Origin of the sequence: Umezawaea endophytica (genome assembly GCF_025061645.1) — a bacterium.
Classification (GTDB): domain Bacteria; phylum Actinomycetota; class Actinomycetes; order Mycobacteriales; family Pseudonocardiaceae; genus Umezawaea; species Umezawaea endophytica.
Genome location: NZ_JANYMP010000004.1, coordinates 42968 through 99482, shown reverse-complemented (window position 1 = coordinate 99482; position 56515 = coordinate 42968). Strand labels below are relative to the sequence as shown.

Sequence of the window (56515 nt, the reverse complement as noted above, 5' to 3'; positions counted from 1 at the left end):
ACCTGGTCGTAGGCGTGCAACACCTCGCCGAAGTAGTGCTCGTCGGTGTTGTTGAAGCCCGCGCGGTCGTCGCCGGCCCACCCCTCGGAGACCCAGGCGCCACCGAGCACGCCGAGCATGTACTCCCTGGCCGTCGGGATGACTTCCGACCAGGCGTTCCGCGCGACGCACACCACGGTGCCCGGCTGGACCTCGTCCAACCTCCGCCACTGGAACAGCGGCACCCCCATCGGCGCTTCCAGGCACAGGACCAGGTGGTTCTCACTGCCCCGGATGGAGAAGCCCGCCTTGGTGCGGATTCGCAGCGTCGGGTGGACGCCCGAGTTGAAGACCTTGTCGACCCGAACGGCCTTGCCGTCTTTGTCGAGGACCTCGAAGTCGGCGTCCGCCTCGGCGTCCGCGGGCAGGTTCACCAGGTCGGCGATGCGTGAGCTCGAACCGTCGGCGAGGCGGATACGGGTATCACCGACGACGCAGTACCTCGACGCGGCCGGTCCGTCGTCCGGGGAACCGAAGTTGCCGTGCCCGTCGACCAGCGGGGTGTTCAGGGAGAAGTCCTGGGCCAGGCGGACCATCGCGTCGTAGATGGCCGTGTCGCCGTGGGGGTGGTACTTGCCCATGCAGTTGTGGACCACCTGGCCCTCGACGACGAACGCGTGTTCGGTCGTGCCGACCTGGATGTCGTACGTCGTGTCGCGGGTGACCGGTTCGACCGTGCGGACGCCGGTGAGCGACAGGCCCGGCAGCAGGGACGGGCGGGTGGTGGCCTGGGGCGGGACGGCGCGCAGGCCTTCGGTGCGGGCCCACGGGAGCAGCGCCTGCGCGAGTGCGGCGGCGTCGGCGCCGGTGACCAGGAGGTCGGGTTCGTGGTTCGTGGCGCGGATGCCCAGGTCGGCGAGGAACGGGCGGGCGGCGGCGGGCAGGACGACGCCGTGCGCGGACGCGGAGCCCGCGGCGTCGAGGAGGCCCGCGAGGAACGGGAGCCAGGTGGAGCGGTCGGCCAGCACCTCGGCGACGTCGGTCGCTCCCAGGCCGGGGATGGTGAGGACGTGGAGTTCGGGGTCCTCGTGCTTCTCGCGGGTCGTCTCGACATCGGCGCCGATCGCCCAGCCGTGGGCGATGTCGATCACGGTGCTGTCGGCGGAGGAGACCACCGCGGCGCCCTCGACGACCCTGCCCGCCGCGAGGACCAGCGCCCGCACGTACGGGAGCGCCTCCGTGCTCGGGGCCGCGGCGGCCCAGCGGGCGCTGCCGTACCCGGCGGTGAGCTTGCCCGCGAGGTCGCGGGCGGCCGTCCAGCCGGGCGTCAGGTCGTCGTTGAGGGTGCGGAAGCGCTGGCCCGGCGTGACGACCATGGTCTGCCCGGTCGCCCACGTGACGCGGACCAGCTCGGACGCCGGGTTCTCGTACGCCTCCACGACCGGGACCGGCACGCCCGCCGGGTCGAGCACGAGGTCGCCGACCCCGATGGCCTCGATCGGGCGCAGGCCCTCCGGCGTGGACACCAGCGCGCCGCGCACGAAGCAGTCGCCGACCACGCGGGCCGACTTCACGTACGCGTGCGTCGGCCGGTAGCCCTGCTCGTTCATCGAGTACAGGATGCGGCGGTGCACCGGCTTGAGGCCGTCCCGCGCGTCCGGGAGGGCGCGCGAGTGGATGACCGAGTACGCGTACTCCAGGTAGGAGTCCTCGATCTCGACCTTCAGCGGGTTGTCGACCACGGTCGCGCCCGCCTGGTCGAAGGCGGAGGGGTCGACCTTGGTCGTCGGGCCTTTGCGGCGTGCCATGACTGGGAGCTCTCTCTGCGGGTGTGTGGTGGTCAGAGGTCGATCGCGGACTGGTCGACGCGCGAGGACGACTCCACGAGCCACGCGCGGCGCGGTTCGACCTTCTCGCCCATGAGCAGTTCCAGCGCCGACTCCGCCGCTTCGGCGTCGTCGATGGTGATGCGGCGGACGGAGCGGGTGGCCGGGTTCATCGTGGTGTCCCACAACTCGTCCGCGTCCATCTCGCCGAGGCCCTTGAACCGGGGCACGGGGGTGACGATCTGCTTGCCCTGCTTCTCCAGCCGGGCGACCGTCTGCTCCATCTCGCGCTGGGTGAACGTGAACCGGGTCTCCGGGTTGCGGCCCTTCGTCACGACCTTGTGCAGCGGCGGCATCGCCGCGTACAGCCGCCCGTCCTCGATCACCGGGCGCATGTACTTGGCGAACAGCGTGATCAGCAGCGTCCGGATGTGCGAGCCGTCGACGTCCGCGTCCGCCATCAGGATCACCCGGCCGTAGCGCATCGCGGCCAGGTCGAACGTGCGGCCGGTGCCCGCGCCGAGCACCTGGACGATCGAGGCGATCTCGGCGTTGCGCAGCGTGTCGCCCAGGCTCGCCTTCTGCACGTTGAGGATCTTGCCGCGCAGCGGCAGCAGCGCCTGGTACTCCGACACCCGCGCCATGCGGGCGCTGTTGTGCACGAACACGCCGGTCTCCAGCGCGAAGTTGTGGTGGTGCTCGACGGTGAGGTCGTACACGTCCGCCACCTCCTCCAGCACCTCCACCGACTGGACCTGGTGGTTGACCGGCGCGCGGCCGTCGCCCGGCGCGTCGAGCGTGCCGGACAGCGACGGGTGCGAGTCGAGGCGGGGCAGCGCCCAGATCTCGGTGTCGTTCATCCACACCGGCCGCGCCCCGTCCACGATGGACGAGGACCGGTACAGCGGCATCAGCGACTGGCCGACGACGAGTTCGTCCGCGCGGCGGTACGAGCCGTCGCGCAGCCGGAACAGGTGGTCCGGGGTGCACCGGACCGCCTCGCCGTTGTCGAGCGTCACGCGGACCAGCGGCGCCAGGAAGCGGGTGAGCCGCGGCTCCAGCAGCGGGGCCACGACGACGTGGCCGTCCTCGTCCGTCGCGTAGCCGTAGTGGGTGATGCCGAACGCCCAGTCCGCGACGAGGTCGGCGAAGGACCTCGGGCGGCCGAACGCCATCGCGACCATCGTGTCGCCGGTGAAGCAGCCGAGCGCGCTGTCGCCCTCCACCAGGAACAGCTCGCTGCGGGACACGCCCGTCGCGCGGCAGTCGACCAGCTTCGGCGGCATGGACGCGCCTTCGAGCGCGGTCTTGCGGCGGGCCGCGTCCTTCTGCTGCTTCTGGGTCAGCCGGACGCGCGAGGCGTCGACGACCTTCTGGAGGACGACCTTCGCCTCCATCTTGGTCTTCTTGTCCTCGGTCCACTCCCGGACGTGCTTCTCCACCACGGCCTGGATGACCTTGACGATGCCCGCGGTGGACAGCTCGTCCTTGGTCTGCGAGGTGAACTGCGGCTCGGGGATGCGGACGTGGATGACGGCGGTCATGCCCTCCAGGACGTCATCCAGGGTCGGCATGTCCTCCTTGGCCTTGAGCAGGCCGCGGGTCTTGGAGATGGCGTCGTGCAGGGCTTTCACGACCGCGCGGTCGAAGCCGCGGCGGTGGGTGCCGCCGTGCACGTTGCGGATCGTGTTGGTGAAGCACTCGACCGAGCGCTCGTACCCGGTGCCCCAGCGGAGCGCGACCTCGACCTCGGCCTGGCGCTCCACTTTGGACCGCATGACGCCGTTCTGGTCGGCCGCGTTCTCCTGGTAGGTGCCCGCGCCGTTGACCAGCAGCGTGCCGGACACGGCCTTGTCGCCCGCCGGGGCGAGGAAGTCGACCATGTCGGCCAGGCCGTTGGGGTAGTGGAACGTCTCCTCGCCGATCGAGTCCTCGATCGCGTGGCGCAGGACGTACGTCACGCCGGGCACCAGGAACGCGGTGTTGCGCAGCTTCGCGCGGACGGCCTCGACGTCCAGCGACGACCCGTTCTCGAAGTACCGGGCGTCGTACCAGTACCGGATGGACGTGCCGGTCGACTCACCGCGCTTCATCTTGCCGGTGATCTGCAACCCGGACTGGCGGGTGGACGGCGCCTTCGGGCCGGGGCCGTCGAACACCGCCGGGACGCCGTGCGCGAACGACATCTGGTGGACCTTGCCGTCCCGCTTCACCGTCACGTCGAACCGGTGCGACAGAGCGTTGACCGCGGACGCGCCGACGCCGTGCAGACCGCCGGAGGTCTTGTAGCCGGAGCCGCCGAACTTGCCGCCCGCGTGGAGCCTGGTCAGCACCAGCTCAACACCGGACAGACCGGACTTCGCGTGCACGCCGGTGGGGATGCCGCGGCCGTCGTCGTCGACCTGGACGCTGCCGTCGGCGTGCAGGGTCACGACGATCCGCGAGGCGTGGCCCGCGATGCCCTCGTCCGTGGAGTTGTCGACGACCTCGGTGAAGAGGTGGTTGATGCCGCGGCTGTCGGTCGACCCGATGTACATGCCGGGTCGTTTGCGGACCGCTTCCAGACCCTCCAGGTGTGTCAGGTCATCGGCCCCGTAGAGGGTCTCGGCAGTCACAGGGTCAATCTCCCGGTCGTGGATTGCGGACGCGCTTGCGATGGGCGGTACCGGGAGACTATCCGGAGGGTCCGACAGTTTTCCGAACCACCAGGGCACAAGTCCGCCCGTTCCCCGGTCGGGAACCCCGCCGGTGCCCGCGCGCGACCACGGCGAGCACCCGCGCGACTCCGGTCCGCTCACGACGACCACACACCCGGTCGGGCCCGCCGTCGCCGAACACCCCTGTGTTCCCCGTGCGCCGCCAGGGGAAACCACCGTCCCCGACACGCGGGTACCGGTGCTGAACCGCGGACCGGCCCGATCCGTAGGACTGAGCGGGACCACCCGGAGGTGAGAGCCGTGAAGTTCGCGAACCTCGCGATCATCGTGACCGCGGCGGGCGCTCTGTCCGCCTGCACGTCCGCGTCCACCGCCGCGCCGAAGGGCGACGTGCCGAAGCTGGAGGTGCCGCCGCTGAGCCTGGCGAAGTTCACCGGCAAGCCCTGCCGGGTCTTCGGCGTCGACCAGCTCGACTCGCTGGGCATCAGCGGGCCCGGCACACCGGACCCCGAGCAGTTCGCGGGCCGCTGCCGGTGGAGCGACGGCTCGTCCAAGGCCACGACCATCGGCATCTCGCTGTTCGGCGAGTCGCAGGGCCTGGCGCGGGTGTACGCCGCCAAGGGCGCCTTCCCCTACTTCCGGCCGACGGAGGTCGCCGCCTACCCGGCCGTCGACCGCGACACCGGAGAGGGCACCACGGGCACCTGCGCGACCGTGGTCGGCATCGCCGACGAGGCCGCGTTCGAGATCCAGGTGGACGTGGACGACGAGACCTCCGCCGACTACGCGACGCCGTGCGCGGTGTCGAAGCAGGTCGCCGAGATCGCGCTGAACAACATCAAGGGAGGTGGCTGACCGCGCTCAGACGACCACGACCTCCACGCCCGCCGCGCGGAGCCGGTCGACGCCCTCGGGGGACGCGCTCGAATCGGTGATCACGACGGTGACCTCGCTGATGTCGGCGATCCGGGAGAACGCCCGCTTGCCGATCTTCGAGCCGTCGGCCAGTACGACCACCTGGTCGGCGGTCTTCATCAGGCAGTGGTCGGTCTGCGCCTCCACCGAGTCGTGCGTGCTGATGCCGCCGCGCACGTCGATGCCGTCGACGCCGAGGAACACCACGTCGAGGCTGATGCCCGCCAGCGCGCGGTCGGCGATCGGGCCCACCAGCTCGTAGGTCTCCGGGCGGACGCCGCCGCCGGTGACCACCAGGTCGATCATGGGGCGGACGGAGAGGTCCGCGGCGATGTTGAGCGCGTTCGTCACGACCTTCAGCGAACGGCCGGTGGCGAGCAGCCGGGCCAGTTCGGTGGTCGTGGTGCCGCCGTTGAGGCCGACCGAGTGCACGGACTCGTCGACCCGCTGGGCCGCCGCCTCGGCGATCTGCCGCTTCTCCTGCTCGCGGCGGCCGACCCGGTAGCGCATCGGCAGCTCGTAGATGACCTCGGCCGCTATCGCGCCGCCGTGCGTGCGCTTGAGCAACTGCTGCTCCTCCAGCGACTGGAGGTCGCGCCGGATCGAGGCGACGGACGCCCCCAGGTCGCTGGAGAGGTCGACCACGCTCACGGAACCGGTGTCCGCCAACCGTTCGAGGATGGCGGAAAGCCGTTGTTGCTGACGCATTCGCTCACCATAGTTCATGGAGGATGCCCGTACGATCGCTTTTCAGGTCGAAGCACGCACGGCTCGTGCGCGTTATCGCACCTCCGCTCGCAGGGCGGGCGGCAGCAGGTCGCCGTGCGCGGCGGTCATCGCCGCGCACAGGTCCCAGATCCGGTCGAGGGTGAGGGCCGCGGCGGTCGCCGGGTCGCTCATCGCGGCGTGCCGGACGTGGGCGGGGTCGCCCTCCACCGCCGCGGCCACGGTCAGCTCGACCACGTTCAGGAAGCTCCGGTTGAGCGCGGCGAGCTGCGGCGGGAGCGCGCCGACGTGGTGCGGGTGCACGCCGAGCCGGTCGAGCGTCGCGGGCACCTCCACGGCCGCTCCGGCGGGCAGGTTGTCGATCAGGCCGTGGTTGGCGGTGGTCACCTGGATGGTGCGGGGCGTGCCGGTCACCAGGCTGTGCACGACCTGCGGGGCGTACTCGACGGCGTCCTCGTCCGGCACCGGCAGCGGGGAGCCGCCCCCGGCGATCCGGTCGCGCAGCCCCTGGTACTCGGCGAGGTTCGCCGCGCTGATCCCGACGTAGTCGCGCACCGGGATGCGCAGCCGTTCGACCTCGGAGTCGTGCCGCAGGTACCAGGGCACGTACTCCGACGAGTGCTCGCTGGTCTCCGTCGGGTAGCGGCCGAGCCTGCGGTACAGGTCGACGCGCACCCGCCGGGCCAGCTCGGGGTCGGCGGCGATGGCGGCGTCCAGCGCCGGGTAGAGGTCGCGGCCCTCGTGCTCCCAGCGCAGGATCCAGGCCTGGTGGTTGACGCCCGCGGACAGGACGTCGACCTCCTCGTGCGGCACCCCGACGAGCGCGCTGAGGTCGCGGACGGTCCAGTAGACGGAGTGGCACAGCCCGACGGCCTTCACCCGCGGCGCGGTGGCGGCGAGGTACTGGAGGTTCATCGCCATCGGGTTGGTGTAGTTGAGCAGCCAGGCGTCCGGGCACACCGCGAGCACGTCCGCGGCCAGCCCGTCGAGCAGCGGGAACGTGCGCAGGGCCCGGAAGATGCCGCCGATGCCGAGCGTGTCGCCGATGGTCTGCCTGATCCCGAACGACTCGGGCACGTCGAAGTCGGTCAGGGTGGCGGCGTGCCCGCCGACCGCGACCATGTTGACCACGAAGTCCGCGCCTTCGAGCGCCGCGCGGCGGGACGACGAGGAGAGGACGCGGGGTTTCGCCCCGACCAGCTCGGCGGTGTGGCGGGCCAGCGCCTCGGCGACCGCGAGCCGTTCGGCGTCGATGTCGTGCAGGGAGATGGTCAGGTCGGGGAGGTCGGGGAACGTCAGTAGGTCGCGGAGGAGCTGGCGGGTGAACTCGACGGAGCCCGCGCCGACGAACGAGATGGTGACCATTACCGACCTTCCAGCACGCGGATGAGCCGAGCCACCTCGGCGGTCATGGCTTCCCGGCCGGCGCCCAGGTAGCGCCGGGGGTCGACGAGCACCGGGTCGTCGACGAGCCCGGCCCTGATCGCCGCGGTGAAGTACTTGTTCAACTGGGTGGCGATGTTGATCTTCCGCATCCCCGCGCGGACCGCCTCGGCCAGGTGCTCGTCGGACACCCCGGACGAGCCGTGCAGCACCAGCGGCACGGGAACCGCGGCGTGCAGCAGGGCGATCAGGTCGAAGTCCAGGGTCGCGTCGCGGGTCAGCATCGCGTGCGACGAGCCGACCGCCACGGCGAGCGCGTCGACCCCGGTCGCCTCGACGTACCGGGCGGCCTCGTGGGGATCGGTGCGCACCCCCGGTTCGTGCACGCCGTTCTTGCCGCCGATCTCCCCCAGTTCGGCCTCGACCGCGACGCCGCGGCCGTGGCACCGGCGCACCACCTCGGCCGTGCGGGCGACGTTCTCGTCGTGCCCGAGCGCGGACCCGTCGAACATCACCGAGCCGAACCCCAGGTCCACGGCTTCGCGGATCAGGTCCTCCGATGTCGCGTGGTCGAGGTGCACGGCCACGGGCGACGCCGCCGCGTCGGCGATGGCGAGCGCCGCCCGGCCGATCGGGGCGAGCGAACCGTGGTAGCGGACGGCGTTCTCGCTGATCTGGAGCACCACGGGCGCTCCCGTCTCGTCCGCGGCGGCGGCGATGGCCTCCGCGTGCTCGATCTGGATCACGTTGAACGCGGCGGTGGGCGCGGACCCGCCGAGCAACTCCCGGAGCGGAACCAATGGCATCTTCTAGTCCTCGGTGACTCGTCGCGGCAGAACGGACGCCTTGCGGCTCTCGTAGAAGTCCTGGTCGAAGTCCCCGGCCAGCGGGGAGCGCACGGCGGCGGCCGACAGCGCGACCGCGTTCGCCAGCCGTTCGGGCCACGGCAGGTGCCAGCAGGCGACCAGCGCGGCCACGGCGGCGTCCCCGGCGCCGGTCGGGTTGCCGACGACCCGCTCGGGCGGCTCGGCGGTCCACACCCCGCCGCGGGTGTAGGCCGTCATCCCGGCCGGGCCGTCGGACACCACGGCGGCGTCCGCGCCCAGCGACAGCGGGCCGGAGCCCGTGGCCGCGCGGAGTTCCAGCCGGTTCGGCGTGATCACCGCCGGTCCGGCCGCGGCGCCCGCCGCCAGCGGCGGTCCGTCGGCGTCCAGCAGCACCGGGACGTCGGCCGCCCGGACGAGGGTGGCGTAGGCGTCCGGCGGCACTCCCCTCGGCAGCGAACCGGACAGCACCACGAGGTCGACCCCGGCGAGCAGGTCGCGGTAGTGCCGGACGAACCCGGCCCACTCCTCCGCCGTCACCGACGGCCCCGGTTCGGCGAACATCGTGGCCTCGCCGGACCGCTCGACCACGGCCACGGTTCGCCGGGTCTCCCCCTCGATCGGGAACATCGCCTCGGGAACGCCCGCCGCCACGAGGTCGGCCCGCAGCAGCGCGCCGGAGCAGCCGCCCGCCAGCCCGGTCGCGACGACCGCCACGTCGAGGCGCCGCAGGACCCTGGCGACGTTGACGCCCTTGCCGCCAGCCCGGACGGCGGGGTCGCCGACCCGGTGGGTGGCGCCCGCGGCGAGCCGGTCGACCGGGTACGTCACGTCGAGGGCCGCGTTGAGCGTAACGGTGAGCGTCCGCACGGCGATCAGGCCGTGCTGCGCAGGATGACCGACCGGGTCAGGTGGCGCGGGGTGTCGGGGTTGAGCCCCTTGCCCAGCGCGACCTCCACGGCCAGCCTGTGGACGGAGACGAGTTCGGCCAGCGGGTCCCGGTCCCGCGCGACCCACAGGCCCCCGGTGGCGCCGACCTGCCGGTCGAGGCCCTCGGGCGGCGTGCCGAGCACCCACACCGCCGAGCGGTCGTCGGTGATGGCGATGGGGCCGTGCCGGTACTCCGCGGCCGGGTAGGACTCGGTCCAGCTCAGGGACGCCTCGCGCATCTTCAGCGCGGCCTCCGCGGCGAGCCCGGTGGTCCACCCGCCGCCCAGGAATGTGAACTGCTCCCTCTGAGCGACCCCGGCGGGCAGCGGCTCCTCCAGCGCCAGTTCGGCGTCCGCGACGGCCTGGTCCAGGTCCTCGCCGAGGTGGGCGCGCAGCAGCGCGACGGCCGTGGTGGCGAACCGCGTCTGCACGACGGACCGCTCGTCGGCGAAGTCGAGCACGACGACGGCGCCCGCCAGCGCCACCACCGGGGTGTCCGGATCGGCCACGACGGCCGTCGTCGGCAGCGCGGGCGAGTCCTCTCGCAGCCGGTCGAGCACCTCGATGACCTCGGTGGTCGTGCCCGACCTGGTGAGCGCGAGGACGCGGTCGTAGACGCGGCCCGCGGGCAGTTCCGACGCGGCGAACGCGTCGGTCTCGCCGTGGCCCGCGTCCTCGCGCAGCCGGGCGTAGGCCTGCGCCATGAACAACGACGTGCCGCACCCGATCACGGCGACGCGCTCGCCCCGCTGGGGCAGGGCCGCGGCGGTCGCGGGCGCGGCGGCCACCTCGACCGCTCGACGCCAGCAGGCGGGCTGGGTGGCGATCTCGCTCGCGGTGTGGAGCTGTCCGGGCTGGGGCTGTGCGCGCATGAAAGCTTTCTAGCACGATCGCTCACAACCAAGCAATAAGCCTGAGCGTTTGATGGGTAAGGCTCGTTTTCCCTGGTCAAGGCATGCCGAAGGCCGGAACGGGGCACGGTGCCCGTCCCGGCCTGGTCGGGTGCGGCTACTTGATGCCCACGGAGGCCACGGACCGCACGAAGAACCGCTGCGCCACGAAGAACACGATCAGCACGGGCAACTGGCTGAGCACCGTCCCCGCCATGAGCTTCGGCCAGTTCGTCGTGTGGGCGCCCTGGAAGCTCTGGAGTCCGATCTGGACGGTCATGCTCTCCGGGCTCTGGATGGCGATCAGCGGCCACAGGAAGTCGTTCCACGTCTGGAGGAACGTCAGCACGGCGAGCGTGGCCAGGGTCGGGCGCATCAGCGGGAGCAGCACCTGCGCCAGGATCCGCAGCCTGCCCGCACCGTCGATCCGCGCGGCCTCCTCCAGTTCCCGCGGCACGGTCATGAAGAACTGCCGCATCAGGAACACGCCGAACGCGGTGGCGAGGTTCGGCGCGATCAGCGCGCCGAGCGTGTCGGTGAGCCCCACCGAGCGGACCATGATCAGCAGCGGCAGCATGACGATCTGGAACGGCACCATGAGCGTCGCGAGGATGGCCACGAACGCGACCCGGCTCCCGAGGAAGCGGACGCGCGCGAAGGCGTAGCCCGCCAGCGAGCAGAGCACCAGGTTGCCGACGACGCAGACGACCGACACCACGGAACTGTTGACCAGCCACGACCCCAGCGGGGCGTCGCGCAGGGCGGCGGCGTAGTTGCCCCACTCCAGCCCGCTGGGCAGGCCGGGCGGGAAGCGCCGCGACTCCGCCTGGGTGGAGAACGACACCAGCACCATCCACACCAGCGGCGCGACCATGACGAGCGACAGCGGCAGCAGGACCAGGTGCAGCGCGCTGGGACGGCGGAACCGGAGGGTGGTCATCGGACCTCGAAGTGCGACGTTCGGCGGTTGAACCGCAACTGGACGACGGTGAACACCAGGATCACCAGGAAGACCACGCACCCGATGGCCGCGGCGTAGCCGCCGTCGAAGCTGACGAACGCCTCGTTGTACAGGTGGTAGACGAGCAGGGTGGTCGCGCGCAGCGGGCCGCCCTTGGTGGTGACGTAGACCGCGTCGAAGAGCTGGAGGCCGTTGATCGTCAGCCACACCAGCAGGAACCCGGACGCGGGGGCGACCTGCGGCAGTTCCACGTGCCAGAACGACTGGACCCGTCCGCACCCGTCGAGCGCGGAGGCCTCGATCAGGTCCTTGGGGACGTTCTGCAACGCGGCCAGGAAGATGATCACCGCGAAGCCGAGCCAGCCCCACACCGTCATGGCGACCACCGCGTACAGCGCCTGGCCGGGGTCCTGGAAGAAGCCCTGCTTCGGCAGGCCGACCTCGGACAGCAGCGCGTTGACGAGCCCGAACTGCGGGTTGGCCAGCCAGCCGAAGATGATGCCGGTGGCGACGGTCGAGGTCACCAGAGGCACGAACACGGCCATCCGGTAGAGGGTGATGCCGCGGACCTTCTGGTTGAGCAGCACCGCGATCGGCAGCGCGAGCGCCATCGTGAGCGGCACGAACAGCACCGCGTACAGCAGGGTCCGGCGGGCGGCCTCCCAGAACAGCGGGTCGGCGACGAGCTTCGCGTAGTTCTCGCCACCCGCGAACGTGCCGGGCGACGTGAGGTCCGTGTGCTGGAAGGAGAGCACGAACGACCACACCACGGGCACCAGCCCGAACAGCCCGATCAGCACCACTGCCGGAGCGGCGAACCCCCAGCCCGCGAGGTGGTCGGCCGTGCGGGCGGGGGCGCCCGGCCGCCGCCGCTCCCGCACCGGCGGCGGTGGCACCGGTGCGAGCACAGCGGTCACGAGCCCGCCAGGATCTGGTCGACCTCGGCGCGCGCGGCGGCCACGGCGTCAGCGGGCTGCGCCTGGCCCAGCAGCACCGACTGGACCGCCGTGCCGAGCGCCTGCGAGATCTTCGGGTACTGCGGGATGTTGGGCCGGGCCTTCCGCACGTTCTTCGCGAGGTTGTCGACGAACACCTTGTTGCCTGGGAACTTCTCCTCGAACTTCGGGTAGTCCGGGAGGGTCAGCTCGGACTGGCGGATGGGCAGGTGGCCCGTCTCGATCGCGAACTCCAGGTGGATCTGGGGCGACAGCAGCCACTTCAGGAACGGCCACGCGTCGGCCTTGCCCTTCTCGCCGAACACGACGAACGTGTCGGGCCCGGCGATCGTCGCGTGGGTGACCTTGCCCGGCAGGTACTGCACGCCGTAGGACACGTCCTCGTTGATGGCGCCCAGGTCCCACGGCCCGGTCCAGAGCATCCCGATCCGGCCGGAGTTGAAGAGGTTGACGTACTGCTGGTCGCCGGTGTCGAGGTAGACGGACCGGTCCTCGACGGCCATGTCGTGCAGCAACTGCATGGCCTGCTTGCCCGCGTCGGAGTCGAACGCGGCCTTCTTCCCGTCGGGCGAGAGCAGGTCGCCGTCCGCCTGCCAGAGCAGGGCGAGGAAGCGCCAGACCGTGTCCTCGGAGCCGTCGTTGGTGTAGGACCAGCCGTACCGGTTCTCCTCGGGCTTGGCCAACTTCGCCGCCGCGGACCGGAAGTCGTCCCACGTCCACGTCTCCGTCGGGTAGGCGACCCCGGCGTCGTCGAAGAGCTTCTTGTTGTACACCAGCGAGAGGTTGTCGACGAGCGCCGGGACGCCGTAGACCTTGCCGTTCACGGTCGAGGCCTCGCGACCGGCGGCGAACAGGTCGTCCCAGGCGAAGTCCTTGTCGTCGCGGACGGTCGACGTCAGGTCCTGCGTCTGGGGCCGTTCGGCGAGACCGGAGAGTGAGGAGCCGAACTCGTAGGCCACGGTGGGCGGGTTGCCGGAGACGAACGACGCCAACGTCTTCTGGAGCGCGTTGTCGTTGCCCCCGTTGAACACCAGCTCGACCTGCCCGTCGGGGTGGTCGGCGTTCCAGCGGTCGGCGAACTTCCCCAGCGCCTCGGCCTCGTGGTCGGTGTAGCCGTGCCACACGACGACCTTGCCGTCACCGCCGCCGCTGCCGCCGGGAGCACCCCCGCAGGCGGCGGTCAGAGCGAGCAGGGCGCACCCGATCAGGGCCGCCCTCCGACTCAGTCCACTCCCCTGTGTCATAGAGGCCTCCTGCTGGTGCTTGGTTTTGGTTGAGGCGAGTCACGCTAGAGCAGAACCGCTCATAACGGCAAGACAATCGGGGTAAAAGCTCACGTTCGTTCATCCACGATGCTTGAACGATCATCCTGCGTCATCTGCGTCGAATCGTCACTGGGGGTGGTCAACCGTGACGGCGTTGTAGTTTAATCGCTCAGAACCCTGCACATTCTATGAGCGACTAAGGAGCATGTCACCCCATGACACCCCTGGTCACAGCACTCAGGAACGCGGCGCTGGCCTGCGCGGTGGTGGCCCTGTCCGCCCCCGCCGCCCAAGCCCAGCCCGCCGCGGCACAGGTACAACTCCCACCCGTGCCCGCCGTGCTGGACTACCAGCTCGGAGCCGCCTACACGCCCCCCGCGGGCGTCACGCTGGTGACGCGCGACAGCACCGCCACGCCCGCGCCCGGCATCTACAACATCTGCTACGTCAACGGGTTCCAGACCCAGCCGGGAGAACGCGACCTCTGGCTCAAGAACCGCAAGGACCTCCTGCTGTCCGACTCCAAGGGCAACCCGATCATCGACCCGGAGTGGCCCGACGAGTTCCTGCTGGACACGTCGACCAGCGCCAAGCGGACCAGGCTCGCGGAGATCACCGGCGCCACGATCCAACTCTGCGCGCAGAAGGGGTTCAAGGCCGTGGAGATCGACAACCTCGACTCCTACAGCCGGTCGAAGGGCAAGCTGACCGTCGACAACAACCTCGCCTACGCCACCCTGCTGGCCCAGCGCGCCCACGGGCTCAACCTGGCGATCGGGCAGAAGAACTCGGCTGAGGAGAGCCGTCGCGCCCGCACCCAGGTCGGCTTCGACTTCGCGTTCTCCGAGGAGTGCCACGCCTACGAGGAGTGCTCCTCCTACAGCGACGTCTACGGGACCCACGTGATGGACGTCGAGTACACCGACAACCTCCGCGGCACGTTCGCGAACGTCTGCCGCGACGCCGACACCCCGGCCACCACGACGCTGCGGGACCGCGACCTCGTGGGCCCCGGCAACGGCGCCTACCGGTTCGACCACTGCTGACGACACCGGGTCGGTAGTACCACCGCGGGCCGTCACCTCGACGGCCCGCGGTCTACCCCCGCAACTCCTCCACCGCGGCCTCGGCCGCCGCACGGGCGTCCTGGGCCGACTCCAGCCGCTGCTGCGCCTTCTCCAGCACCCGACCCGCCTGCTGCGCGGCCCGTTCGGCGGCCCTCAGCGCGGCCCGCACGTCGTCCAGCTCCCGCACCAGCCGCGCGTGCTCGGCCCCGGCGGTCTTGACCTCCGCCCGGCACCCGTCGACCCGCTCACCGGCCTCCTCGACGGCTTCCCGCGCCTCGGCCAACCGCCGCTCCCGGCGCTGCTCACGCCGTGCGGACAGGTCGTCGGGCACGGGCGACCCGTCGGACAGCGGCCCGAACCCCGAGTACTCCAACGCCTTCGTCAGCCGTCCGCCGCGCACCTGCTCGGCCAGGTCGGCGTCCGCCATGGCCGCGGTGACCGTGTTCCTCACCTGCGTCAGCGCCTCGCCGGTCAGCCCGGCCTGGTCCGCGGCCAGCGCGGTCAGCTCGGTCACCAGCTCCCGCCGTCGGCGGTCCAACCGGCGCAGCTCGCTGCCGTGCAGTTGCCGCTGCGCGTCCCGCAGCCGCTCACCCAGCTCCAACGCCTCCACCAGCAGCGACGCGCCGGAGTGGACCAGCCGGTTGACCGCCCAGGCGGCCTGGGTCGGCCGTCGCAGCGCGCCGATCGCCTTGGCCTCGTCCTGGTCCGCCGCGGCCTTCACCAACCGGGCGCGGGCAGCCACGAACTCCGACGGCGGCAGGGCGTACAGCTCGTCGGCGGCCTCGTCGACACGCGAAGTGCTCGTGATGGATCCAGTCTGCTCAGAACCGGCCGCACCCGCCATCCGTAGTACCGGAAAAGGGCTGAGTCGTGACGAGCGGAGGAGCAGCCGATGAGCGTCCACAGCGTTGAGGACCTGGTGCCGCTGCGAACGGGGTTCGACCTGAGCTGGCGCGGCTACCACCGCGAGGAGGTCGACGACTACGTCCACGACCTCGAACACGACCTGCGCGACCTCGCTGCCGACCGCGACGCCTGCACCGCCCGCGCCGAGCACCTGGCCGAGATGCTCGAGCACTCCCAGGCCGAGACGAAGACCCTCCGCGCCGAGCTCAACCGGGTGTGCAGCACGCCGTTGGACACCGAGGTGCTGCCCTTCCGCCTGTCCGTGATGGTCGAGGTGGCCACGGCCGAGGCCACCTCGGTGCTCGACCGCGCCCAGGCCTGCTGGACGGCCGCCCAGGACTCGGCGGCGAAGCTGCGCGCCCACTACGACCGGCTCGGTGAGGACACCCGGCGGCAGCGCGCGGAGATCGAGGCGGAACGCGAGTCGGTGATCCGCGTGGCGCGGACGCAGGCGCGGACGATCGTGGCCAAGGCCGAGGCGCGTCAGCGGGAACTGGACGCCGAGGCGGAACGGGCGCGCGAGCGGGTGGAGGTCGACTTCAAGCTGGCGATGGACCAGCGGCGCGCGGAAGCGCTGCGCGACCTGGCCGCGGGGAAGCTCACCTGACGGGGAAGCCGCTCGTGGCGCACGGGCGGCTTCCCCGCGCGGTCAGCTCTGCTGGGTCAGCCTGAACGACTGCGCGGCGGACCCGTTGCAGGTCGACTGCACGAGCTGGACGCTGTCCGCGCCGGACCCGCCCGGCACGGTCAGGCACTTGCCGCTGAGCCTGCTGGTGAAGTGGAAGTAGCCGTCGGACTCGGCGACCGGCTGCCACTGCTGGTTGTTGCCGCCGCCGTAGGCCCACAGGTGCAGCGCGGCGTTGTCGGCGGTGGACGTGTTGCTCACGTCGATCACCTGCGCGGCGTTGCCGCGGTTGTTGACGCGCACGAACCCGCCGCTGGTGGGCGCGAACTGGTACTGCTGCGCGAGGGTGGAGTTGCAGGTGTACTGCTGGATCGCGGTGCCGTTGGCGGTGCCTGCGGAGCGGGCGTCGACGCACTTGGAGCTGCCGCGGTTGGCCACGGAGTACCAGGCGGTCGGGGAGATCTCGCCGGGCGGGTCGGTGGGGGGCGTGGAGGTCGCGCCGCCGAGCCAGAGCAGGCCGTCGACGATGAAGCGGTTCTGGACCTCGCTGTCGAACGTGGACGAGAGGCCCTGGTTCGTCTCGTAGTTCATCGCGTTGTGGCCGAAGTTGGCGTACAGCATCCGGTAGTTCTTGTTCGTCCACATGATCGGGTAGTAGCCGCTGCGCCACTGCTGGTTCGGGTCGCTGCCGAGCGGGAAGCTGGACGGGTCGACCGACGCCAGGATCTTGATGTTCGAGTTGTTCCGCAGGTCGTTGTTCCAGGAGTACCACTCGCTCACCGCGGAGGTGAACGTCGCGGGCAGCCTGCCGGTCGACGGGTGGGTGCGGTCCTCGACCTTGAGCACCGCGGTGGTCGGGCCCCAGGTGTTGCTGCGGAACGTGCCGGAGCCGAGGAATGTGTTGTTGAACCACGGCCAGTTGTTCGCGTTGTCGGTGTACGCCGAGACGTGGAAGCCAAAGTAGCCGCCCCCGTTGGCGACGTAGTTCTGGAACGCGGAGCGCTGCGCGGCACCGGTCGGCGCGTCGTCCAGGAACATGACGACCTGGTACTGCGCCAGGTCGTTGGCGTTGAGCATGTTCCAGTTGGTCGTGGACGTGTAGGTGAAGTTGTTCTGGGCCGCGATCTGCGGGAACCGGGTGTTGGCCTCCTTGACCCAGTTGATGTGGGCGGCGTCCCAGGTCCCGTTGTAGAAGGCGAGGACCTTGAACGCGGGCGCGGCCTGCGCCTCGACCCGCCCCAGCGCGGGGCTCAGCACGACGAAGGACCCCGCGAGCAGCAGGGCCAGGAATTGGACGATCTTGCGTTTTCCACCGGGAGCGACGCTGCTCATGCAGGGACCTTTCACAGGTGTTCGGGAACGGCCGCCGGCAGGGGTGGTGATCGGCGGCCCCGCGCGGTGCCCGCTCGGACACGCTCCCGAACCCCTTGGGGCGTCCGGGGTCCCGCTGAGGACGTCGGCGTCTCCCCAGGCGGTGCGTGCCGATGCGGGCATCGGTCGGGCACCCTAAGACAACCCAAGTTCAGGTCTTAATTCAAGCCCTAATTTTAACCATTCGGACCTAGCGCGATGGCCCCGGACCTTGCTGGGCAAGGTCCGGGGCCATCGGGGTGCGCGAAGGACTAGTTCCGCGATTCCTTGTGGGGCGACGTCGGGAAGAACCCGCCCCGAGGAGCGGGCAGCGGCGCCGCCGCGGGTGGGGGCGCCGGTGCCTCCATCATCGCGGTGGCGTCGATGTTCAACGGCCGCAGGCGAACCGGCTCCTGCGTCCGCTGCTGAGCACCCCGTCCACCGCCGCCGCGCTGGGCGGCCTGCTGGGCGGCGACCGGACGGCGTTCGGCGCGGCGCCTGCTCTGCGGCGGCGGGCCGACCGGTTCGATCGTCGTCAGCGTGCTGCTGGCGGGCATCGGCCGCGGCGCCTGCTTGCCGCGCCTGGCACCGCCACCCCTCGGCGGGTCCGCCACCGGTGCCGGGGCGGGCGGGGGCACGAGGTCGCGTTCCGACTCGACCCGACGACCGCGCCTGTCGACCTCCGGCGCGCGCCTGCGGGTCCTCGGCGTGTTGATCTCCGGCGCCTTGGACCGCTTGCGCGACGGCTTGGGCTCGGCGGGAGCACCACCGTCGTCACCGCCACCGCTCTTGCCGAGCAGGGGCGGCAGCACCCAGGCCGCCAGACCGGTCATCGCGAAGCACAGCACCAGGATGCGCACCAGCGGCGGCACGTTCGGCAGCATCTTCACGGCCATGCCGTTCGCCACGATCACGGCCCCGAAGAAGACGACGAACACGAAGATCGCCAGCACCACGCGGCGCTTGCCCTTCGGCGGCTGGGCCACGCCGTACTCGCCGTCGTCGTCGGCGTAGACCGGCGACATCGACTGGGCGGTCGACTGGTCGAGCGGCGTGATGCCGTTGGAGAACGTGACGCCGATCTGCATCGAGTACTTCTGCATGTACCGGCCCCAGCGGGCGTTGGACGACGAGCGTGCCCACGCGTCCGCCGCGGCCTCGTCCGTGAACCGGCAGACGATCTGCCAGATCCGGTCGTCGTCCGGCGAACCCGAGATCGAGCCACCGAGGCAGCCGGGCGACCGCTGCGCGGCGCTCACCAGCCCCCTGGCCCCGACCGAGAAGTCCGACAGACGTCCTTGCGCCACCTTGTGCGAGGTGGTGAGCAGGACAGGAGGGTTCGGCTTGTTGGGTCTCAAACCCCCTCCACCCCCGACTGACTCGTAAAGTCCCCGTGGTTGGACCACGTGGTCCGGCGAATCGGTCGCATGACAGGTCCCATCTTCGTCGTGAACCGCTGCGCGCCGTTCTCGTACAACTCCGACACCGAAGCCTACGTACGGCGTCGGAGAGCGGTTCAACTCGGATCAGAACTTTTTTCAGTTCCGGGTCAGGCAGCGGCTCCGGTGCCCTCGATCTTCGTGACCAGGCCGGTCTGGACCGTGATCATCTCCTTGGCCAGCGCCTTGACGCCAGCGTGCGTACCAGCGCTTTCGACGTCCTGCGCCATCTTGATGCCGTCCTGGAGGTGGCGGACCATCAGCGGCGACCACTGCTTGTCGAACTGCGGGCCGGTGTAGCCGCCGAGCACGGACACGTCCTTCGGCGCCACGACCATCTCGTGGGCCTTGTGGCCGCTGTCGGTGACGCCGACCTTCCACTCGGTCAGCCAGCCGTTCATCTTGTCGATCTCGGCGCTGCCCTCGGCGGTGATCGCGTTGGCGACCTCGACCACGGCGGCGTTCTTGGAGCGCGTGCCGACCAGCCCGCTGATCTCCAGGGTCTGCTGGTGGTGGGGCAGCATGTCGCGGAGGAACACTATGTCCGCGTCGTTCGCTCCCGCCCCGGCCGCCGCGGATTCACCGAGCAGCGACGAGCAAGCGGACAACGACATCATCAAACCGATCACCGCGACTACGAGCAAGCGGGCGCGCATCCATGGCCTCCTGGGTCTCCTGACGAGGCATACGGACACCCAGCCCGACCGGTTCATCGATTCGTCACGAAATGAGCAAATTTCCGAACCGACCGGTCCACGGCCGTCAGCGGTCCCTCCCGATGATCTTGCGCGCGACCTCCAGCAGGGTCTCCGAGGTGGCCGGGTCGCAGTCGGCCGCCTCCAGGTGCCCGGCGGCCTCGGTCATCTCCTGCACCGCCCGTGACCGGGCCCACTCGCGGGCGCCGGTGCGTTCGATCAGCGCGGTCACCCTCGGCACCTCGTCCCGGTCCGGCGCGCGGTCGCGGGAGTAGAGGTCGGCCAGTTCGGCGGCGGCCGGGGTATCCGAGGCCAGCGCCGCCACCACCAGCAGCGACTTCTTGCGGCTGACGAGGTCCGCGCCGACCGGCTTGCCGGTCACCTCCGGGTCGCCCCAGACCGCCAGCAGGTCGTCGACCAACTGGTAGGCCAGACCGAGGTGGCGCCCGAAGGCGCGCAGCCGCCCCGCCCGCTCCGGGGTCGCCCCGCCCACCAGCGCGCCGAGCGAGCACGACAGGCCGAGCAGCGCGCCGGTCTTGCCCTCGGCCATCCGGACGCACTCGTCGAGCCCGACGTCGGTGCGGGTCTCGAACGCCAGGTCGGCGTGCTGGCCCTCGCACAGGTCGAGTACCGCCCCGGTCAGCCACTCCGACGCCGTGGCGGCGTTCGGCGTCGTGCCCCGCGCCAGCGCCCTCGGCGCCATGGCCAGCAGGGCGTCGCCCACCAGGATCGCGGGCGCCTCACCGAACACCGCCCACGCCGTGGGCCGGTGGCGGCGCACCGGGTCGCGGTCCATCACGTCGTCGTGCAGCAGGGAGAAGTTGTGCACCAGCTCCACCGCGACCGCGGCGGGCACCGCGGCCTCCGGGCTGCCGCCGACGGCTTTCGCCGCGAGCACGACCAGCGACGGGCGGACCGCCTTGCCCGGTCGACCCACGTCCGGATCACCGCGCTCGTCGACCCAGCCGAAGTGGTAGCCGGCGATCAGGCGCATCGAGGTGGGCATCAGGTCGACCTCGGCGCGCAGCGCCGCGCCCACGACGGCGTGGCACCAGCGCGTGACGTCCTCGGCGGTGCGGAACTCCGGTGGCTGCCGGACGGCGGTCATGGTGTCTCCTCGGGTTCCGCGCTCGTGGCCGAGCAAGGCCGACGGTAGGGACTCGGCCGCGCACGGGGACATCGGCTATTCGGGTCACCGCCGCGGCCCGGTTGAACCTCCCGGCGGTCCGCTCCGTGTTCGACGTACGGCCCTCGACGTGAAGGAGGCCCGACGTGGGGACAGGACTGGTCCGGACGCTGCTCCTGTGCGGAGCGCTCACCGCGTGCACCACCACGGTGCACTCGACCGCGGTGCCCGAGCCCGGCATCGAGCCGGGCCCACCGCCGACGACGGTCCAGTTGGGCCGCAACCCGCTGCTCGGCGACGTCGTGGTCGACGGCGAGGGGTTCACCCTCTACCGCCACGACCGGGACACCGCCAACCCCTCGGTCTCCGTGTGCACGGGCGAGTGCACGGCCACGTGGCGACCGGTCCTGGTCTCGGACGCGATCCCGTTCCGCAACCTCGACCAGGACTTCCTCGACACGGTCCTGCGCCCCGACGGCGGCAGGCAGATGACCGTCGGCGGCTGGCCCGCGTACCGCTTCGTCGACGACCGGGTGCCGGGGCAGGTCTCCGGGCAGGGCTTGGAGGACGCCTGGTTCGCGCTCGCCCCCAACGGCACGAAGGCGGGTGGCGGCAAGAAGACCGGCTAGGTCGGCGCTCTGCAACGCGGGGAGCCCCTTCGGTCAAGTAGGTGCATGAGGACCGAGCAGCAGGCGAGCTTCGTCGAGTACGTGAGGTCGCGCGGACCGTGGATGCTGCGGGTCGCGCTCCGCCTGTGCCGCGACCGGCACAACGCCGAGGACCTGGTGCAGACCTCCCAGACGAAGCTGTACGCGCACTGGAACCGGCTGCGGTCGGTGGAGAACCTCGACGCCTACGTGCGCACGATCATCCTGCGCACCCACATCGGCGACCGCCGCACCGGCTGGGCCAAGCGCGTCGACCTGCACCCCGCGCACGAGGACCTGCCGTGGGACGAGGCGGACCACGCCGCCCGCCTGGTGCTGCGCGAGGCCGTGGAGGGGCTGGCGCCGAGGCAGCGCGCCACCATCGTGATGCGCTACTACCTCGACATGTCCGTCGAGCAGACCGCGGCGGCGCTGGACGTCACCGCGGGCACGGTGAAGAGCCAGACCAGCCGCGGCCTGGACGCGCTGCGGGGCGTGCTGGAGCACGGCGGGGTCCGCGCGGCCTGATCAGCGCACGCTCACCCGCTCGTCCACCGCCACCCGCTGGTACGGCGCCCCGGTCCCCGGACCGCCCTCGCCCAGCATCCGGGCCACCAGGCCGAGGCCGAGTTCGCTCAGCAGGGCGTCGTGCACCCCGATCACCCGGCCGGGTTTCACCTCGCGCACGTAGTCGACGAGGTCCGCGGTGCGCGACCACGGCGCGTGCGCGGGCAGCAGGAGGGTGTCCACCGGCACGTCGGGCGCGGTCAGCGCGTCGCCGGGGTGGAAGACGGCGTCGTCCACGAGGAAGCCGACGTTGCGCACGACCGGGATGTCCGGGTGGATGACCGCGTGCCACTCGCCGAACACCTTGACGTCGAACCCGGCCGCGGTGAACGCGTCACCGGCGCCGACGGCGTGCACGCGGGACCCGAGGCCGTCGAGCGCGGCGGCGACGGTGGGGTTGGTCCACACCTCCAGGCCCGGCACGTCGGCCAGCGCGGCGCGGATCCGGTCCTCCTGGAAGTGGTCGACGTGCTCGTGCGTGATCAGCACGGCCTCGGCACCGTCGAGCGCGGAGGCGTCGGTGAACACGCCGGGGTCGAGCACGAGCCTGCGCCCGTCGCGCTCCAGCGCCACCGACGCGTGGCCGAACTTGATGAGCTCCATGATCCCTCTCAGAAGACGGCGGTGACGATGGTCCGGAGTACCAGTACCCCGACCAGCACCGCGGTGAACGCCAGGTCGATGGACACGCCGCCGACGCGGACCGGGCGCAGCACGCGCCGGACGGGGGCGATGACGGGTTCGGTGATCGACCAGCTCACGCTCCTCACGCGGCTCGTCCACGCGGGCGCCGGGCTCGTCGAGACGACCCCCACCCAGTCGAAGACGAGGCGGACCAGCATGACCAACCAGAACAACAGCAGCACCGTGCCGAGCAGCGATCCGATGAAGCTCATGGGGGCTCCTTTCCCGCACCTCCCAGTCTGCCTGGCCAAGGTGAGAGGAAGCTGAGCACGACCGGGTGGATCCGCTGAGCGACCCGGACAAGTCGGGCACCGTTCGTGGGCCTGTTGAGACGCCGAAAACCGGGAACACAGGCACGAGAGAGCGCTCCCCGAAAAGCATTGACGCAGGTGGCGCGGCCAGGACAGGATCGATTCACCGCCGCACGGAGCAGGCTGCCCTGCCGCCCACGAGAACGGACAGCTCATGATCAAACCCACCGGCTGGAGACGCGCACGCCGCGGTGCGCTGGGAGTGCTGACGACGTTGTCGCTCCTCACCGGCGCCACCGCCGGGTACTCCAGCGCCGCTCCCGACACCGAGAAGGGCGGCAACCGGCAACCCGTCGTCGGTCGGCCCGACCTGGACCGCAACGGGTGCGCCCGGATCGAGAACAGGCTGCCCACGCTCAAGGACTGGCCCAAGGTCGACAGCAGGATCGACAAGAACGCCTTCGACGAGCGCCGCGTCGCCAAGATCGTCGCCGGTATGACCCTGGCCGAGAAGGTCGGCCAGATGACGCAGCCGGAGATCACCGCGATCACCCCGGAGGACGTGAAGAACTACTTCATCGGCACGGTCCTCAACGGCGGCGGCGCGTGGCCGAACAAGGACAAGCACGCCACCCCGGAGGCCTGGCTGGCGCTCGCCGACTCCTACTGGCAGGCGTCGGTCGAGACCAGGACCAAGATCCCGGTCCTCTGGGGCATCGACGCGGTGCACGGCAACAACAACGTGTACGGCGCGACCCTCTTCCCGCACAACATCGGCCTCGGCGCCGCGCAGGACCCGTGCCTGGTGCGCGACATCGGCGAGGCGACGGCCGAGCAGATCCGCGCGACCGGCCAGGACTGGGCGTTCGCGCCGACGCTGGCCGTGGTGAAGGACGACCGCTGGGGCCGCACGTACGAGGGCTTCTCCGAGGACCCGCGGATCACCCGCGCGTACGGCTACGAGGCCGTCAAGGGTCTCCAGGAGAGCACCTCGCGCAGGCTCGGCGAGAACGGCGTGATCGCGACCGCGAAGCACTTCATCGGTGACGGCGGCACGCTCAAGGGCTCCGACCAGGGCGTGAACCCGGTGTCCGAGGCCGAGATGATCAACGTGCACGGCCAGGGCTACTACGGCGCGCTCGCCGCGGGCGCGCAGTCCGTGATGGTGTCGTTCAACAGCTGGACCAACGCCGAGCTGGGCATCGACGAGGGCAAGCTGCACGGCAGCAAGAAGGCCATCGACGAGATCCTCAAGAAGAAGATGGGCTTCGACGGCCTCGTCGTCTCCGACTGGAACGGCATCGGCCAGGTCCCCGGCTGCACCAACTCGAGCTGCCCGCAGGCGATCAACGCGGGCATGGACGTCGTCATGGTGCCGAACGACTGGAAGGCGTTCATCGCCAACACCATCGCGCAGGTCGAGAGCGGCCAGATCCCGATGGCCCGCATCGACGACGCGGTGACCCGCATCCTGCGGGTGAAGGTGCGCAGCGGCCTGTTCTCCGCGCCGAAGCCGTCGGAGCGCGAACTGGCCGGGTCGGCGCGGGCGCTGGACTCGAAGAAGCTGGCCCGCGAGGCCGTGCGCGAGTCGCAGGTGCTGTTGAAGAACGACAACCGCGTGCTGCCCCTGTCGTCGCGGTCGAAGGTGCTGGTCGTCGGCAAGAGCGCCGACAGCCTCCAGAACCAGACCGGCGGCTGGTCGCTGACCTGGCAGGGCACCGGCAACACCAACGCGGACTTCCCCAACGGCACCACGATCCTCGGTGGCCTCCGCGAGGCGCTCGGCGCGGCGAACGTGACGTTCAGCGAGACCGCCGACGGCGTCGACCCGGCCGCGTTCGACGCCGTGGTCGCCGTGATCGGCGAGACCCCGTACGCCGAGGGCACCGGCGACCTCCGCCGCACGATGGAGGCGGCGAAGATCTACCCCGGTGACCTCGCGGTGCTGGACAAGGTCGCGGGCAAGGGCAAGCCGGTCGTCACGGTGTACGTGTCCGGCCGACCCATGCACGTGAACAAGGAGCTCAACCGCTCGGACGCCTTCGTGGCGGCCTGGCTGCCGGGCACCGAGGGCGGCGGCGTGGCGGACCTGCTGGTCAAGGGCCGCAACACCGGCAAGGGCTACACCGGCAAGCTCAGCTACTCGTGGCCGAAGGACGCCTGCCAGACCCCGTTGAACCCGGAGACCCCCGGCTACGACCCGCTGTTCAAGCTGGGTTACGGCCTGGCCAACGGGCAGCGGGCCACCGTTCCCGCGCTGGCCGAGGAGTCACCCGCGAGCTGCGGTGGCGGCGGTGGCGGCAACGCGACCGAGGACCTGGAGATCTACAACCGGGGTGACGTCGACCCGTACAAGGCGGCCATCGGCTCCCCGGAGAACTGGGGCGGCACGGAGATCGGCGTCGACGGCACGGCTTCGCACGCGGAGCTCAACGTCGTCCCGACCGACGTCAACGTGCAGGCGGACGGCCTGAAGGTCACGTGGACCGGCACCGGTCCCGGTCAGGTGTACATGCAGAGCCCCGGCGCGGGCAACGACCTGCGCGGCTACCTGAACACCGACGCGGCGCTGGTGTTCGACGTGATCGTGAACCAGGCGCCCGCCAACCGGACCGTGGTCAGCACGCACTGCCTGTACCCGTGCTTCGCGGAGGTGGCCGTGACGAACCTGCTCACGAACCTGCCGCCGGGCAAGAACACGGTGAAGATCCCGGTCTCCTGCTTCGCGGCGGGCGGCCTGGACTTCGAACACGTCAACACCCCGTTCCTCGTCTACACCGACGGTCCGCTGTCGGCGTCGTTCGCCAACGTCAAGTGGGTGCCCAAGGCGGGCTTGGACCCGGACGCGAAGGCGTGCGCCGACCTCAGCTAGTCGGCGGGGAACGTCGGAGGGGCAGGCCGCGCACGTGGGCCTGCCCCTCCGACGTTCACGCGGGCGCGGGTTCGTCGAAGACGTCCACGACCACCGAGGTCGTCATGGCACCGTCGAGCCAGTGCTCACCATCGCCCTGGAGATAGGTGTGGATCCGAACTCGCTTGTCTCGCGCCACGGCTCGCCGAGCACTGTCCAACGCGACGGGGACCTGCCGACCGGGCGCCTCGCCCACGACCCACTCGGACTCCACCCGACTCCCGTCGGGCAGGGCCCACGCCCGCGCCCCACCGTCGGCCGGGACGAACGGCATCCTGTTGAGCAACACAACGTCCCAGTGCGGCCCATGACGCTCGTCGACCCCGTTCTCCACCCGGATCCCCAGACCGACCGCGTACGCGCCGGACAGGTACTCGTCGATCGTGGCGGCCTCCAGCCGGAACCGCGCACGACGAACCGGCACGATGAACCCCCCTGGCCCGAACGCCCCCGGCTCCGGTGCGCAGCGCGAGCGCAGGAACTCCCGTATCGACCGCAGGACAACATCGGGAAGCCCCCGAAGCCCGTCCTCCAGCCCACCCTCGTCCCGCAACGCCAGGTACAGATCAAGCACCCGGACCACGTCATCCGCCCGCGCCACCTCACCGGGCCCCCACTCGGCCACCACGTCCAGCCGGTCCACCTCGCCGTGATCCACCGCGAACAGACGGCTTCCGCTGGCGTCGGCGTGGACCAGGAACTGGCGAATCGTCATGCCACCACCCCCAGGTTTCAGTGTGGCACCTGGGTGCGCCGGGGGTGGTTGGTATTCCTGTAGCCGCAGGGATATGGCTTGGGACGGTTGTGTGGGCCCTATGGGGTTGTCAAGCTGCGGCGGCGCTAAGAGCGGACTCGGGATGCCGGTAGTGAGTGCCGGTGCGTAAGCATGGCGAACAGGACGTCGCAGCGGCGTCGCGCCAGACAGATCAGGGCGGCGTTGTGTTTCTTGCCTACGAATCGTTTCCGGTCGTAGTAGGCGCGGCTGGTTGGGTCGGACAGGGCGGCGTCGCGATCAGGTCGCCCGCCCGAAGGCCAGCGGCTCTTCGGATGGACGCCTGCGGCAGGCCGGTCCAGAAGCAGCGTCACGCGGTCGAGTGCGGTATCGACCTGGTCGACCAACACCGCACGTCCACGTCGATATCGTGGATGTCGTCGAGCAGCGGCAGGAGTTGCGAGTTGTCGCCATCTGACCGGCCGTGAGGATCACCGCCAGCGGCAGACCCACGCCAATGACAGCTTGGCGGTCAGTCCCCCGCGAGAGCATCCGAGGCATTCCCCGTCGACGGCGAGGCCGTCGATCCACTCCGCGCAGCCCCCTTTTCCGGCACCGGCCGCGTGCTGGTGCGCCCGCACGCTCGTGGAATCGGCACTGACCACGAACGTCACACTGTCCTCCAGCGTCCCGAGCGAGTCGTCCTTGACGATCACGTGCTCCAAGATCCGATCCCACCTCCCGTCCGCGGTCCACTTCCGCAAGCGCTCGTACGCGGTCTTCCACGGCCCGTACCGTTCCGGCAGATCACGCCACGGCGCACCGGTGCGCTCCTTCCACAGGATCGCGTTGATCACCTGCCGATGGCTCCGCCACCGCCCGCCTCGTTGCCTGCTCTGCGCGGGCAGCAACGGCAAGATCACCGCCCAGGCCTTGTCCGTCAGCTCACCACGTCAGACCACACGTCATCATCCGCACACGATCATCGGAAAAATCCGCAGGACACGACCTAATCGATTCGCCAAACCCGCCGTTCGCGGGCAGGCCGCAGTGCAGGTCGCGGTCGTTGGCATCTGGCCAGGCCACAGGGGAAACACGATCTCACCGGCAAAGCCAAGAACTGCAAGGTTAAACAGGGCCTCCCTTCGTCGATGCGGGTCTGGGGATCGGGGGAATCGTCGACCAGCCTTGTGGTCGCATGCGGCAAGGCTGGAGGTGATTCGGGGGCTGCTGGCGGCGGGTGGCAGGTAAGTCCGTTGTCGGTGGTCAGGTCGCGGCCGTTGCCAAACGGCTGCGCCACAGGGAAAACGCGCTACCCGGTGACTGCTCATTGCGCCAAACTCGCCGTTCACGGGCAAGCCACAGGGCAAATCGCCGCTATCGCCAACCGGCTGTACCACAGGCGAAGCGCACTACCCGGCGGATGCCCGGCGGATGCTCGGTCGACAAACCCGCGGGTCGCCGGCAGGCCGCAGTGGGTCGCCGCCATCGTCAACCGGTTGTGCCACAAGCAATGCGCGCTACGTGGTCGCCCAGGCCACGTGGCCGTCTGGGCGGATCAGGGCGGAGGTGATCGTGGCCCACTCCTCCGGTGGGTCTACTGGGAGGGCTGTGGGGTGGGCGTCTGTGGGGTCGGTGGTGTTGATGGCGATGTGGCGGCCCTCGTGCAGGAGGTCGAAGAGGGTGGTGCCGTTGGCGAAGTGGAGGTTTGGGGCGCGGTGGCCGGTGAGGGGGTGGGTGTCGTGGGGGGCTGGGTAGGTGACGTCGAGGGCTGAGAGGCGGTCGGCCAGTACGCGGGAGAACGCCGGTACGTCGGCGATGAAGTCGCTCAGCAGGGACCGCAGTGCGGTGATCTCGGGGCTGTAGCTGGTCATCAGGGCGGTTTGGGCTCTGGTGGCCCGCAGCAGGTCGGCGCCGACCGGGTAGCGTTCGGTGTGGTAGCTGTCCAGCAGTGAGGACGGGGCGCGGCCGGTGACGACGGCGGCCAGTTTCCAGCCCAGGTTGGCCGCGTCCTGCACGCCGACGTTGAGGCCGACGCCGCCGGTCGGGAAGTGCACGTGCGCGGCGTCGCCCGCCAGCAGCACCCGGCCCCTGCGGTACTCGGCGGCCTGGCGGGTGGTGTTGCCGAACCGGGACAGCCAGCGCGGGTCACGCATGCCGAAGTCGCGGCCCGCGATCCGGACGACGGTGGCGCGCAGCTCGGCGAGGGTCAGTTCGCCCGGCCAGTCCGCGCGGTTGCCGGTCGGGTCGCTGCCCACGAACCGGTGCACGCCGCCGGGCAGCGCCACGACCATCAAACCGCCCTCGGCCCCGGTCACCGAGAGCACCGGCTGCGGCGGCGGGTCGTCCAGCACGACGTCGCCGAGCCAGCCCCAAGTCGTGGCGTCCGTGCCGGGGAAGTCGATGCCCGCCGCGCCCCGCACGGTGCTGCGGGCCCCGTCGCACCCGACGACGTACGACGCCTCCACCGTGGACGCCCCTCTCACGGTGACGCGGTCGTCGTGCTGGACCAGCCCGTCGACCCGCTCCCCCCGCCGCACCTCCACCCCGACGGACAGGGCGTGCTCCTCCAGCAGCTCCTCCGTCCGCGCCTGCGGCAGGGCCAGGGTGAACGGGTAGGGCGTGTCGAGCACCCGGAAGTCCATCCGGGCGTCCAGCCCGGCGAAGTGCCCGCTCGGGATCCGCATCCCCTCGGCGAGGAACCGGTCGACGATCCCCCGGCACGCCAGCACCTCCAGTGTCCGGGGATGGATCGTGAGGGCCTTCGAGTGCGGGTCGCGCTCCTCCCTCGCCTCCAGCACCGTCACGGCCGCGCCGCCCAGCCTCAACTCCGCCGCCAGCCACAGCCCCACGGGACCGCCTCCGACCACCACTACCTGCTCCACCGCTGCCTCCTTGGTCACTGACCAAGAGATATACTAGGTCGGTGACCAAGAGTCAAGCGAGCCGCTCCGGCCTCGACGCGGGCATCGTCGTGGGGACGGCGTTGGGCCTGATGGACGAGCAGGGCGCCGACGCGGTCTCGATCCGCTCGATCGCGACCCGCCTGGACGTGCGGATGAACACCGTCCTGTGGCACGCGAAGACCAAGGCGCGCCTGCGGGAGCTGATGGCCGACGCGATCATCGCCAAGGCCTCGACGGCCGACCTGCCGGACGACCCGGGCGACCGGGTCCGGGAGCTGGCCCACCGCTACCGCCGCGCGCTCCTCCGGCACCGGGACGGGGCGTCGATCGTCGCGGGCACCTACGCCGCCGAACCCGCCACCCTCGGTTTCGCCGACGCGCTGGTCGGCGCGCTGCTGGCGGACGGCCGCGACGAGCGGGAAGCCGTCTGGCTGTGCTGGACGCTCGTGTACTTCACCCTGGGCCTGGCGCAGGAGGAGCAGGCGTTCCCCGAACCGGGCGACCACCGGCTCCCCCAGGCCGTCACCACGGGCCCGTACCCGGCGCTCGCGCGGGTGATCGCGCACTTCGAGCCCGCCGCGTTCGACGAGCGCTTCGACTTCGGCCTGGACCTGCTCCTGCGGCGCGAGCGGTGAGGACCGCTCAGCGACCCGTCAGCACGCGGTCAGCCCGCCTTGCCACGACCCGGCGCTTCGACCCGCTCCTGCGCCGCAGGCAGTGAGTACCGCTCAGTAACCCGTCAGGACGCGGTCAGCTCGCCTAGCCACCGTGAGCCGTTGGTTTCCTTACCAGTCAAGGAGAATCATGCGGTTCCGATATCCGGTGGTCGTCGCGTTGGCGCTCGCCACGATCGTCTCCCCCACGGCCTCCGCGGCGGCGTGCACGTGGACGCCGACCGTCCTGCCGCTGCCGTCGGGTCTGACCCAGGGCACGGTCTACGCGGCCGACAGCCAGAGCGGCTACGCGGGCACCGCCCAGGTCTCGAGCGGGACGGTCCACGCCGTCCGCTGGGTCGGCGGTCAGGCCGTCGACTACGGCACGGTTCCCGGCTACTCCCACGCGTTCGTGGCCGGGGTGAACAAGTCCGGGGTGATCGTCGGGCACACCAGCGCGACGACGGGCAACCGGCAGCGCGCGTTCCGCTCGGTCGGCACGACGTTGCAGGTGCTCCCCGAGCCCGCCGGCGCCCAGCACACCTGGGCCAACGGGGTCAACGACGCCGGTGACATCGTCGGCGAGATGGGCGTGAACGTCACGTCCGGCAGCACGACCAACCTGGTGCGCACCGCGGTCCTGTGGCCCGCGAGCGCGCCCGGCACGGTGGTGAAGTTGACCGGCGGTCTGCCGACGGGTGGTCAGACGCTCGGCGAGGCCGTCGACCAGGACGGGTCGGTGCTCGTCGAGTACTACCCCGGCGCCGCCACGCTCGACGCGACGGCCCTCTACGTGTGGAAGGCCGGTGCGGCGAGGAAGCTGCCCGTCCCGGCGTTCACCGAGAAGGTGGTCGGCCGGGCGATCTCCAACGGCCGCGTGGCCGGGGGGATCGGCAACGGCGACCTCGTCGCCGCGGTCTGGGAGGCGGACGGCACCCTCGTCAGGCCCGCCGACTCCGACCTCGTCGTGTCGATCAACAAGACCGGCCAGACCACCGGCTGGAAGATCGGCACCGGTCTGAGCCAGACGTGGTCGGTGTGGCAGGGGACGGCGAAGGTCGGCACGATCAGCGGCCAGCGCGCGCTGAACGTGTCGGCGGACAACGGCACGGTGGCCGGCTATAGCTGGAACTCCACCACCTTCACCCAGCCCACGTACTGGCGCTGCTCCTGACGTGCCGGGGCGGCTCCGCCACGGCCGCCCCGGTCGGCCGGCGGCCCGAACGCGCCGCCGGTTCCCCCCACCCCGCAAGGAGAACCATGCTGATCAGAATCGCCGCGGTGGTCGCGGTCGCGATCACCGCCGTGGCCTCGCCCACGGCGTCGGCGGCGACCTGCGCGCCCACCCTGCTGCCCCTGCCCGCGACCAGGGTCGCCGGTGTGGTCCTGGCCGCGGACGGCCAGGGCGGCTTCGCGGGCGAGGCGTCGAGCAAGCGCGTGCTCGGCTCCCCGACCGTCCACGCCGTGCGCTGGTCGGGTGGCCAGGCCACGGACCTCGGCACCCTGCCGGGCCACAGCTCGCAGTCCGTCAACGTGACCGGTGTCAACCGGGCGGGCACGGTCGTCGGCGACGCACCGGAGACGAGCGGCCTGCACCGCCGGGCGTTCCGCTCCACCGGCACCGCGCTCGCGCCGCTGCCGGAGCCCGCGGGCGTCGACTCGTCGTGGGCCACCGGGATCAACGACAACGGTGACGTCGTCGGCCACGTCGGCAAGGACTTCCAGCAGGGCACCACGATCTACACGGTGCACACGGCGGTCCTGTGGCCGGCGAACGCGCCGAGCACGGTGGTCGCGCTCACGGGTCTGCCCGCCACGGGCCAGACCATCGCGACGGGCGTCGACCAGGACGGCACGGTGCTCGTCGAGCACTACCCGACCACCACCGACGCCTTCACCGCGACGAACCTCTACCTGTGGAAGGCGTCCGCGGTCCGGAAGCTCACCATCCCGTCCGGCACGGTGGCGGTGGACGGCACGGCCATCGCGAACGGGCGGGTCGTCGGCGGGACGTACGCGTCCGAGTTCGCCGACGGCAAGGGCGTGCTGTGGGAGCAGGACGGCTCCGTGGTGCGTCCCGCCACGGCGGGCACCCTGCACTCGGTGAACCGGTCCGGGCTGTCGACGGGGTTCACCACGACCACCACGCTGACCTACGGCGTGTGGCAGGGCTCGGCGCTCACCGCGACGCTGACCGGCTCGCTCGGCGTGAACGTCGCGGCCGACAACGGTTCGGTGGCGGGCTGGAGCCGGACGGGCACCAGCGGCGACAACCAGCCCACGGTCTGGCGCTGCGCATAGAGGAACGGCTCCCCCGGACGTGATCCGGGGGAGCCGTTTCCCTTCAAGAGCTTCAGCCGCAGCCGCCCGCGTGGCTCTCCTCGGACGACCGTCCTGTCGAGACGGACGACGCCGTGGCGGGCAGCGCGCCCGCCGGGGCCAGCTTGGACCGCAGGTGCGCGGCAAACTCGTCCAGCCGGTCCATCCCCCAGTACCGGGAGAACCGGTGCACGAAGAACGGCACGCCGAACACGCCGTCCTTGCAGATCCTGAGCAGGATCTCGACGCCTTCTTCCCGCAGCAGCGGGTCGTCGGAGGCCGTGGACACCTCGACCGGGTCGAGCCCGAGCGAGGTCGCGACGTCGGCGATCACGGCCGGGTCGCAGATGTTCAGCCCCAGCTCCCACCGAGCCCGGTACACGGCGGCGATGTACTCCGGTCCTTTGCCGCCGCGCAGGGCCACGAGGTACCCGAGGTGCGGCACCTCCCACACCGGCTCGCGGTCGACCGGCCACGTCAGCGGCAGCCCGCGCGCCTTCGTGAGCCTGCCGACGTCCTGGAGGATGTAGAAGTGCTTGGCGCGCGACATCGCCGAGTACGGGAACTCCTCGCCCCGCTCGGTCAGCATCCGCTCGCTGAGCGCGTCCGGCTCGAAGAACGGGATCCACTCCACGGCCTCGGCCACGTCGGGGTAGCGCTCCAGCAGGTCCCGGTACGCCATCCAGGAGTACGGGCTGCGCAACGAGAAGTAGAACTTCGGGTTCTTGCTCAAATCACCAGCCCCCCGTCCACGCCGAACACCTGGCCCGTGACGTAGGAGGCCTTGTCCGAGGCCAGGAACGACACCAGGTCGGCCACCTCGTCGGCCGTGCCGAACCGGCCGAGCAGGATCTTCTCGGTCATCTTCGCCACGAAGTCGTCGGCCAGCCCGGAGACCATGTCGGTCTCGATGAAGCCGGGCGCGACGGCGTTGACCCGGATGCCGTACTTGCCGACCTCCTTGGCCAGCGACTTGCTGAACCCGATGATCCCGGCCTTGGACGCGGCGTAGTTGGTCTGCGCGGCGTTGCCGTACACGCCCGCGACGGACGACAGGGTGATCACGCTGCCCGCGCGGCGCTTCATCATCGAGAACACCGCCGACTTGCACAGGTAGTACGTGCCGTCGAGGTTGACCCGCAGCACCGCCTGCCAGTCGTCGTCCTTCAGCATCACCAACGGGTTGTCGCGCACGATGCCAGCGCACGACACGACGGTGTGCAGGCCGCCGAGTTCCTTCTCGGCGCTCTTCACGAACACCTCGACCTCGCGGCGCTGCGACACGTCCACCTGAGCGGTGAACACGGTCGCCCCGGCGGCCTCGGCCTCCTTGGCGACGACCGCCGCCGCGTCGGCGTTGGACTGGTAGCAGAACGCCACGTCGTAGCCGTCCTCGGCGAGCCGGGTCACCACCCTGCGCCCGATGCCGCGCGAACCCCCGGAAACCAGCGCGACGCGCCTCATGCCACCACTCCCCGTTCCGGCCGCAGGACCTCGACCCCGCGGCGGGCCATCGTGAACGTGCCGATCTCCAGCACCGTGCGACCGCCGACCGTGCTGTGCCCGGCCAGGATCGCGGCGTCGTCGACCTCGCGGACGAGCCGCACGTGGTGGGTCAGCACGTCGCCGGGGTACACGGGGGCCAGCAGCGACACCCCGCGGATCCCGGTGATCAGCTCCACCTTGTCGGCCAGCACGTCCGGGTTCGGGCTCTCCCACCGCGTGAGCAGGACCGCGCACTGCGCCCACGACTCCAGCAGCAGGCCGATCGGGTACGCGTGGTCGGCGTCGTCGGCGAGCCCGTCGTAGCAGGGTTCGCGACCGCTGACCGCCTTGTGCGCGACCAGCGTGCGGCCGGGGTCCACCTCGGACACCCGGTCCACCAGCAGCACCGGGAACCGGTGCGGGATGATCCGCTTGATCTCCGCGACGCCCGTCATGCCGAGTACCTCAGCTTGATCTCCGCGACGGGCCCGTCGTCCTTCGACACCACGGCCGACACCCGGACGCCGTCACCGTCGTCGGTGAACTCCGTCGTGATGGTCAGCGTGTCGCCGGGGAACACCGGGCGGAGGAACTTGGCCCGCTGCACGGCGCTGACCCGCTTGCCGGGCAGGCGGTCGCGGACGGCCGCGTGCACGTGCTCGACCACGAACAGGCCCGGCAGGATCGGGAATCCGGGGTAGTGCCCGGCGAACACCGGGTCGTCGGGGTCGACGAAGATCCGCGTCCCCTCCTCCACGGCGGTCATCCGGCGAGCTCCAGCACCGCGCACCCGACCGTGCCGTCCCGGTCCACTCCCGTGACCAGCGCGATCCCGCCGCCGCCCTTGGCCAGCACGGCGGCGAGCTGGAAGCTCGCGCCCGCGGCCGACGTGTCGCCGAACAACTGTCCACACCGGACGAACTCGGGCGTGCCGCCGTCGAGCGCGTCGGTCACGCCGCCGTCCTCGGCGGCCTCGAACTCGCCACCGGCGGGGGCGACCAGCCGCACGTCGGCGGCGGAGGCCCCGGCCTGGGTCAGCGCGGCCCGCACGCAGTCCGCCACGGCCTGCCGGGCGTCGGCGGGGTCGCCGAACGCGCGGAACCTGGTGGCCAGGACCGTGGCGAGCGGGGTGCGTCCGGCCGACCGGGCGTCGGCGGACGGCTCAAGCAGGAACACCGCGCCGCCTTCGCCGAGCGCGGGCGCGGCGCCGTCGCCGGTGCGGCCGTGCCACTCCAGCCACGCGCGCTGCACCGAGTACTCCTCGGCCGCGCCGAGCAGGGCCCGGTCGCAGTGCCCGCCGCGGTAGAGGCGCGTCGCGTAGCTCAGGGCGAGCAGGCCGGTCAGGGCACCGCCCGCGATGGTCGTGTTGGGGCCCTTGATGCCGTGCCAGATGGCGCTCTGGCCCGCGGCCCGGTTCATCACCGTGTTCGGGAACAGCGCCGGGTCGACGTGGTAGGGCTTGACGCCGGTCAGCGAGTCCTTGGTGAAGTCCATGATGGACTGGACGCTGCCGGACCCGGTGCCCAGCACCAGGCCCACCCGGTCGGGTTCGGCGAGCAGCTCGGGGCCGCAGCTCTCGATGACCTGCCCGACGGCGGACACGGCGATGGCCGTGACCCGGTCCATCGTGCGGGTTCCCTTGCGGCCCAGCGCGCCCGCGGCGGTGAACTCGGGGACCAGCCCGGCCCGCGGGTACGGGCCGGGGTAGGTCTCCTGGTCGAGTTCGGTGGTCGCGTCCCGGCCCGCCACGACGCCCGCGGCGAAGGCGTCGCCGCCGATGCCGTACGGCGACACGGCGGACCAGGCCGAGAAGACGAGTCGACCGGTGCGGTCGACGGGGGTCGTGGCGGTCATGGCGTCAGACCGTCCCGCGGCCCGAGATGACGCCCGCCTTGCCGGTGAGCGCGTCGGTGAGCCGGTCGTCGAAGTTGACCAGGCTCCAGTCCTTGCGGTTCTCGATCACGGCCCAGCCGTGGGTGATCTTGCCGGTCGCGGTCGGCACCAGCACGCCGTCGCGCAGCACGTAGCAGTCCATCCGGGCGGTGAAGGTGTAGCGCTTGAAGATGTCCTCGACGGTGAAGACCGTGTAGAGCGTCTCCTCCATGTTCGCCTCGGCCAGGAACGTGATCCGCGAGTGCGGCACGACCGGGATCCAGTTCTGCTCGTCGAGCAGGGTCTTGATGGAGACGCCGCGGTCCTCGACGAACAGGTCGAGGATCTCCTCCATCTGGCGCAGGTAGCCGGACATCTGCACGCGCTCGGTGAAGTGGCAGTAGAAGTACGGCATCCGCCACGCCCAGCCGAACGCGTTGCGGCCCGCGGTGAGCAGGTCCAGCGGGTCGGCGTCGCCGACGGTGATCGGGACGACCTTGTCGCTGGGCGCAGAGATCGCGTCCACGACGTGGGGCGCCAGCTCGGCGGGCGCGTCCTCGGCGTCGAACCCGTGCGGGTCGAGGCGCAGCGACACGGACACCTTCGACTTCACCGCGCGCACGGGCTTGCCGCGGTCGACGGTGAACTCGACGGCCAGCCGCAGTTCGGGGCCGTCGTGCGCGACCTCCTTGACGGTGGCCGTGGCCAGGTCGTCGATGTGGAACGCGGTGAGGATCTTGGTGTCCAGGTCGGTGATGTCGGTGCACAGGCCGTAGCGCTCGTACAGCGCGCCCGCCGGGAACCCGCGCTGGCGCAGGTGGTCGAGCACGGCTTCCTCGACCATGTAGTTGACGTGCTTGAAGCCGATCCAGGTGCAGATGTTCGAGCCCTCGTAGCGGGGCCTGATCTGCGTGGTCGTGGTCTTGTCGGTACCGGTGGGGCTCACGTCAACTCCAGGCGTCGTCGAGGAGATCGCGGATCAGCGCCGCGACCCTGGCGGGCTGTTCCAGCATCGGGAAGTGGCCGCAGTCGTCGAGCAGCTCGAACCGCGCGCGCGGCAACGACTTCGCGAGGGCTCGCCCGTCCTCGGGGCGGGCGGCGATGTCGTGCACGCCGGACAGCACGAGCTGCGGAGCCCCCACTTCGGCGAAGTCGAGGAACGGCGACCGCAGGTAGGTCTCGAACCACCGCATCCAGCCGTAGGGGCCGACCTGGTCGCGCAGCGCGCGGGCGAGCCAGGCGCGGCGCTTCTCCGGGAAGCGGGCGGTCTCGCCGACCCGCATGGCCTCTTCGAACGTGCGGTGGAAGTCGTTCAGGTAGTAGGTGATCGTCGACCAGTCGAACTCGGCGACCGACGACCGGTGGAACGGGCAGAGCAGCGCCGACGGCCGTGGCCGCACCCGGCCGGTGGCGTACGCCTCGGCCAGCAGGGTGGCGCCGAACGAGTGCGCCACCACCACGTCGTGCTCCGGGCGGACCGCGTCCACGACGAGCCGCACCGGATCGGGGTGGTGGGCCCACGTGCCGTCGGACATCCCGTGCCACGGCTGTTCGGTGTTCGTGATCTCCAGGCCCTCGGGGAGCGATTCGATCAGCGGGTCCCACACGGCGGGCTTGCCGGCGAGCCCGTGCAGCAGCAGGACCCGGACCATCAGCCCGCGTCCCGGTACCGGCCGAGGATCAGCACCGCGTTGTTGCCCGCGAACGCGAGCGCGTTGTTCTGCACCACGTCGAGGTCGGCCTCGCGGGCCACGTTCGGCACGCAGTCGACGCCGCACTCGGGGTCGGTCTCGGTGTGGTTGATCGTCGGGGGGATGAACCCCTCCTTGATCGCCAGCGCGCAGGCCGCGGAGGCGAGTGCGCTGGCCGCGCCCATGGTGTGGCCGAGCATGCCCTTGATCGAGATCGTGGGCGGCGGCGCGTCGAACACCTGCCGGATCGCTCCGGACTCGGTGACGTCGTTGGCCTTCGTGCCGGTGCCGTGCGCGGAGATGAAGTCGATGTCCTCCGGCTTCACACCCGCGTTGCGGTGCGCCAGTTCGATGCACCGCGCCAGGCTGTCGCGGTCCGGCGCGACCGGGTGGTTCGCGTCGCAGTTGAGGCCGTAGCCCAGCACCTCGGCGTAGATCCGGGCGCCGCGCGCGAGCGCGGAGTCCAGGCTCTCCATGACGAGGATGCCCGCGCCCTCGCCGGTGAGGATGCCCTTGCGGTCGCGTTCGAACGGCTGGCACACCTCGGGGGCGATGGTGCCGAGCCGGTAGAACCCGGTGAACGTCTTGCGGCACACGGCGTCCGCGCCACCGCACAGCGACACGTCCACGTCGCCGTCGCGGATGGCGTCGAAGCCGTAGCCGATCGCGTAGTTGCCCGCCGCGCACGCCGTCGGGATCGTGACGGCCTCGACGTCGGTCAGGCCCAGCTCGCGGACGATGCTGGACGAGAGCCTGCCCGCCGTCGAGCGCCGGGCGATGACCGGGTCCAGCCGTTCGGGCCCGTGCTCGACCTGGACGCCGATCAGGTTGTCCAGGTCGCGCGACTCGGCGTCGGTCGTGCCGACCGACACCAGCGCCCGGCGGCCGCGCACCTCGTCCAGCGACAGGCCGGCGTCGGCGACGGCCATCCGGGCGGCGGCCGCGGAGAACTGGCTCGCCCGGCCCAGTTCCGCCGCGTCCGCCCGCTCCAGCCAGTCGGCCGGGTCGAACTCGTCGATCTCGGCACCGTTGGCGTGGGCGAACCCGGTGGTGTCGAACGACGTGATCGGCTTCACGCCGCTGCGACCGGCCCGCAGGCCCGCCAGGAACTCGGTGACGCCGATGCCGATGCTCGTGACCACACCCAGACCGGTGATCACCACTCGGCGGGGTGACTGGCGCTCCTCGTGCATCGTCTTGCTCCTCCGGGCCGAAGGGCTACTTGGCGGCTGCGGCTTCGGCCACGACGGCGATGACGCCCTCGAGGTTCACCATGCGGGTCAGCTCGGCCTGGTCGATCTCGACGCTGAACGTGCGCTCCAGCGCCGAGAGGATCTCGATGGCACCGAGGCTGTCGGCGTCGTGGTCCTCCTTGAAGAGACTCGTGTCGGTCATCTCCGCGGGGTCGATCTCCAGAATTTCGGAGACGATTTCCTTGATCTGCGACTTCTGGGTTTCGTCAATCGTCACGGCGGACTGGGAAGCAGTCATTTCATCCTCCACGGACGCGGCTTTTCCTACCATGAGAAGAGTGCGTCCGCGGGCTATATCGACCCTATATGCCTGGTCAGCCCACTCCGACGCGCAGCGCGTGCGGAACCTGGAGGACGGGGTCGGCCGTGAGGATCGCGAGGTGCACCTGGCGCAGCAGCGAACCGGGGTCGATGCCCAGTTCGTCGGCGAGCATGCGCCTGCCCTCCTCGTACAGCACGAGGGCGTCCGCCTGCCTGTTGCACCGGTAGAAAGTGGTCATGAGCTGGGCACGGAAGCGCTCCTGCAACGGGTGCAGGCGAACGAGGCGGGTCAGCTCGGGCAGCAACTGGGCGTGCCTGCCGAGCGCGAGGTCGGCCTCGATGCGGCTCTCCAGCACCGCGATGCGGGCCTCCTCCAGCCGTGGCCCCTCGGCGTCGGTCAGGTGCTCGGAAACGCCGGACAACGCCGGTCCGCGCCACGACGACAACGCCGACCGCAGCAATCCCGCCGATTCCTCGAAGCGTCCGGCGGCCAATGCACTCTGCCCCAGCCGCGCCTGTTCCTCGAATTCCCACAGGTCGAACCGGCAATTGCCGAGACGGATGTCGTAGCCCCGTGAACGCCGGGTTATGCCGACCTCGTGCAGCAGTGTTTTGCGCAATCTGGACACGTACGTGTAGATCTGCGCGTTGAACGTGGCGGGCGGGTGGTGGCCCCACAGGAAGTCGCTCATCTCGACGTCGGAGACCGACCCGTTGTCGGCTAGCAGCAGCGCGGCGAGCACCGTGCGCGGCTTCGAGCCGTCCAGTGGCACCTCCTCCCCGTCGTTCAGCACCTCGACCGGCCCCAGTACCCGGAACTCCAACAACGGACTCACACCCCTCTGCGCAGCGGACACCGACGGCGAAAGAACGTCCGCGGTCACAGCAGGACCTGGTCGTGGACGAGGATCGCCTGGTAGAGCTCACGCAGCGCGTGGCCGGGTTCGAGGCCGAGTTCGGCCGCGAGCCGCTTGCGGGTGTCGTGGAACACGTCGAGCGCCTCGGTCTGCCGACCGTTGCGGTAGAGGGCGACCATGAGCTGCTCGCTGAAGCGCTCACGCTCGGGGTACTCGGCAGCGAGCTGCTTGAGCTCGGAGACGACGCCGCGGTCCTCGCCGTTGGCGAGCTTGGCCGCGATCAGGTCCTCGCGGGCGCTGAGCCTGCGCTCGTCGAGCCGCGCGGCCTCGATGCGGAAGCGCAGCCCGTCGCCGACGTCGAAGAGGGCAGGCCCACGCCACAGCCGCAGCGCCCGCTCCAGCAGGTCGATGGCCTCGGCGGGCCTGCGGGTCACGCAGCTCGACCCGAGGTCGGCGAGGTCGCGGAAGCGGTAGGCGTCGATGGAATCGGCGTCGACGTCGAGGACATATCCACTGCCCAGGGTACGAACCAGTTCATCGCCCGGCCGGTCGGCCAGGCCTTCCAACAATTTTCGCAGTCTCACGACATTTGCTTGCAGTGCGTTCCGGGCATTGCCCATCACCTTTCCCGCCCACAACTCCTCCACCAGCCGGTCGAACGGCACGGGCGTTCCGGGTGATAGGGCTAGCAAGGCGAGAAGAGTACGTACCTGCCGGGCAGCGACTCCGATGCGTCGATCTCCGTGTGCTAGCGCGACGGCACCCAGAATCTGAATCTGCATGGCCAGGACCCCCAAGTCCCTCGGCGGCGCGAAGGTGTACTTCGCCGTTCAACAAGTCTTTACCTCCGACAGACCTTTCGCGGCCGCACGGAGGGTGCTAGGGCACGGGAATCCGGGCCGTCATCCCGCGAAACAGCGGACGGGACGCAGCCCGGAATGGCCCCTGCTAAAGCGATCACATGTTGCCTAGATGGACACGATGGGGGGAAATATCATTTGGCTCGCACCTCGGTCGCGCGGGCGGTATGCGGCCGAACGGCGCAGCTCACTACTCCTGGCGCGAGAGGCAACGTACTGCAACAGCAGTCGGGCAGTCCTTCACCACATGTCCCGTACCAGCGACAACAGCCAATTGAGACATATCGAGGAATTATGTTACTGGTCAGTTCCATATTTTGGGGATGGTCGGACGGGCCCCCCTGCGCGCGCTCGGATGCGCCTCTTCATAGGCGCTGAGCACTGCCTCCGGCAGCCGTCCACGATCCGAGACGCTGTACCCCTGCCCGCGTGCCCACGACCGCACGGCCCGGAGTTCCTCCACGTCAAGGCTGCGCACCGGGCTCGGCTGGACACCGCGAGCCACGGGTTCGGCTTCCCGCAGGACCGAGCGGGCACGCACCGCATACCTCCCGAGGAATTCCCGGAGCCGCGCGGCCTCCGCGGGCTCCAGGTCGATCTCGAACTCGACCCCGTCCAGGCCGAACCTGACGGTCGTGAACCCATCGCCCCTGCTGTCGCCGGGTTCCCCCACGACCTTCCGAACCACGATCCGCCTCGATCCCCACTACCGCCGACACCCGCCGGACGGCACCAGGACGCGGGGGCGGTCGCGGACCCTGGTGCCGGAAACGGGGGTCGGGAAGATGTTCGGAACGCACGGTAGCGGCAGATCGATCAATGGAGAACAGTTCTCCCGACGGGAATCGGAAGTATAGAAGCGCTATAGCGGTGATCCGGAACATTTCCCCCGTGATACCGCTCCACCAAGGGGGAAGCGACGCCCCCGCGACAACGGAGCGGAACCGGACGAGCGGCGCTCGCAATACCGTTCGGGAATCCGGATCGACATGAAATCGGACAGAACGATAGAGGGGTATTGGCAAAGCGAATGCCCGAGGGCGAAACAAGGTTGACAACACCCCCTTCCTCTGTTCTCGCCGAGTGCCCGGAACCGGCTCACGCCGTCGCCCGCGAAGGCGTCGACATCCGTCGCGCAGGCAGCGTCAACAGTCAATTAGTCGCGACACCGAACAACTGTTAACCCCCGATTGGCCGTATCGCCCCCGCGAAGTCGCACAACGGGTAGCACGCCCCGAAAAAACCGAAAACCTTTCACGAGGCCGGATGACCCGGCACTCGGCCACCAGAGCGATGGCGCGGACCGGTGCCCGCCGCCCGTGACACCCCCAGGGCGCGCGGCAGGTCACCAGGTCCGCGCCGTCCTCGCCCCTCCGGGCCCGCCGTCGGGCGGCACCCGGCCCGGCCGGTGGTGCCAGACTCCCCGCATGAGCCTGTTCACCGTGTCCGAGGCGCGGGCGGTCCTGCGCGACCTCCTGCCCGTCCTCGACCGCGTCGTCGCCCTCCGCGCGGACGCCGCGGAGCTGGCCGCGGCCGTCTCACCAGGCGGTGAACCGTCCGGTCTCGGAGGCCTCCCGGAGTGGAAGGCCGCACAGGCTGAGCTGGACGATCTGCTCACCTCGGTGCAGCAGACAGGGGCCGAACTGAAGGGGTTCGCACCTCTCCTCGTAGACTTCCCCTCGGACCTTGACGGCGCGCCGGTGCTGCTGTGCTGGTTGGAAGGCGACACCGAGCTGGGCTGGTACCACCGTCTCGACCTCGGTTTCGCAGGTAGGCGCCGGTTGGCCTGAACTCTCGCCGAGCAGAACTCGGCCGGTCCGCCACAGTTGATCGGACCTGGAACGAGGAGCTTGCGCATGACCCCCGAAGTGACCGACGTGGCCGACGACGCGACCGAGGACAGGACGACGTTCGCCGACCTGGCGCTGCGTCCGGAGCTCCTCAAGGCGTTGACGACCCTCGGCTACGAAGAGCCGACCCCGATCCAGCGCGAGGCGATCCCGCCGCTGCTCGAAGGCAAGGACCTGCTGGGCCAGGCCGCGACGGGCACGGGCAAGACCGCCGCGTTCGCGCTGCCGGTGCTCCAGAAGCTGGCCGAGGCGGAGCGCCGGACGACGGCTCCGCTGGCACTGGTGCTCGTGCCCACCCGTGAACTCGCGGTGCAGGTGTGCGAGGCCGTGCACAAGTACGGCCGCGACCTGGGCGCGCGGGTGCTGCCGATCTACGGCGGCCAGCCCATCGGCCGCCAGCTCCAGGCGCTGGAACGGGGTGTCGACGTCGTCGTCGCCACGCCGGGCCGCGCCATCGACCACATCGGTCGCGGCACGCTGAAGCTGGACGGCCTCCAGATCGTCGTCCTCGACGAGGCCGACGAGATGCTCGACATGGGCTTCGCCGAGGACATCGAGTCGATCCTCCAGGAGACCCCGTCCGAGCGGCAGACGGTGCTGTTCTCCGCGACGATGCCCCCGCGCATCGACAAGCTGGCCCGCCAGCACCTGAAGGACCCGGTGCGGATCACGATCGGCCGCGAGCAGACCGCGCCCGGCGAGGCCCCCCGCGTCCGGCAGAGCGCCTACATCGTGCCGCGCGCCCACAAGCCCGCCGCGCTCGGCCGCGTGCTGGACGTCGAGGCCCCCACGGCCGCGATCGTGTTCTGCCGCACCCGCGACGAGGTCGACCAGCTCACCGAGACCCTGAACGGCCGCGGCTACCGGGCGGAGTCGCTGCACGGCGGCATCAGCCAGGAGCAGCGCGACCGGGTCATGGGCAGGCTGCGCAACGGCACCGCCGACCTGCTCGTCGCCACGGACGTGGCCGCGCGCGGGCTGGACATCGAGCAGCTCACGCACGTCGTGAACTACAACGTGCCGTCCGCGCCCGAGTCCTACGTGCACCGCATCGGCCGCGTCGGCCGCGCGGGCCGCGAGGGCGTCGCGATCACGCTGGTCGAGCCGCGCGAGCACGGCATGCTGAAGACCATCGAGCGGGTCACCAAGCAGCGGATCCCGGTCGAGAAGGTCCCGACGGTCGCCGACCTGCGGGCCCGCAGGCTGGAGCTGACCCGCGCCGCGCTGCACGAGTCGCTGCTGGAGGACGACCTCGAGGGCTTCCGCGTGGTCGTGGAGACCCTGACGGACGACTTCGACCTGATGGAGATCGCGCTCGCCGCGGTGAAGCTGGCCCACGAGGCTTCCGGGGCGGCGGCGACCGAGGAGGAGGAGATCCCGGACGTGTCGGCGCGGATCGACCGCGACCGGCCGGGTCGCGGGTCGGCCGAGCCCGGCAACCGGCGCGAGCGCAGGCCGCGCACGCCCACGGCGGGGATGACCAGGCTGTTCTTCGGCGCGGGCCGCAGCGCGGGCATCCGGCCGCAGGACCTCGTCGGCGCCATCGCGGGTGAGGCGAAGCTGAAGGGCCGCGACATCGGGGCGATCGAGATCGCCGACCGGTTCTCGCTGGTGGAGGTGCCGGAGTCGTCCGCGCAGTCGGTGATCGTGGCTCTGCGCGGGGCGACGGTCAAGGGCCGCAAGGTGTCCGTGCGCCTGGAGCGCGACCAGCAGGGCTGATCCTGTTCGACGGCTGGGGGGACGCGGACGCCGCGTCCCCCCAGCCGTTCGTCCGGGGTGGGATTTCTCTCAGTCTTCGCGGTCGTGGAATCCCCGCCGCGCTCCCGGTCGTTCACCGGCCATGAGCGCGGACCTCCAGGCCGACTGGACCGAGTGGCACGACCGTCGTGAAGCTGTGCTCCGGCAACCCCACGGGTGGCTGAGCCTGACCGGCCTGCTGTGGCTGGACTCGACCCCGCGCCGGTTCCCCGGCGTGCCCGGCGAGTGGGTCGTCGCAGGTGCCGCCGCGCGGGTGACCGCTTCCGCCGCGGACGGCCTGGTGGTCGACGGCGCCGTGCTCGACGGGACGGCGTCGGTCGAGGTGGCCGAGCAGGGATCGACCCTCTTCGCGGCCTACGGCGACGTGCTCGTGGAAGTCGCCCGGCGATCCGGCCGGTACGTGCTCCGTCCGCGCGACCCGAACTCCCCCACGCGCACGGCGTTCACCGGGGTGCCCGCGTTCGCCGTGCGACCCGAGTTCGTCGTGGACGCCGAGTTCCGGCCGTACGACGCGCCGCGGACCGTGGTCGTCGGGTCGGCGCAGGAGGGCCTGGAGCAGGAGACCACTGTGGACGGTGAGCTGGTGTTCACCCTCGGCGGGGTCAAGCAGACCGTGGCCGCGTCCGTGGACGGCGACAGCGTCGGCTTCCGGTTCAGCGACGCCACCAGCGGCACGTCGACGGCGGCCTGGCGGTCGCTGTCCGGGCCGCTGGCCGACGGGCGCGCGGTGCTGGACTTCAACCGCGCCACCAACATGCCGTTCACCTTCTCCCCGTACGGCACGTGCCCGCGACCGCCGGAGGGCAACGTCCTGCCGGTGGCCGTCGAGGCCGGTGAGCTGAAGCCGGTCTAGGCCCGGCCCCGCGGCGCTCACCAGAGGTCGCGGCTGGGCAGGGTCCGCCGGAGCACCGGGGCGATGTCGGTCTGGAACAGCTCCAGGGTCTCGCGGTGCTCGCGGTCGGTCAGGCCGTCGCGGTCGGCGGAGACGTGCAGCACCTCGTGACCGAACTGCTCGTGGTAGCGGGAGACCTTGTCGATGATCTGCTCCGGGCTGCCGATCAGCGCCGAGCTGCGGTCGACCAGGTCCTCGACGGTGGTGAACACCGGTTGGAGCCCCAGCTTGGTCTGCGTGGCCAGTCGCGAGGCGAAGATCGGCCGGTACTTGTCCACGGCCTCCTGCGAGGTCTTCGCCGCGTAGTAGCCCGCGCTGCCCGCGCCGACGACCGCGTCGGCCGGGTGCGTGGCCGTGGAACGCCCACCGCTCGCGGTAGTACGCGATCAGCTCGGCGTACGGCTCGATCGGGTTCGTCACGTTCGCCGAGAACAGCGGGTCGCCCCACTTCGCCGCCAGCTCGACGGAGTCCTTGCTCGTCGCGCTGCCGTGCCACGTCCGGATCGGCTGCTGCAACGGGCGCGGCCACGTCTCCGCGTCGCGCAGCGAAGGCCGGAACCTGCCCTCCCACGTCACCTTGTCCTCGCGCCACAGGCGGCGGAACAGCTCGTAGCCCTCGCGGTTGCGCTCCCACTGGTCCTCGGTCGTGACGTGGAACAGCTCGGCCTGCGCGGCCCCGTTGCCCTTGCCGATCATCAGCTCCAGCCTGCCGCCGGACAGGTGGTCGAGCGTCGAGTAGTCCTCGAACGCCCGCACCGGGTCGAGCAGGCTGAGCGTCGTGACGGCGGTGAACAGCCGGATGGTCGACGTGTGGGCGGCGATGTGGCTGAGCATCACCGGGGGCGAGGAGGAGATGAAGGGCCGCTCGTGCCGCTCCCCCACCCCGTACCCGTCGAACCCCAGCTCCTCGACCAGGACGGCGTTGTCCACCACCTCCCGCAACCGGTCCGTGGTGGGCTTGAGCACCCCGGTCACGGGGTCGGGCGTGTGCGTGATGAGGGTGATGACGAGGAACTTCATGTGCCTCCCTAGGTCACCACGTCGAACGACCGGCCTTCCGGGGCGATTCCGGCGTCCACGGGCTGGGACGGCTCACTTCGGTCTACACTGAAGTCACTGAGCGAACTCGTACGGCGAAGCCCACCGCCGCCAGCGTCAGACCGGCCAGGACCACCGCCGTACCCGGATGGCCTGCCACCCCGAGGCCGATCCCGCCGAGCGCCGAGCCGACGAACACGCCGAGGCTCATGCCCGCCGCGTTGACGCCCAGCGCCGAGCCGCGCCGCGGACCGCACCGCCGCACCAGCAGGGTCGTCACGCACGCCGCGACGGTGGCGTGGCTCGCTCCGAGCAGCACCGTCAGGCCGAGTGCCACCGGCAGGGTCGGGGCGGCGTAGAAGCCGACGACGGCGCCGAGCGCGATCACCAGGCCCACCACCATCACCCGCTCCGGCCGCCACCGCTCCGACCCGGCGTTGGCGAACCGGCCCGCGAGCAGGTTGCCGAGGAAGTACGAGCCGCCGCTGAGCGTCCACACCAGCGCGAAAACGCCGGGGGACAACGAGAAGCGCTCGTCGTAGTACGCGGCCAGGTAGGACAGGTACCCCATGAACGCGGCGGTGCGCAGCAGCGCGACGGCCAGCAGCGGCCCGGCGCCGGGCACGGAACCCAAGGCGCGCAACGCCTCCAGGTAGCCGATCCGCGGGCGAGGCGCGAGGACCGGGCCGCGGCGGGTGAGGAACACCGCCGCGAGCGCGAACGCGATCACCGCGACCGCCACCAGGTTCCCCCGCCAGCCCCACAGCAGGGCGGGCGCGGCGACCAGCGGGGCGGCGAGCATCGCGGTCAGCGACTGGGTCGCGGTGACGAGGGTCGCGGCGCGACCGGCCGCGGGGCCGTCGCCGAACCGGTCGGCCGCCATCGCCGCCATGGCTGGGAACAGCACGGACGTGCCCGCGCCGATGAGCACGGCGAACACGACCATGGCCGCGAAGTGGCCGGTCGCGCCGAGCGCGGAGGACAGGCCGAGCAGCGCCAGGGCCACCGCCGCGACGTGCTGCTTGGGCAGGCGGTCGAGCAGCGGCGCCACGGCGGCGCCCACGGCCAGCGCCGCCAGCCCGCCCAGCCCCCGCAGGCTGCCCATCGCGGCCACCCCGCCGCCCGCCTCCTCCGCGATCGGCACCAGGAACGTGCTGAACACGGTGAACGGCAGCAGGCCGACGGCCGAGGCGAGCAGGACCGGCCCGAGCGCGCGGGCCATGCGCAGGTCGCCCGGCACGGGTGCGACCGTTGGTGGGGCAGTCATGTCGGCCTCGTCCGGTAGGGGAATCCGAACGTACCGCCGGGGTACGGCGGTTCCGGGCCGACCGCTGTTGCCCAGGGTTTCCAATCTCGGGGAAACCGAGGAGCGCCGTCCGGGAATCCCGAACGGCGCTCCTCGGACAGGGGACGTGCTACGGGAAGCTGACCAGGTTCCCCGGCTGGGTGTTGTTGGGACCGACGGTCGGGCCGGTGCTGTTGACGACGTTGCGGATCGTGCCCTGGCCACCGCCGAGCGAGAAGGTGACCATGTTGTGGAAGCGGACGTTCGGGTGGACGGGCGTCTCGATCGCGTGGGCGTTCACGACGCTGGGGTTGACGTTGAAGAAGACGTAGCTGCCGAATCCCCAGACCTCGTGGCTGGTGACCGAGTTCGCCACCTTGTACGCCGCCCAGCCCTGCGTCGAGCCGTTCATGTACGCCGCCTGGTTCGGCGGGTCGTACGGCATCTCGTTCTGGTAGAAGTACGTCCGGCCGCCCTGACCGTTCCAAATGGTCTGGTACTTCTGGTAGTGCTCGACGAAGAGGCCGTACATCGTCACGTTGTCGCCGTTGACGATCAGGCCGGTGTCGGAGGTGTTGACGTTCCAGCCGACGCCGTTGCCGGTCTCGTCGCCGTGGTCACCGCGCCAGATCCACAGGTGGTCGCCGATGACGTTGTCGCTGTTGATGACGAGGTTCGTCGTGGCCCGGCCGACGACCGCGCCGCCGACGCGGAAGAACACGTCGTTGAGCGAGGTCGGGTTGGCCGAGTGGTCGGCGCTGGATCCCGTCGGGCCGACCTCCATCAGCAGGGTCGAGTTCGTCGGGCCCGCGTCGATCAGGATGCCCGCGATCTTCACGCCGTCGACGTCCGCGACGGTCATCGCGGTGACCCCGTTGTCCGGGATCAGCGTCGCCAGGCCGAGGCCGAGCACGACGGTGTTCGGGCGGGTGACGCGGATGGTCTCGTTCAGGTGGTAGACGCCAGGTCCGAAGATCAGGTCCTTGCCCGAGGCGAGCGCGGCGTTGATGGCACTCGCCGAGGTGCCCGGCTTGGCGATGAAGAACTGGCTGAGCGGCAGGTTCTGCCCGGCAGGCGTGCCGTTCGTCCAGCTCGCGCCTGCCGAGTTGGTGCGCACCGCGGGGACGAAGACGTTGTAGTCGCCCGCCGCGTTGACGTTCAGGAAGGGCTTCTCGCGGACCAGCGGGGTCTGGGCGACCTTGGTGTACGGCGGGTTCGGGAACGTCCCCGCGGGCGCGTTGGTCGCGCCGACGAACACCATGTTCCAGTTCGACCCGGTCCAGCTACCCATGTCGGTGTTGCGGGTCAGCCACTGCTGCTGCGAGCCGGAGCGGACCTGGCCGTCGACCTTGCTGTCGGCCAGCAGACCGCCGCTGGACCAGCCGCCGTCGTCGAGCTGGAGGTTGCCGCGCAGGTGCATCCGCCGGTACGGCGCGGCCTGCGACACGGCCCAGCGGTCGGTGCCGCCGGTCGGCGTGACCGACAGGTTCTCCGCGGAGCGCCAGAAGTTCTGCGTCGCGTTGCCGCCGAACCAGTCGGCCTCGACGTGCACGGAGCCGTTGATGTTCACGTCGTCCGGTGACAGGCCGAGGCCGAGCACCTGGGTGTAGAAGCCGACGTTGACGTTCGCGTTGTACGTGCCCGGCTTGAAGATCAGGGCGTAGCGCTGGAGGCCGAACTGGCTCCGCTCCTGCTGCGCGAACACCTGGTTGACCCTGTTCTGGATCGACGCCGCCGACATCGACGGGTCGAAGAAGAGGGCGTTCGGGCCGAAGTCAGGCGTGCCGGGCACGGGGGTGGTACCTCCTGCGGGAACGAGGTTGAACGACTGAGCGCTCGACCCGTTGCAGGTGTACTGCTGGAGCTGCACGCTCTCCGCCGTGGACGCGCCGGGCACGTCGAGGCACTTGCCGCTCAGCCTGCTGACGAAGCGGTACGAGCCGCCTGCTTGCTCGACCGCCTGCCACTGCTGGTTGTTGCCACCACCATAGGTCCACAGATGGATCAGTCCACCGTCGGCGGTCGACACGTTCGCGACGTCGAGCACCTGCGCGGAGTTGTCGCGGGCGTTGATCCGGCTGAACCCGCCGCTGGTGGGCTGGAACTGCCACTGCTGCGCGGTGCTGTCGTTGCAGGTGTACTGCTGGACGACCGTGCCGTTGGCGGTCGCGGCGGCGCGGGCGTCGACGCACTTGCCGCTGGCCTGGCTCTGGACGGTGTACCAGACAGCGGGGTCGACGGCCGCGCTCGCGGCCGGTGCGGCGGCCAGGGCAGTGATCGTGCCCGCGACGATCGCCAGAACGGCGGCCAGGGCCGTTCGGCGACCGCTGGGCACGCGGATCTTGGGGCGTGGAAGCACTGGGGCAATCCTCCTCGGCCGCGCTGCGCGGCGTCGTCACCCAGCGCACGCGGCAGCGATCGGACCGCTTCGCGCAGAGGACGCGGGGGCCGAGGGCAGGGGTGTGCGCGCCGGGGTTCCGTCGAACGATCTCAGGCAGGGTGGAACATCGGGCGAATTGTTTCGCTCGGGGCGTTGTTCGCGCGGCCCGAGGAAGCGGAACTAGTGAATCGCTCCGGCCACGGGTTTCCGCCGGTGTCGATGTCGTGCATCGACGTCAGGTTCGCTCACCGGGGCTCCCTTCCGCGTGGTCCAGGACGTTATGGGTGTTACCTCCAGGTGTCAATACATTGCTTAAACTAAGTCTTGAATGATGGGTCTGTAGACGACCGGACGGCGGCGCGAAAGGCCGGTCCATAGGATGCGCCGGTGGCCACCCTCGCGTTCGAGACCGTCTTCCGCGGCACCCCTCCCGACCGCGACAGCGCCTACCTGCTGGACCAGTCGGTGGGGTTCGTGAAGGGCCACTGGCTCGGCCACCTGCCCGACCGGGCGTACTGGCCCGCCGAACTGGACGACCGGTCCACGGTCGACCGGCGCGTCCTGTTCGCCATCGGGGCCCGCGCGGACGACGAACTGGGGGCGGTCCACACCCTGGTCGCCACGCAGGTCTGGGCGGTCGGCACGAAGTGGCGCAACGCCTCCAAGCTGGGCTCGGTCTTCGAGGCGAACCCCGGAACCGTCGGCGCGAACCTCTCGCACGCGGTGCGCACGGCCCGTGCCGACGGCGCCGTCGCCGGGTACGCGACCCTCGCCCGGCGCGGGAGCCACGCGCTCGCCCGGCTCGGGGCGGCCGACGGCGGCCGGGTGCTGCACTTCGGCGCGTACGACCCGGCGACGGGCGGCCCGCTGATCCTGGACCAGCACGTCACGGTGGGCGTGAACGCGCTGCGCGGCTCGACCTGGAGCCCCGACGGGCCCTGGTCCCCCGAGCAGTACGGCGACTACCTCGGGTACGCCGCGGAATGGGCGGAGCGCTGGGCTCCCGGCACGGCGACCGATCTCGTCGAACGGACTCTCGCCGCCGCGGGACAGGCACTCGGCCGCGCCTGAACCGAATTGGGTCGGACAATTGTCGGGCGGCTTCGCGGAATGGCGTTCGCCGCACTCAGTGCCTTTTCACGAAATCGACTCCACGCGGCCGGGGAATCATGCTTCCCCTTTCACCCGGCGTGGGACCAGGCCTGATCACCCGACCGGCGCGGCTCGACGGGTCCGGCCCGCGATTCCGACGGCCCGCACCACGGGGCAACCGCTTTCCAACGGGCTGGGCCCAGCCGAATTGGACTAGACCTGCGCCCAGGCCTTGGCCAGCAATTCGTACGAGCGCACGCGGGCGGCGTGGTCGTGGACGATCGTCGTCACCAGGACCTCATCCGCCCCGGTCGTGGTCTTCAACTCGTGCAGCCGTTCCGCCACGTCGGCGGGCGCCCCGACGAACTGGGTCGCGGTCCGGTCCGCCACCTTCGCGTGCGCCTCGTCGGTCCACTCGAACGCCGCCGCCTCCTCGGGCGAGGGGAACGGGATGGCGCCGTCACCCGTGCGGATGCTCAGCACCCACTGGCCGTACGGCGCGGCCAGGTCGACGGCCACCGCCTCGTCCTCGGCGACCACGACGTCCGCCGAGATGACCACGTACGGCTCGGCCAGCCTCTCCGACGGCACGAACGCCTCGCGGTAGGCGTCGACCGCGGCCTGCGCCGTGCGCGGCGACACGTGGTACGCGGCGGCGAACGGCAGCCCCAGTGCACCCGCGGTCACGGCGCTCTCCCCCGCGCTCGACCCCAGCACCCACACCGCGAAGTCCGCGCCCTCCACGACGTTCGCGTGGTGGTCGCCCCCGACGAACCCGAGCACCTGCCCGACCTGCTCGGCGTACGGCGGCTCCTCCGCTCCGGGGCGCACCCCCAGCAGCCCCTGCTGGAGCCGGTAGCGGGCGATGAACTCCGGCGCGGAGAACACCGGGTGCTTGGCCAGGTCGCTCTCGCGCACCGCGCCGGACCGGCCGAGCCCGAGGTCGATCCGGCCGGGGTGCAGGTTCGCCAGCAGCCCGAACTGCTCCGCCACGACCAGCGGCGCGTAGTAGCCGAGCAGCACCGCGCCCGAGCCGACCCTGATCTCCTCGGTGGCGGCGGCGACCGCCGCGATGAGCACCGCGGGCGACGTCGAGGCGACACCGGGCGTCAGGTGGTGCTCGGCCAGCCAGTACCGGCGGTAGCCCAGCCGTTCGGCGTGCCGCGCGAGGTCGAGCGTGTTGCGCAGCGCGTCGGCGGCCCGTTGTCCCGACACGACGGGCGAGAGGTCCAGAACTGACAGCGTCATCGGCGGTGTGCCCCCACTTCCCCGGCTCTCCGATCAGCCTAGGGACCACCGCGCACCCCGTCCGGGATGTGGGACGGGGTGCGCGCTGATCAGGGCGTGAAGGTGGTCGACCGGCCGCGCTGGAGGGTGACGGTCCGGCTCCACGAGCCCGATTTCACGACGGTGGACGTGCCGCCGACGCTCCGCACGGTCACCGACGTGACCTTCCCCGCCCGCCAGGAGAAGTCCACCTCGAACCCGCCGCGCGCGCCGACGCCGGTGATCCTCCCGGACTCCGCCCACGCCGCCGGGAGCGCGGGCAGCAGCTCGACGGTTCCCGGCCGCGAGTAGAGCAGCATCTCGACGACCGCGGACGGCGTGCCGAAGTTCGCGTCGATCTGGAAGATCGTCCGGTCGCCGAAGCTGTACATGTCGAACAGGTTGGGCGCGCTGCCGTTGCCGAAGTCGACCGACGGCCGGAGGACGGTGAGGAACAGCCGGTAGGCGTTCTCGCCGTCCTTGAGCCGCGCCCAGCACAGCGCGCGCCACGCGCACGCCCAGCCGAAGCTGTCGAAACCCCTGGCCACCAACAGGTTCCGCACGCCCGTCAGCAGTTCCGGCGTCACGGTGTCCGCGCGCACCCGGTCGCCGGGGAACAGGCCGATCAGCGGTGACAGGTGCCGGTGCGTGGTCTCGCCGAGGTTGTCCGGCGTCATCCACTCCTGCAACCAGCCCGTCTTCGGGCTGACCTTCGGCAGGTACAGCCTCACCTGGAGGTCGCCGACGGTCTTCCAGTACCCGCGGTCGACGTCGAGCAGGAGGCACGCCTGCCGGTAGTGCTCGAACAGGTCCCACACCAGTTCCTGCGCGTACGTCACGCCCAGCGCGTCGGTCGGACCGTGCTCGGGTGACCAGTCGTGGTCGTCGATCAGCACCCGCCTGGTCGCGCCCGTGGCCGGGTCGGTGACGGTGGTGGTCACCAAGCGAGCCTCCCAGAACTCGCACGCGCCCTTGAGCAGCGGGTAGATCCTGCGCAGGTACTCGACGTCCTTGGTGTACTCGTAGTGCTCCCACAGCGAGTTGCACAGCCACGCGTTGCTCGCCGGGTGCCACCACCAGCCGCTGCCGCCGTAGATGTTGGTGGAGTACGCGGTGGTCCAGCCCGCGACCCGGCCCGAGCGGTTGCGGAACCCGTTGCGCTCGTCGTTGAACAGCCGCCGGGTCTGCGTGGTCCACGACGAGAGCTGCGAGAGGCAGTAGTCGGCGAAGGAGTCGAAGCACGACGGCAGGCCCGCGCGGTCAGCGAGCCAGTAGTTCATCTGGACGTTGATGTCGGTGTGGTAGTCGCTGTACCAGTCCGGGGTGTTGTTGCTCAGCCACAGGCCCTGGAGGTTCAGCGGGGCGCTGTCGCGGGAGCCGCTGATCATCAGGTAGCGGCCGTACTGGACGTAGGCGGCTTCCAGTTCCGGGTCCGGCGCGGCGCCCTCCGCCGCGCGGGCCCCGAGCCGCGTCCAGGTGTCCATGGCCTTCTGCGCGGGGGTCGAGGTGCCCAGGCTGAGCGTCATCCGGTCGTAGAGCTTCCGGTAGTCCGCGACGTGCGTGGCGAGCAGGGCGTCGCCGGACTCGCGGGACGCGGCGCGCGCCTTGCCCTTCGCGATGGCCAGCGGATCGGCCTCGGGGTTCTTGAACTCCGTCGCCGCGTCGGGCGTGTAGTTCGTGCCGCCCGCCACGACGATGACGACCTCGGCGCAGCCGGTGAAGACGACCTCGTCCCCGGTGACCGCGACCTTGCCGGTGCGGCCGGCCGCCGTCACGGTCGCCGCGTACTTCAGCCCGTTGCCGAAGGCCGCGGCGAACGACGCCGCCCTGGTGGTCTCGCCGTGCGTGCCCGCGAGCGACACCGTGCCGGTGTGGGTGCCCGTGCCGCGCCTGCTCAGCCGGATGACGACGACGTCGTCGGGGTGGCTGGCGTAGACCTCGCGGCGGTAGGTCGTGCCCCGGTGGTCGTAGGTGGTGGTGACGACGCCGTTGCTCAGGTCGAGTTCACGGCGGTAGCCGGTCACACCGGTGTGCGCGGGCTGGCTGACGAACACCTTGGCCAGCAACGAGAACGTGCCGAAGCGGGCCTCGTCGTACGGGAACTGCCCGTCGTCCTGGAGCGCCGCGTTGAGCCCGCCGGTCCACAGCGTGGCGTCGGTCAGGTAGAGGAAGTCCCGCGCCGGGTCGCCGCCGACGAGGCCGCCGAAGCGGCCGTTGCCGATGGGCAGGCCCTCCTCGATGATCTTCGACTCGGTCGCGGGGGCCGGGTAGGTGAGCCTGGTCGCCGCGTCGGCGGGCACGAGCACCGGCGTCGACGGCCTGCCGACGGCCGCGTGCGCGGTGAAGACGGGCAGCCCGCCGAGCGCGGCCGCCGCGCCGAACGCCCCGCCGAGTCTCAGCAGGTCGCGGCGGGTCGGTCCGGTGCTGCGTCCAGGAGCGTCGTCTCGCGACATCGTCAGGGTCCCCTTCGACCGGTAGCGAACGAGTGACAGCCAGTAGCGTAAATCAGATATAAGATATGATTCACGGTTCGCCGATGTCAACGAAGTACGATCCCGCGATGGTCACCGCTGGCGAGCACAACGCGATCACCGACGTGCCGGGGATCCGGGTCGGCAACGCCACCAGGACCAGCGGCGGGGCGCTGACCGGGACCACCGTCGTCCTGCTGCCGCCCGGATCACGCGCGACGGTGGACGTTCGCGGCGGCGCGCCCGCCACCCGTGAGACGGCCGCGCTGGACGCCCGGTACGGCGGGCGCGAGGTCCCGGCGATCGTGCTGACCGGCGGCAGTTCCTACGGCCTGGCCGCGGCCGACGGCGTGCAGACCTGGCTGGGCACGGACGACCCGCTCGTCCCGGCCGCCGCGCTCTTCGACCTGGGCCGCGGCGGCGACTTCGACGCCCGGCCCACAGCCGCGTTCGGGGTGGAGGCCGCCGAGGCGGCGGGGATCGAGTTCGCCTGCGGCAACGCGGGAGCGGGCACCGGGGCGATGAACGCCGACCTCAAGGGCGGGCTCGGCACCGCGAGCGCGGTGCTGCCGGACGGCACGGTCGTCGCCGCGCTGGCCGCGCTGAACGCCGTCGGGCCGTCCGCCGACCACACCACCGGACTGCCCCGCGGCCTGTCCCTCGGCGCCACGGACCGGCTGCGGAACGGTGAACCCGTTGCCTGGCAGGAGTTCCCCGCCGCCGGGGGTGACGCGCCGTCCGGCCCGCCCCCGCTCGGCGGGAACCCGCTCAACACGGTCATCGGCGTCATCGCGACCACCGCCCGCCTGTCCCCCGCCGACCTGTACCGCCTCGCGAACACCGGGCAGGACGGCCTGGCACTGGCCGTCCGCCCCGCGCACGGGCTGTTCGACGGCGACACGGTCTTCTCGGTCGCCACGGGAGTCGCGGACGCCGACCCCGAGGCCGTCATCGCCGCGGCGGCCGAGGTGTTCGCACGGGCCCTGGTGCACGGACTGCTGGCCGCGGAGTCCGTCACGACGGCCTCGGGACACCTGGTCGCCTACCGGGAGCGCTACCCGAGGACGGCGGCCGGGTACCGGCGTTGATTCCACCTGGGATGGCAGACTTCGGGGCATGAGCGAACCGGTCAAGGGCCCCGCGAGCTACTTCCCCTCCATCGAGGCCAAGTACGGCCGTCCGATCGCCGAGTGGAAGGAGCTGATCCGGGCCTCCCCGCTGACCAAGCACAGGGAGTTGGTGTCCTGGCTCAAGTCCGAGCACGGGCTCGGCCACGGGCACGCCAACGCGCTGGTCGCGCACACCCTCGCCGAGGGCAGCTAGTCAGAGGTGGCCCGCTCCGGGGACGAGGCCCGCGCGGTGGGCGAAGACGACGGCGTGGACGCGGTCGCGGAGGCCCAGTTTCGCCAGCAGGCGTGACACGTAGGTCTTCACGGTCTCGTGGCTGATCACCAGCGTCCCGGCGATCTCCGCGTTCGACAGGCCCTCCGCGATCAGCTTCAGCACCTCCAGCTCGCGGGGCGTCAGCGGGTGTTCGGGATCGGGCGCGGTCGGCTGGACGCGGGACGCGAAGCGGCCGATGAGCGTGCGGGTGACGGCGGGCGCCAGCAGGGAGTCGCCCACGGCGACGGTGCGGATGCCCGCGATCAGCTCCGCGGGTGTCGAGTCCTTGAGCAGGAACCCGCTCGCCCCCGCCCGCAGCGCCTCGTACACGTACTCGTCGAGGTTGAAGGTGGTCACCACCAACACCTTCACCGGATCGGCCACGCCGTGGCCCGCGAGCTGCCGGGTCGCCTCGATGCCGTTCAGCACCGGCATCCGGATGTCCATCACCACCACGTCGGGCCGCACCTCGCGGACGAGGTCGACCGCGGTGCGGCCGTCCGCCGCCTCGCCGACCACCTCGATGTCGGGCTGGGCACCGAAGATCGTCACGTAACCGGTGCGCACCAGTTCCTGGTCGTCGCACACCACCACCCGGATCACGCGCAGACCCTAGCGCCACCCCGGCGCGGGGGGGGGGGGGGGGGGGGG

53 protein-coding genes and 3 pseudogenes (1 of these 56 only partly in view) are annotated in these 56515 nt (G+C 70.9%); 15 read left to right on the top strand and 41 right to left on the bottom strand.

The window, feature by feature from the left end:
• From NZH93_RS10340 to NZH93_RS10335, 3 genes and pseudogenes are all read right to left on the bottom strand, one after another.
• Positions 1–680, bottom strand: partial view of a DNA gyrase subunit A gene (locus tag NZH93_RS10340; protein ID WP_372506613.1) — the beginning only. It extends 2890 nt beyond the left edge of the window; the window shows 680 of its 3570 coding nt (coding positions 1–680); its start codon is at positions 678–680; its stop codon lies beyond the left edge, outside the window.
• Between the two features lie 900 nt (positions 681–1580).
• Positions 1581–1787 (bottom strand): annotated as a pseudogene (locus NZH93_RS51195) (DNA gyrase subunit A); the annotation flags it as partial.
• Positions 1788–1819: 32 nt separating this feature from the next.
• Positions 1820–4420 carry an ATP-binding protein gene (locus tag NZH93_RS10335; protein ID WP_259622762.1) on the bottom strand — a complete coding sequence of 867 codons (2601 nt, stop codon included), beginning with the start codon at positions 4418–4420 and terminating at the stop codon, positions 1820–1822.
• A 342-nt stretch (positions 4421–4762) separates the two neighbouring features.
• Between NZH93_RS10335 and NZH93_RS10330 the strand changes: the two genes are divergently transcribed.
• A complete protein-coding gene (locus tag NZH93_RS10330) occupies positions 4763–5317 on the top strand; it encodes a DUF3558 domain-containing protein (protein ID WP_259622761.1) in 555 nt (184 codons plus the stop codon).
• Between the two features lie 6 nt (positions 5318–5323).
• Here NZH93_RS10330 and NZH93_RS10325 read toward each other — a convergent pair whose 3' ends face one another.
• From NZH93_RS10325 to NZH93_RS10290, 8 genes are all read right to left on the bottom strand, one after another.
• Entirely contained in the window at positions 5324–6085 is a 762-nt protein-coding gene (locus NZH93_RS10325) for a DeoR/GlpR family DNA-binding transcription regulator (RefSeq protein WP_259622760.1), read from the bottom strand.
• A 72-nt stretch (positions 6086–6157) separates the two neighbouring features.
• Positions 6158–7468: an alpha-glucosidase/alpha-galactosidase gene (locus NZH93_RS10320; RefSeq protein ID WP_259622759.1), complete on the bottom strand. Its 1311-nt coding sequence runs from the start codon at positions 7466–7468 to the stop codon at positions 6158–6160.
• On the bottom strand, positions 7468–8292 hold the full coding sequence (locus NZH93_RS10315; RefSeq protein WP_259622758.1) for a class II fructose-bisphosphate aldolase: 825 nt from the start codon (positions 8290–8292) through the stop codon (positions 7468–7470). The genes NZH93_RS10320 and NZH93_RS10315 overlap by 1 nt, the downstream gene beginning before the upstream one ends.
• A gap of 3 nt (positions 8293–8295) precedes the next feature.
• Entirely contained in the window at positions 8296–9180 is an 885-nt protein-coding gene (locus tag NZH93_RS10310) for a 1-phosphofructokinase family hexose kinase (RefSeq protein WP_259622757.1), read from the bottom strand.
• A 5-nt stretch (positions 9181–9185) separates the two neighbouring features.
• Positions 9186–10112 carry an SIS domain-containing protein gene (locus NZH93_RS10305; RefSeq protein ID WP_259622756.1) on the bottom strand — a complete coding sequence of 309 codons (927 nt, stop codon included), beginning with the start codon at positions 10110–10112 and terminating at the stop codon, positions 9186–9188.
• Between the two features lie 136 nt (positions 10113–10248).
• The gene (locus NZH93_RS10300; RefSeq protein WP_259622755.1) at positions 10249–11070 is read right to left on the bottom strand and encodes a carbohydrate ABC transporter permease; all 822 of its coding nucleotides are present in this window, start codon (positions 11068–11070) and stop codon (positions 10249–10251) included.
• Positions 11067–12008 carry a carbohydrate ABC transporter permease gene (locus NZH93_RS50610; protein ID WP_259622754.1) on the bottom strand — a complete coding sequence of 314 codons (942 nt, stop codon included), beginning with the start codon at positions 12006–12008 and terminating at the stop codon, positions 11067–11069. Before NZH93_RS50610 ends, NZH93_RS10300 begins: the two co-directional genes overlap by 4 nt.
• Entirely contained in the window at positions 12005–13291 is a 1287-nt protein-coding gene (locus NZH93_RS10290) for an ABC transporter substrate-binding protein (RefSeq protein ID WP_259622753.1), read from the bottom strand. Before NZH93_RS10290 ends, NZH93_RS50610 begins: the two co-directional genes overlap by 4 nt.
• A gap of 236 nt (positions 13292–13527) precedes the next feature.
• Between NZH93_RS10290 and NZH93_RS10285 the strand changes: the two genes are divergently transcribed.
• On the top strand, positions 13528–14358 hold the full coding sequence (locus tag NZH93_RS10285) for an endo alpha-1,4 polygalactosaminidase (protein WP_259622752.1): 831 nt from the start codon (positions 13528–13530) through the stop codon (positions 14356–14358).
• Between the two features lie 52 nt (positions 14359–14410).
• On the opposite strand, the gene NZH93_RS10280 is transcribed toward NZH93_RS10285, so the two are convergent.
• Positions 14411–15223, bottom strand: coding sequence for a hypothetical protein (locus NZH93_RS10280; RefSeq protein ID WP_259622751.1), 813 nt, complete (start codon positions 15221–15223; stop codon positions 14411–14413).
• A gap of 48 nt (positions 15224–15271) precedes the next feature.
• On the opposite strand from NZH93_RS10280, the gene NZH93_RS10275 reads away from it, so the two are divergent.
• Complete coding sequence (locus tag NZH93_RS10275) at positions 15272–15892, top strand: DivIVA domain-containing protein (protein WP_259622750.1); 621 nt, start codon at positions 15272–15274, stop codon at positions 15890–15892.
• Between the two features lie 42 nt (positions 15893–15934).
• On the opposite strand, the gene NZH93_RS10270 is transcribed toward NZH93_RS10275, so the two are convergent.
• From NZH93_RS10270 to NZH93_RS10255, 4 genes are all read right to left on the bottom strand, one after another.
• Positions 15935–17242, bottom strand: coding sequence for a ThuA domain-containing protein (locus NZH93_RS10270; RefSeq protein WP_259622749.1), 1308 nt, complete (start codon positions 17240–17242; stop codon positions 15935–15937).
• A gap of 290 nt (positions 17243–17532) precedes the next feature.
• The gene (locus NZH93_RS10265) at positions 17533–18618 is read right to left on the bottom strand and encodes an antibiotic biosynthesis monooxygenase (RefSeq protein ID WP_259622748.1); all 1086 of its coding nucleotides are present in this window, start codon (positions 18616–18618) and stop codon (positions 17533–17535) included.
• Positions 18619–18809: 191 nt separating this feature from the next.
• Positions 18810–19355: a DUF305 domain-containing protein gene (locus NZH93_RS10260; protein WP_259622747.1), complete on the bottom strand. Its 546-nt coding sequence runs from the start codon at positions 19353–19355 to the stop codon at positions 18810–18812.
• A 106-nt stretch (positions 19356–19461) separates the two neighbouring features.
• Complete coding sequence (locus tag NZH93_RS10255) at positions 19462–20502, bottom strand: family 2 encapsulin nanocompartment cargo protein polyprenyl transferase (protein WP_259622746.1); 1041 nt, start codon at positions 20500–20502, stop codon at positions 19462–19464.
• Between the two features lie 164 nt (positions 20503–20666).
• Between NZH93_RS10255 and NZH93_RS10250 the strand changes: the two genes are divergently transcribed.
• Positions 20667–21149, top strand: a complete 483-nt coding sequence (locus NZH93_RS10250) for a hypothetical protein (protein ID WP_259622745.1) — start codon at positions 20667–20669, stop codon at positions 21147–21149.
• Between the two features lie 45 nt (positions 21150–21194).
• Positions 21195–21695 carry a SigE family RNA polymerase sigma factor gene (locus NZH93_RS10245; protein ID WP_259622744.1) on the top strand — a complete coding sequence of 167 codons (501 nt, stop codon included), beginning with the start codon at positions 21195–21197 and terminating at the stop codon, positions 21693–21695.
• Here NZH93_RS10245 and NZH93_RS10240 read toward each other — a convergent pair whose 3' ends face one another.
• Both NZH93_RS10240 and NZH93_RS10235 read right to left on the bottom strand, forming a co-directional pair.
• Positions 21696–22337 carry an MBL fold metallo-hydrolase gene (locus tag NZH93_RS10240; protein WP_259622743.1) on the bottom strand — a complete coding sequence of 214 codons (642 nt, stop codon included), beginning with the start codon at positions 22335–22337 and terminating at the stop codon, positions 21696–21698.
• A gap of 8 nt (positions 22338–22345) precedes the next feature.
• Positions 22346–22630 carry a YggT family protein gene (locus NZH93_RS10235; protein ID WP_259622742.1) on the bottom strand — a complete coding sequence of 95 codons (285 nt, stop codon included), beginning with the start codon at positions 22628–22630 and terminating at the stop codon, positions 22346–22348.
• Positions 22631–22883: 253 nt separating this feature from the next.
• Between NZH93_RS10235 and NZH93_RS10230 the strand changes: the two genes are divergently transcribed.
• A complete protein-coding gene (locus NZH93_RS10230; RefSeq protein WP_259622741.1) occupies positions 22884–25541 on the top strand; it encodes a glycoside hydrolase family 3 protein in 2658 nt (885 codons plus the stop codon).
• A 55-nt stretch (positions 25542–25596) separates the two neighbouring features.
• Here NZH93_RS10230 and NZH93_RS10225 read toward each other — a convergent pair whose 3' ends face one another.
• From NZH93_RS10225 to NZH93_RS10210, 4 genes and pseudogenes are all read right to left on the bottom strand, one after another.
• A complete protein-coding gene (locus NZH93_RS10225; RefSeq protein WP_259622740.1) occupies positions 25597–26295 on the bottom strand; it encodes a hypothetical protein in 699 nt (232 codons plus the stop codon).
• Between the two features lie 109 nt (positions 26296–26404).
• Positions 26405–26585, bottom strand: a pseudogene (locus NZH93_RS10220) (IS110 family transposase); the annotation flags it as partial.
• 198 nt (positions 26586–26783) lie between these two features.
• Positions 26784–27236, bottom strand: coding sequence for an IS5 family transposase (locus NZH93_RS10215; RefSeq protein ID WP_372506612.1), 453 nt, complete (start codon positions 27234–27236; stop codon positions 26784–26786).
• Between the two features lie 576 nt (positions 27237–27812).
• Positions 27813–29177 (bottom strand): FAD-dependent monooxygenase, encoded by a 1365-nt coding sequence (locus tag NZH93_RS10210; protein ID WP_259622739.1) that lies wholly within the window; start codon positions 29175–29177, stop codon positions 27813–27815.
• Between the two features lie 41 nt (positions 29178–29218).
• Between NZH93_RS10210 and NZH93_RS10205 the strand changes: the two genes are divergently transcribed.
• From NZH93_RS10205 to NZH93_RS10195, 3 genes are all read left to right on the top strand, one after another.
• Positions 29219–29833 carry a TetR/AcrR family transcriptional regulator C-terminal domain-containing protein gene (locus NZH93_RS10205; protein WP_259622738.1) on the top strand — a complete coding sequence of 205 codons (615 nt, stop codon included), beginning with the start codon at positions 29219–29221 and terminating at the stop codon, positions 29831–29833.
• 169 nt (positions 29834–30002) lie between these two features.
• Positions 30003–31025, top strand: a complete 1023-nt coding sequence (locus tag NZH93_RS10200; protein WP_259622737.1) for a hypothetical protein — start codon at positions 30003–30005, stop codon at positions 31023–31025.
• Between the two features lie 86 nt (positions 31026–31111).
• Complete coding sequence (locus NZH93_RS10195) at positions 31112–32152, top strand: hypothetical protein (protein ID WP_259622736.1); 1041 nt, start codon at positions 31112–31114, stop codon at positions 32150–32152.
• Positions 32153–32204: 52 nt separating this feature from the next.
• On the opposite strand, the gene NZH93_RS10190 is transcribed toward NZH93_RS10195, so the two are convergent.
• The 12 genes from NZH93_RS10190 to NZH93_RS10135 all read right to left on the bottom strand — a co-directional run bounded on the left by NZH93_RS10190 (position 32205) and on the right by NZH93_RS10135 (position 41137).
• Positions 32205–32903 (bottom strand): 2-hydroxychromene-2-carboxylate isomerase, encoded by a 699-nt coding sequence (locus NZH93_RS10190; RefSeq protein WP_259622735.1) that lies wholly within the window; start codon positions 32901–32903, stop codon positions 32205–32207.
• Positions 32900–33634, bottom strand: coding sequence for a 3-oxoacyl-ACP reductase FabG (gene fabG, locus NZH93_RS10185; RefSeq protein WP_259622734.1), 735 nt, complete (start codon positions 33632–33634; stop codon positions 32900–32902). The genes NZH93_RS10190 and fabG overlap by 4 nt, the downstream gene beginning before the upstream one ends.
• Complete coding sequence (locus tag NZH93_RS10180) at positions 33631–34110, bottom strand: 3-hydroxyacyl-ACP dehydratase FabZ family protein (RefSeq protein ID WP_259622733.1); 480 nt, start codon at positions 34108–34110, stop codon at positions 33631–33633. The genes fabG and NZH93_RS10180 overlap by 4 nt, the downstream gene beginning before the upstream one ends.
• Positions 34107–34421, bottom strand: coding sequence for a 3-hydroxyacyl-ACP dehydratase FabZ family protein (locus NZH93_RS10175; protein WP_259622732.1), 315 nt, complete (start codon positions 34419–34421; stop codon positions 34107–34109). Before NZH93_RS10175 ends, NZH93_RS10180 begins: the two co-directional genes overlap by 4 nt.
• Positions 34418–35509, bottom strand: a complete 1092-nt coding sequence (locus NZH93_RS49700) for a beta-ketoacyl synthase N-terminal-like domain-containing protein (protein ID WP_276023171.1) — start codon at positions 35507–35509, stop codon at positions 34418–34420. The genes NZH93_RS10175 and NZH93_RS49700 overlap by 4 nt, the downstream gene beginning before the upstream one ends.
• A 4-nt stretch (positions 35510–35513) precedes the next feature.
• Positions 35514–36473, bottom strand: a complete 960-nt coding sequence (locus NZH93_RS10165) for a thioesterase family protein (protein WP_259622731.1) — start codon at positions 36471–36473, stop codon at positions 35514–35516.
• Position 36474: 1 nt separating this feature from the next.
• Complete coding sequence (locus NZH93_RS10160) at positions 36475–37179, bottom strand: alpha/beta fold hydrolase (protein WP_259622730.1); 705 nt, start codon at positions 37177–37179, stop codon at positions 36475–36477.
• Entirely contained in the window at positions 37179–38411 is a 1233-nt protein-coding gene (locus NZH93_RS10155) for a beta-ketoacyl-[acyl-carrier-protein] synthase family protein (protein ID WP_259622729.1), read from the bottom strand. Before NZH93_RS10155 ends, NZH93_RS10160 begins: the two co-directional genes overlap by 1 nt.
• 25 nt (positions 38412–38436) lie before the next feature.
• Positions 38437–38721 (bottom strand): acyl carrier protein, encoded by a 285-nt coding sequence (locus NZH93_RS10150; protein ID WP_259622728.1) that lies wholly within the window; start codon positions 38719–38721, stop codon positions 38437–38439.
• A 64-nt stretch (positions 38722–38785) separates the two neighbouring features.
• Positions 38786–39568, bottom strand: coding sequence for an AfsR/SARP family transcriptional regulator (locus NZH93_RS10145; RefSeq protein ID WP_259622727.1), 783 nt, complete (start codon positions 39566–39568; stop codon positions 38786–38788).
• Positions 39569–39612: 44 nt separating this feature from the next.
• On the bottom strand, positions 39613–40320 hold the full coding sequence (locus NZH93_RS10140) for an AfsR/SARP family transcriptional regulator (RefSeq protein WP_259623135.1): 708 nt from the start codon (positions 40318–40320) through the stop codon (positions 39613–39615).
• Positions 40321–40753: 433 nt separating this feature from the next.
• Positions 40754–41137, bottom strand: a complete 384-nt coding sequence (locus NZH93_RS10135; protein WP_259622726.1) for a histone-like nucleoid-structuring protein Lsr2 — start codon at positions 41135–41137, stop codon at positions 40754–40756.
• 739 nt (positions 41138–41876) lie between these two features.
• Between NZH93_RS10135 and NZH93_RS10130 the strand changes: the two genes are divergently transcribed.
• From NZH93_RS10130 to NZH93_RS10120, 3 genes are all read left to right on the top strand, one after another.
• On the top strand, positions 41877–42239 hold the full coding sequence (locus NZH93_RS10130; RefSeq protein ID WP_259622725.1) for a DUF2203 domain-containing protein: 363 nt from the start codon (positions 41877–41879) through the stop codon (positions 42237–42239).
• Between the two features lie 66 nt (positions 42240–42305).
• A complete protein-coding gene (locus NZH93_RS10125) occupies positions 42306–44018 on the top strand; it encodes a DEAD/DEAH box helicase (protein ID WP_259622724.1) in 1713 nt (570 codons plus the stop codon).
• 121 nt (positions 44019–44139) lie between these two features.
• Positions 44140–44910 carry a DUF1684 domain-containing protein gene (locus NZH93_RS10120; protein ID WP_259622723.1) on the top strand — a complete coding sequence of 257 codons (771 nt, stop codon included), beginning with the start codon at positions 44140–44142 and terminating at the stop codon, positions 44908–44910.
• 17 nt (positions 44911–44927) lie between these two features.
• Here NZH93_RS10120 and NZH93_RS10115 read toward each other — a convergent pair whose 3' ends face one another.
• The 4 genes and pseudogenes from NZH93_RS10115 to NZH93_RS10100 form a co-directional block, all read right to left on the bottom strand.
• On the bottom strand, positions 44928–45227 hold the full coding sequence (locus tag NZH93_RS10115; protein WP_259622722.1) for an LLM class oxidoreductase: 300 nt from the start codon (positions 45225–45227) through the stop codon (positions 44928–44930).
• Between the two features lie 121 nt (positions 45228–45348).
• A pseudogene (locus tag NZH93_RS10110) lies at positions 45349–45969 on the bottom strand (LLM class flavin-dependent oxidoreductase); the annotation flags it as partial.
• 82 nt (positions 45970–46051) lie between these two features.
• A complete protein-coding gene (locus NZH93_RS10105; RefSeq protein ID WP_259622721.1) occupies positions 46052–47254 on the bottom strand; it encodes an MFS transporter in 1203 nt (400 codons plus the stop codon).
• 148 nt (positions 47255–47402) lie between these two features.
• The gene (locus tag NZH93_RS10100; protein WP_443742643.1) at positions 47403–49631 is read right to left on the bottom strand and encodes a pectate lyase-like domain-containing protein; all 2229 of its coding nucleotides are present in this window, start codon (positions 49629–49631) and stop codon (positions 47403–47405) included.
• Between the two features lie 408 nt (positions 49632–50039).
• On the opposite strand from NZH93_RS10100, the gene NZH93_RS10095 reads away from it, so the two are divergent.
• Entirely contained in the window at positions 50040–50723 is a 684-nt protein-coding gene (locus tag NZH93_RS10095; protein WP_259622720.1) for an 8-oxoguanine DNA glycosylase OGG fold protein, read from the top strand.
• Positions 50724–50957: 234 nt separating this feature from the next.
• Here the strand turns inward: NZH93_RS10095 and NZH93_RS10090 are convergent, their stop codons facing one another.
• Entirely contained in the window at positions 50958–51992 is a 1035-nt protein-coding gene (locus NZH93_RS10090) for an LLM class flavin-dependent oxidoreductase (protein WP_259622719.1), read from the bottom strand.
• 89 nt (positions 51993–52081) lie between these two features.
• Entirely contained in the window at positions 52082–54463 is a 2382-nt protein-coding gene (locus tag NZH93_RS10085; RefSeq protein WP_259622718.1) for a glycoside hydrolase family 95 protein, read from the bottom strand.
• Positions 54464–54570: 107 nt separating this feature from the next.
• On the opposite strand from NZH93_RS10085, the gene NZH93_RS10080 reads away from it, so the two are divergent.
• Both NZH93_RS10080 and NZH93_RS10075 read left to right on the top strand, forming a co-directional pair.
• On the top strand, positions 54571–55569 hold the full coding sequence (locus tag NZH93_RS10080) for a P1 family peptidase (RefSeq protein ID WP_259622717.1): 999 nt from the start codon (positions 54571–54573) through the stop codon (positions 55567–55569).
• Positions 55570–55597: 28 nt separating this feature from the next.
• Positions 55598–55804, top strand: coding sequence for a DUF4287 domain-containing protein (locus tag NZH93_RS10075; protein ID WP_259622716.1), 207 nt, complete (start codon positions 55598–55600; stop codon positions 55802–55804).
• On the opposite strand, the gene NZH93_RS10070 is transcribed toward NZH93_RS10075, so the two are convergent.
• Entirely contained in the window at positions 55805–56467 is a 663-nt protein-coding gene (locus tag NZH93_RS10070; protein ID WP_259622715.1) for a response regulator, read from the bottom strand.
• Between the last annotated feature and the right edge of the window lie 48 nt (positions 56468–56515).

Bases quoted from the DNA above. Each gene is read 5' to 3' on its own strand.
- NZH93_RS10120 (WP_259622723.1), top strand. From the start codon at position 44,140: ATGAGCGCGGACCTCCAGGCCGACTGGACCGAGTGGCACGACCGTCGT.
- NZH93_RS10290 (WP_259622753.1), bottom strand. From the start codon at position 13,291: ATGACACAGGGGAGTGGACTGAGTCGGAGGGCGGCCCTGATCGGGTGC.
- NZH93_RS10255 (WP_259622746.1), bottom strand. From the start codon at position 20,502: ATGACCGCCGTCCGGCAGCCACCGGAGTTCCGCACCGCCGAGGACGTC.
- NZH93_RS10300 (WP_259622755.1), bottom strand. From the start codon at position 11,070: ATGACCACCCTCCGGTTCCGCCGTCCCAGCGCGCTGCACCTGGTCCTG.
- NZH93_RS10245 (WP_259622744.1), top strand. From the start codon at position 21,195: ATGAGGACCGAGCAGCAGGCGAGCTTCGTCGAGTACGTGAGGTCGCGC.
- NZH93_RS10325 (WP_259622760.1), bottom strand. From the start codon at position 6,085: ATGCGTCAGCAACAACGGCTTTCCGCCATCCTCGAACGGTTGGCGGAC.
- NZH93_RS10225 (WP_259622740.1), bottom strand. From the start codon at position 26,295: ATGACGATTCGCCAGTTCCTGGTCCACGCCGACGCCAGCGGAAGCCGT.
- NZH93_RS10160 (WP_259622730.1), bottom strand. From the start codon at position 37,179: ATGGTCCGGGTCCTGCTGCTGCACGGGCTCGCCGGCAAGCCCGCCGTG.
- NZH93_RS10200 (WP_259622737.1), top strand. From the start codon at position 30,003: ATGCGGTTCCGATATCCGGTGGTCGTCGCGTTGGCGCTCGCCACGATC.
- NZH93_RS10130 (WP_259622725.1), top strand. From the start codon at position 41,877: ATGAGCCTGTTCACCGTGTCCGAGGCGCGGGCGGTCCTGCGCGACCTC.
- NZH93_RS49700 (WP_276023171.1), bottom strand. From the start codon at position 35,509: ATGACCGCCACGACCCCCGTCGACCGCACCGGTCGACTCGTCTTCTCG.
- NZH93_RS10315 (WP_259622758.1), bottom strand. From the start codon at position 8,292: ATGCCATTGGTTCCGCTCCGGGAGTTGCTCGGCGGGTCCGCGCCCACC.
- NZH93_RS10240 (WP_259622743.1), bottom strand. From the start codon at position 22,337: ATGGAGCTCATCAAGTTCGGCCACGCGTCGGTGGCGCTGGAGCGCGAC.
- NZH93_RS10075 (WP_259622716.1), top strand. From the start codon at position 55,598: ATGAGCGAACCGGTCAAGGGCCCCGCGAGCTACTTCCCCTCCATCGAG.
- NZH93_RS10280 (WP_259622751.1), bottom strand. From the start codon at position 15,223: ATGGCGGGTGCGGCCGGTTCTGAGCAGACTGGATCCATCACGAGCACT.
- NZH93_RS10320 (WP_259622759.1), bottom strand. From the start codon at position 7,468: ATGGTCACCATCTCGTTCGTCGGCGCGGGCTCCGTCGAGTTCACCCGC.
- NZH93_RS10230 (WP_259622741.1), top strand. From the start codon at position 22,884: ATGATCAAACCCACCGGCTGGAGACGCGCACGCCGCGGTGCGCTGGGA.
- NZH93_RS10180 (WP_259622733.1), bottom strand. From the start codon at position 34,110: ATGACGGGCGTCGCGGAGATCAAGCGGATCATCCCGCACCGGTTCCCG.
- NZH93_RS10305 (WP_259622756.1), bottom strand. From the start codon at position 10,112: ATGCGCGCACAGCCCCAGCCCGGACAGCTCCACACCGCGAGCGAGATC.
- NZH93_RS10080 (WP_259622717.1), top strand. From the start codon at position 54,571: ATGGTCACCGCTGGCGAGCACAACGCGATCACCGACGTGCCGGGGATC.
- NZH93_RS10195 (WP_259622736.1), top strand. From the start codon at position 31,112: ATGCTGATCAGAATCGCCGCGGTGGTCGCGGTCGCGATCACCGCCGTG.
- NZH93_RS10260 (WP_259622747.1), bottom strand. From the start codon at position 19,355: ATGCGCGCCCGCTTGCTCGTAGTCGCGGTGATCGGTTTGATGATGTCG.
- NZH93_RS10155 (WP_259622729.1), bottom strand. From the start codon at position 38,411: ATGCACGAGGAGCGCCAGTCACCCCGCCGAGTGGTGATCACCGGTCTG.
- NZH93_RS10285 (WP_259622752.1), top strand. From the start codon at position 13,528: ATGACACCCCTGGTCACAGCACTCAGGAACGCGGCGCTGGCCTGCGCG.
- NZH93_RS10275 (WP_259622750.1), top strand. From the start codon at position 15,272: ATGAGCGTCCACAGCGTTGAGGACCTGGTGCCGCTGCGAACGGGGTTC.
- NZH93_RS10175 (WP_259622732.1), bottom strand. From the start codon at position 34,421: ATGACCGCCGTGGAGGAGGGGACGCGGATCTTCGTCGACCCCGACGAC.
- NZH93_RS10090 (WP_259622719.1), bottom strand. From the start codon at position 51,992: ATGACGCTGTCAGTTCTGGACCTCTCGCCCGTCGTGTCGGGACAACGG.
- NZH93_RS10270 (WP_259622749.1), bottom strand. From the start codon at position 17,242: ATGAGCAGCGTCGCTCCCGGTGGAAAACGCAAGATCGTCCAATTCCTG.
- NZH93_RS10105 (WP_259622721.1), bottom strand. From the start codon at position 47,254: ATGACTGCCCCACCAACGGTCGCACCCGTGCCGGGCGACCTGCGCATG.
- NZH93_RS10235 (WP_259622742.1), bottom strand. From the start codon at position 22,630: ATGAGCTTCATCGGATCGCTGCTCGGCACGGTGCTGCTGTTGTTCTGG.
- NZH93_RS10085 (WP_259622718.1), bottom strand. From the start codon at position 54,463: ATGTCGCGAGACGACGCTCCTGGACGCAGCACCGGACCGACCCGCCGC.
- fabG (WP_259622734.1), bottom strand. From the start codon at position 33,634: ATGAGGCGCGTCGCGCTGGTTTCCGGGGGTTCGCGCGGCATCGGGCGC.
- NZH93_RS10125 (WP_259622724.1), top strand. From the start codon at position 42,306: ATGACCCCCGAAGTGACCGACGTGGCCGACGACGCGACCGAGGACAGG.